Here is a 56,130-nt window from a genome sequence, read left to right as displayed (position 1 = left end):
GACCATTGTGGACGGTATCCGCAACGCACCGCAGGCCTTCCTGGACCTGCTGGGCGGGGCGAACACCGGCAAGATGCTGGTCCGCGTCTGACCCTGCCTCAAGTGCTATGAAAGGTCCTTTCCTTGCAAAATTTGCAAGGAAAGGACCTTTCATAGCGCGCGCAGGGGGGGCTCAGTACTGCGTGGTGAGCGCGCCTTCCGTCAGCGCGGCGTCCAGCGCCTCCGCCGACATGTCCAGCTTCATCTGGTCGCGGAAGATCTGACCGGCGGTCGGCAGGCTGGACCGCTCCGGCCAGGTTTCCGGCTTCCACAGCGAGGACCGCAGGAAAGCCTTGGCGCAGTGCATGTACAGCTCTTCGACCTCGACCATGATCGCCAGCGCGGGCCGCTTCCCCTTGACCACGAGGTCGTCGAAGAACGGCGCGTCCGCGACCAGTTTCGCGCGGCCGTTGATCCGCAGCGTTTCGTTCATCCCCGGGATCAGGAACAGCAGCCCGGCGTGCGGGTTCTCGAGGATGTTGGTCTGGCTGTCGAGCAGTTTGTTGCCCGGCCGGTCCGCCAGCACCAGCGTCTTGTCGTCGAGCACCTTCACGGAACCGGCCGGGTCGCCGCGCGGGGAGACGTCACAGGTCCCGTCGGACGACGCCGTCGCCAGCAGGTAGAACGGCGAGTGCTCGATCAGCGTGCGTGCGTGCGGATCGAGGAAGGGGATGATCTTCCCCTTGGTGCGCTCGGCCGGGTGGCCGAGGTGTTCACGCAGCGCTTCACGCGTCTCGATCACTTTGATCTCTGAGGTCCCCATGGAACCAGTGAACCACTAGAACACGACAGTCCTGTTCCCGTGCACCAGCACGCGGCCTTCGAGGTGCCACCGCAGCCCGCGCGCCAGCGTCACCTTCTCGATGTCGCGGCCCTTGCGGACCATGTCCTCGACGGAGTCGCCGTGGTCGACACGGATGACGTCCTGGTCGACGATCGGGCCCGCGTCGAGATCCGCGGTGACGTAGTGGCAGGTCGCGCCGATGAGCTTCACCCCGCGCGCGTGGGCCTGGTGGTACGGCCGCGCGCCGACGAACGAAGGCAGGAAGCTGTGGTGGATGTTGAGCGCCCGCCCGGCCCACGCCTCGCACAGTTCCGGCGGCAGGACCTGCATGAACCGGGCGAGGACGACGGCGTGCGGGTCGTGCTCGTCGACGAGTTTCCGCACTTCGGCGAAGGCGGACGCCTTGGCCGCGGCGTCACCGGCGGGGAACGGGACGTGATGGAACGGGATGCCGTGGGCGCGGGTGATGTCGCCCAGTGACGCGTGGTTGCCGATGACGGCGGCGACGTCGACATCCAGTTCCCCGGAGGCGACCCGGCCGAGAAGGTCGTAGAGGCAGTGCCCGGCCTTGGAGACGAGGATCACGGCGCGACGACGCTCACCGGTGTCGCTGACCTGCCAGCTCGACTCGGCCGAAAGGGACTTCGCGACGTCGGCGAAGCGGGTGCGCAGTTCCGCCGCGTCGAACGGGAGCGAGTCGGCGCGTACGACCTGACGGGTGAAGAACCAGCCGGTGTCGGGGTCCGTGTGATACGCCGCTTCGACGATCCAACCGCCGTGCTCGGCGAGAAAACCCGAGATACGGGCGATGATTCCGGTGCGGTCAGGGCAGCCGAAGGAGATCACATAGCGACGTTCAGGGTTCGACACGGACTCCATTGTCGCTGGTCCCGGCCGCCGCGCGGCGCCGGGTCAGTATCCGGACGCGGACCCGCCGCCCGACCTCGATCGCCGCGACCAGCAGCAGGCCGAGCGCGAAGGACAGCAGAAGGCCCTTCTCCGGTTCGTCCGCGAAGGCCGCTCCGCCGACGAGACCGATGAGGACGCTGTACACCGCCCAGATGCTCGCGCCGAGGGCGTCGAGCGGGACGAATTTGCGCGGCGGGTAGCCGAGGCTGCCGTTGGCGAGCCCGCTCGCGACCCGGCCGCCGGGCAGGTAGCGGGCGGCGAGGATCAGCAGGACGGCGTTGCGCCGCACCTGGATCTTCGCCCATTCGTAGCGCCGGACCCCGTCGGGGCCGCGCTGCAGGCGGGCGAGCGCTCGCGGACCCGCGGCCGCGCCGACGGTGTAGCCGAGACAGTCGCCAAGCCATGCCCCGAGCGCGGCGATCAGCGCGAGCAGCGCCAGCTGGGGGAAGTCCGTGCCGATCAGGACGGCGACGGTGATGACCGTCGTCTCGCTCGGCATGAACGGCAGGAGCGCGTCCAACCCGGACACGAGGAACACGATCACCCACAGCCAGGGCGATCCGAGCGTGCCCTCGAGCAGCCCGGTGACGTACTCCAGCAGTTCCACGGTTCCATGGTGATCACCGCAGGTCGCTTTGGGGTGACGGAGCGGGGTTCGACCGGTGAATTCCTGGGCGGTGTCCCGTAAGTCCTGTTGGCGGTCTTCGCGACACGCTCCGGCCGCACACGGCCACTTGCGGGACGCCACCACCGACCCGACTGTCCACAAAGGCTTCCCTTCGCGAGGATGCCTGATTGGTCCGGTTTGAGTGGTTTCATACTTACCGCTCACGACCCACTCAAAAATCGTACACATGCGCATCAAACGGACATCTGGCCGACCAAAGCAGGACAGCGCCTAGTCGGGAGCCACCGACGACCACGGCACGGTGAGTTCACCGAGCCGCCACCGCGACGGCCGGTTCAGCACCGGCCAGCCACGGGCGGTGAGCAGGTGCACGGTGTGCGCCCAGCGGGCGCGGACGCCGAAGTTCTGGTGCGGCGCCGCCGTCGCCCAGCAAGTGTCCAAAAGGGACAGTAGTTCGTGGACGCGTTCGCCGGGAACGTTGCGGTGGATGAGAGTCTTGGGCAGTCGTTCGGCCACTGTGGACGGACGTTCCAGGCTGGCGAGATGGACGGACAGGGTCAGGCTGAGCGGCCCGCCGGAGCCGACCGCGACCCATGTGCTGAGCCGCCCGATCTCGTCGCAGGTGCCTTCGACGAGCAGCCCGTCCGGCGCCATCGCGTCCAGCATCAGCGACCAGGCGCCAGGGACCTCGGTTTCGTCGTATTGGCGCAGCACGTTGAACGCGCGCACCAGCACCGGCCGTGCCCCGGCGAGTTCGAAGCCGCCGCGCCGGAAGTCCAGCCACGGCCGGTCGACGGCGGCTTGCGCGACGGCGACCCGTTCGGCGTCCAGCTCCAGGCCCAGCACCCGGACGTCGCGCCGGACCGTGCGCAGCCGGCGCGCCATCTCGACCGTGGTCACCGGTGAGGCGCCGTAGCCGAGGTCCACCACGAGCGGTTCGTCCGCGCGGTGCAGCAGCCTGGTCACGCCAGGATCGCTGGCGAGCCAGCGGTCGACGCGGCGGAGCCGGTTGGGATTGGTCGTGCCCCGTGTCGGTGCCCCGACCGGTTTCAGCGCTCGGCCAGCCACTTCGCGACGAATTCGGCCTCGCGTTCCAGCAGCTTGGTGACCTGTTCGGCGATCACGCCTTCCAGCTTCCCGCCGACGAACGGGATGCGCACCTTGACCTCGCCGCTGTTGACCAGCGTCGCCTGCTCGCCTTCGCCGGTCAGCGACGTCTTCGCGGTGATCTCGCCCGGCACGCCCGAGACCGACGCCGTCGCGGTGCCGGTGTAGCCGGACCCGGCGGCCTTCCAGGTCTGCTCACGCTCGACGATCAGATCGCCCCGGTGCAGCGTCCGCACGGCCGACGGGAGCTTGTCCGAGCTGATGCCCTGGCGCAGCTTGTAGCGCACGCCGTCCCCGGCCGGGACGTACTCCAGCAGCTCCGCGTCGTCGCCGCCGATCTCCTCCAGCCTCGCCCGCAGCGCCGCCTCGCCGGCGACCCCGTCGAACGTGGTCGCGAGGTCTGCGGAGAACGTCGATCGGTGCTCGATACGGGAGGCCATGGCGCCAGACAGTACCGTTCACGGGCGTGAGCACTGCCGAAACTCCCACCCAGCACGCCGCCCTCGCCGACCACACCACCCTGCGGCTCGGCGGTCCGGCGCGACGTTATGCCGAGGCGAAGACCGTGCAGGCCCTGGTCGACGCGGTCCGCGAGGCCGACGAAGCGGGTGAGCCGGTCCTGCTGCTCGGCGGCGGTTCGAACCTCGTCGTCGCCGACGACGGTTTCGACGGCGCGGTGCTGAAGGTCGGCGCCACCGGCTGGACACGTGACGGGGATCTCGTCGAGGTCGCGGCGGGGGAGAACTGGGACGGTTTCGTCGAGGGTCTGGTCGCCGACGGTGTCGGCGGGCTCGAATGCCTGTCCGGGATCCCCGGTTCGGTCGGCGCGACACCGATCCAGAACGTCGGCGCGTACGGCTGCGAGGTCGCCGAGTCCCTGGTCTCGGTCGACCTCTACGACCGCGCGAGCCGCGAGATCCGCACGCTGACCGCCGAAGAACTCGGCTTCGGCTACCGCACGTCGATCCTGAAGGGGACCGACGCGGGCGTCGTGCTCACCGTGCGCTTCAAGGTCACCGAAGACGGCCTCTCCGCCCCGATCCGCTACGCCGAACTCGCCCGCACGCTGGGTGTCGAGATCGGTGACCGGGTCCCGGCGGCCGAAGCGCGCGAAGCCGTCCTCGGCCTGCGTCGCGGCAAGGGCATGGTCCTGGACGCCGACGACCACGACACGTGGAGCGCGGGCTCGTTCTTCACCAACCCGATCATCGGGGAAGCACGGCTGGCGAAGGTGCTCGCGGGGATCGTGGACGTCGTCGGCGAGGACGTGCGCGTGCCGCAGTACCCGGCGCCCGGCGGCACGAAGCTGTCCGCCGCGTGGCTGATCGAGCGGGCCGGGTTCGCGAAGGGCCACGAAGGGCCCGGCGGCAGGGTGTCGCTTTCGACGAAGCACACGCTCGCGCTCACGAACCGGGGCAAGGCCTCGACAGAGGACCTACTCGCTTTGGCGCGCGAAGTGCGCGACGGCGTCGAGGCTCGCTTCGGCGTTTCACTGCACCCGGAACCCCTGCTCATCAACTGCGCGCTTTAGCGAACAACCCCAGGCCACCCTCGTGCGTCTATCCCCGTGAGGGGCGCGGGTGACTTCTGTCGCCGCGGGTAACGTCGGAGAGGTTCCCAGCGCTGAGCGGGTAGGGGCTCGCGGGGAGCTAACGGGAGGTACAAGTGATCGAACGGCGCACGGTGTTCAAGGCCGCGCTCGCCGCGGGGGCGGCCATGCTGGCCGCCGCCTGCTCCAGTGGTGAAGGCGGTAACGCCAAGCCGGAAGGCAGCGGCGGTGGAGAGCAGAACGCCGCGCCGGTCGCCAAGATCACCGCCGAACCCGCCGCCGACTCCAAGGACGCCTCCGTGGTGACGCCGGTCGTGGTGAAGGTCGCCGACGGCAAGCTCACCGAGGTCAAGGTCACCGGCGACAGCGGCAAGGACGTCAAGGGCGAACTTTCCCCCGACGGGCTCACCTGGACCAGCACCGAGGTCCTCGGCTACGGCAAGACGTACACCTACGCCGCGAAGGCCACCGGCAGCGACAACAAGACGGCCGAGTTCAAGGGCTCGTTCAGCACGGTCAAACCCGCCAAGGAGGTTCGCGCCACGCTGAACCCGACCGACGACGCCGAGGTCGGCGTCGCGATGCCGATCAGCGTGAAGTTCGCGTCCCCGGTCAAGGACAAGGCGGCCGCCGAAAAGGCGCTCAAGGTGAAGACCGACAAGGACGTCGAGGGGTCCTGGGGCTGGCTGTCGGACACGCAGGTCGACTGGCGGCCCAAGGAGTACTGGCCCGCCAACATCAAGGTCAACGTCGAGGCCAAGCTCTACGGCGTCGCGCTCGGCGGCGGCGCGTACGGCAAGGCGGACGTGACCACCGAGTTCAAGATCGGCCGCAACCAGGTGGTCAAGATCAACACCCCGGACCACGTGATGAAGGTCTACCGGGGCGGCGCGGAATCGGCGAGCTACCCGTGCTCGAACGGGCTCGACTCCGACGTCCAGCGCAACACCCCGAACGGCACGTTCATCGTGATGACGAAGGAGCCGACGGCGCGGTTCGACAACGCGCGCTACGGCTACACCAACGTCAACAAGAAGTGGGCCTGCCGGATCTCGAACAACGGCGAGTACATCCACGAGAACCAGGACAACGCGGCGAACATCGGCAAGGCCAACACCTCGCACGGCTGCGTGAACCTGCTCGACTCGGACGCGAAGAAGTACTTCGACTCGGCCATGATCGGCGATCCGGTCGAGATCACCGGTTCGAAATTGAGCAGCCCGATGAAATCGGACGTCAAGGACTGGTTCTACGACTGGAAGTCTTGGAAGGCCCTTTCGGCGATCAAGTAGCCGGTCGGATATCAAGGACACATGAAGACCGAGGTAGTCGGCTACGGCGGGACCCGCATCGGCTTGTGGGTCGAAGGCGCCGAGAACACCCGTCCGATCGTGTTCGTGCACGGCTGGGCCCAGTCCGCCAAGGCGTGGGCGCCGCAGCTGGCGGATCCCACGCTCAGCGAGCGGTTTCGCCTGGTCGCGATGGATCTGCGCGGGCACGGCGACTCCGAGGTGCCCTCCGCCGGCTACGACGATCCGCGGGTCTGGGCCGAAGATCTCGCCTCGGTCCTCGACTTCGCCGGTGAAGACGCGATCGTCGTCGGCTGGTCCTACGGCGGGCTCGTGATCACCGACTACCTCCGGGTGCACGGCTCATCGAGGCTCGGCGGTGTCGTTTTTGTGGGCGCTATCACAGAAATCGGCAAGAACCGGCCCGGCGGCAAGGTCGGGCCCGCCATGCGCGAGGCCATCCCGGCGGTGCTTTCGGACGATCCGGCGGTCGCGATTCCCGCGTTGGTGCAGTTCAGCGCGCGGATGACCGCCGCCCCGGTGTCCGGCACGCTCACCCAGTCGCTGCTCGGCGCGTGTCTTTCCACCCCGCCCGCGGTGCGCTCCGCGCTGTTCCGGCGCGACATCGGGAGCGAGGACGTACTTCGCGAACTGGACAAACCGGCGCTTATCGTCCATGGTCTCGCGGACGCTGTGATCGATCCGACGTCGGCGGAATACGCGGCGGGGAAGATTCCGGGGGCTGTCGTGCGTTGGCTACCTGAGGTGGGGCATCTGCCGTTCGCCGAAGCGGCGGACGAGTTCGGTGATCTACTGCGCCGGTTCGCCGATCAGTAGGACTCGGGAGTGTTGACCAGGTGACGATCCCTCTGCACGGGTTCGACGCCGCGCCCAGGCGCGTCGCGGTGCTGTCGTTGCACACCTCTCCGCTGGAACAGCCGGGTACCGGCGACGCCGGCGGCATGAACGTCTACGTGAGCCAGACGGCCACCGAGATGGCCCGCCGCGGCGTCGAGGTCGAGGTGTTCACGCGGGCGACGTCCTCGGACCAGCCTCCGGTCGCCGAGCTGGCGCCCGGCGTCCTCGTCCGGCATATCCCGGCGGGCCCGTTCGAGCCGTTGGGACGCGACGAGCTGACCGCGCAGCTGTGCGCGTTCACCGCCGGGGTGCTGCGGGCCGAGGCGTTCCACGAGCCGGGCTACTACGACCTCATCCATTCGCATTACTGGCTTTCCGGCCAGGCGGGCTGGCTCGCCCGCGACCGCTGGGGCGTGCCGCTGGTGCACACCGCGCACACCCTGGCCAAGGTCAAGAACGCCGCGCTCGCCGAGGGCGACACCCCGGAGCCGCGCACCCGCGTGATCGGCGAGGAGCAGGTCGTCGGGGAGGCGGACTGCCTGGTCGCGAACACCCGCGTCGAGGCCCGCGAGCTGGTCGAGCTGTACGACGCCGACCCGCACGCCGTGCACGCCATCCCGCCGGGCGTCGACCTCGACCGGTTCACCCCCGGATCCCGGCCCGCCGCGCGCCGGGCGCTGGGCCTGCCGGAGGACGCGATCGTGCTGGCCTTCGCCGGCCGGATCCAGCCGCTGAAGGCGCCGGACGTCCTTCTGCTGGCCGCGGCCGAAATGCTGCGCGATCGGCCGGAGCTGGCGTCGCGGCTGGTGGTGCTGATCGTCGGCGGCCCGTCCGGGACCGGGCTGGAGCAGCCGCAGGCCCTGCGCGAACTGGCCGTCTCCCTCGGGATCGAGGGGCAGACCCGGTTCATGCCGCCGCAGCCCGGCCAAGCGCTGGTCAACGTCTACCGCGCGGCCGACATCGTCGCGGTCCCGAGCTACAACGAGTCGTTCGGGCTGGTCGCGCTCGAAGCGCAGGCCTGCGGGACACCGGTGATCGCGGCCGAGGTCGGCGGGCTGCCGGTCGCGGTCCCGCACGGGGTTTCCGGGCTGCTCGTGCCTTCGCACGACGCGAAGGACTGGGCAGGCGCGATCGCGAATGTCGCGCTACGGCCCGGCAGGCGTGCCGAACTTTCGGCCAACGCCGTCGTCCACGCGCGGCGCTTCTCCTGGCGCCGTACGACGGACCGACTGCTGGACACGTACGCTCAGGCGACCGGCGCGTTCCGGCGTGCCCTCGAACAGCGCGCGGAGGTGGCGGTTTGACGCTCGACGAGACCTTGCGGTCCTCTTTGGACAATGCGGGCCTGGAATACGAAAGGCGTGGCGAGGGAAGGTACTTCGTCACCTTGCCCGGTACCAAGAAGCTGCAGACCAACTGCTGGCTGGTCGCCGGGGACCACGCCTTCGCCGTCGAAGCCTTCGTCTGCCGCCGTCCCGATGAGTCCCATGAGGACGTTTACCGGTTTCTGTTGCGCCGCAACGCGAAACTGTACGGCGTGCACTACACCGTGGACGCGATGGGCGACATCTACCTGGTCGGCCGGTTCGGTCTGGACACGGTCACCGAGTCCGAGTTGGACAAGATCCTCGGGCAGGTGCTGGAAGCCGCCGACGGCGATTTCAACACGTTGCTGGAGCTCGGCTTCGCGGAATCGATCAAACGCGAGTGGGATTGGCGCGTTTCCCGCGGCGAATCGCTGGCGAACCTGCAGGCGTTCAAGCATCTCGTCGAACCTTCGAACGGACACGAACCCGGAGCCTTGACCGACTCGTGACCCGAATGGTGCAACGGGCCTGAGCCCGGCTCCGTCTCTTTCCGCGACACTGGAGGGAGACGGTCTTGATGCGCAAGCGAATGAGATGGGTCGCCGCCGCCGGCATCGTGCTGGCACTGGCGGGCTGTTCGGCGAACGATTCCGGCGGCAGCAGCGAATCCGCCGGGATGCCGATGTCGGCCGACACCAAGCAGGCCGTGCCGAACCAAGGCCCGGCGAACAAAGAGGGCACCGACAGCAAGGCGGGTTCGGGGAAGGCCCCGGCGCCGGCGGGGCAGCCGGGGATCACCGACCGCAAGCTGGTGCGCACGGCGAGCCTGGAGCTCACCGCGCCGAACGTCGCCGACGTGATCTCGCAGGTACGCGTCATCACCCAGGGCGCCGCCGGCTACACGGGGCAGGAGAGCACCCAGGAGAAGCGGGCGTCGGTCAACGTCATCGTGCCTGCCGAACGCCTCGACGGCGTGCTGGACCAGCTGGGGAAGCTCGGGAAGCAGATCAAACGCGAGGTCACCGCGACGGACGTGACCGAGCAGATGGTCGACGTCGATTCGCGGCTGGCCACCCAGCGGGCCAGCGTCGAGCGCATCCGCGCGCTGCTCGCGAGGGCGACGTCGGTATCGGAGATCGCGTCGGTCGAGAGTGAGCTGACGAGCCGTGAGGCCGAGCTCGAGTCGCTTCAGAAGCGGCGTGAAAGCCTGGCCGGAAGTGTCGCCATGTCGACCATCTCCCTGCAGGTGAAGGCGGAGACCGTCGCGGCGGCGGAGGAATCCCGCAGCGGGTTCCTCGGCGGGCTGGCCGACGGCTGGGACGCCTTCCTGACCTTCGGCGGCGGCCTGCTGACCGTGCTCGGCGCGATGGCGCCGTTCGTGCTGGTCTTCGGTGTCCCCGCGGCGGCGCTGGTGTGGTGGCTGCGCAAGCGGCGGCGTCCGGCCGAGCCCGCGATGGCGACCGCCTCGGATCTGCCGTCCGCGCCTCCGCTGGACTGAGAGCCGACCAGGCGCCGGTGCCCGGTGCCGGCGAGGTCACGCGACTGAACGGACGACACGCGTGATCCGGCGGACGACACGATCGCGGCCGGAGTGTCGTCCGCTCAATCACGCGTGTCGTCCATCCCAGCACGCGTGTCGTCCGTTCAGTCACACGAGACCGCCGCCCGGCACCGGCCGGGGATACCTGTCACGAACGAGGCTCCCCGAAGATGAACAGGCGGGACGGCTCGAGGGAGGGGGGAGTCGCGATCTCGAGCCGCCCCGCTGAAGTTCCCGCCAAGGTGGACCCGGTGACGAGGGGGATGCCAACGGGGCCGGCGGGCGCCGCGACTCGGCAGGGGGGAGACGAGTCGCGGTCGTCACCCGCGTCGAACCGGGGAGTGCGTGGAATCCGGCCGCGCGGGACGTAGTCAACCTGTCAGATCTCCACCTGTAATCACAAGACTACCGGTTACTCCGTTCGAGTGAACTTGAAAAACGGGGATAACGGAGTGCAGCCTGATTTCCGGGGATCGGGACTTGTTGGCACCCCGTCTTCTGGACGGGTGAAGGTGTTACTCGCGGGTAACGCACTCTCCGTAGAAACAAACCGAAGCGCGGCCCTCTGACCGGCGCTTCCGCTCACTCTGGCAGGCTGAACCCCATGGCTGAGCTTGGGACTCTGGTGCTGCTGCGTCACGGGCAGAGCACGTGGAACGCCGAAAACCTGTTCACCGGCTGGGTGGACGTGCCGCTGTCCGAGCAGGGCGAGCAGGAGGCGCGCAAGGGCGGGCAGCTCCTCGCGGAATCCGGCCTGCTGCCGGACGTCGTGCACACGTCGCTGATGCGCCGGGCGATCTCGACCGCCAACCTGGCGCTCGACGCCGCCGACCGGCACTGGATTCCGGTGAAGCGCGACTGGCGCCTCAACGAGCGGCACTACGGCGCGCTCCAGGGCAAGAACAAGAAGCAGACCCTGGACGAGTTCGGCGAGGAGCAGTTCATGCTCTGGCGCCGCTCCTACGACACCCCGCCGCCCCCGATCGACCCGGCCGACGAGTTCAGCCAGGTGGGCGACGCGCGCTACGCCGACCTCGGTGACGCCGCCCCGCTGACCGAATGCCTCAAGGACGTCGTCGCGCGGCTGCTGCCGTACTGGGAGTCCGAGATCGTGCCCGACCTGCGCGCGGGCAAGACCGTGCTGGTCGCCGCGCACGGCAACTCGCTGCGCGCGCTGGTGAAGCACCTCGACGGCATCTCCGACGACGCGATCGCCGGGCTCAACATCCCGACCGGCATCCCGCTGCGGTACGACCTCACCGAAGACCTCAAGCCGGTCACCGCCGGCGGGACCTACCTGGACCCGGAGGCCGCCAAGGAAGCCGCGGCCGCCGTGGCGAACCAGGGCCGCTAGACCCACGCAATTCGTCCTCTGAACGCGGTAGTTCGCTCTCGAACCACCGCATTCAGAGGACGAAATGCGTTCAGGGGAGGGGTTGGACCGACTCGACCCCCGCGGCCTTCCACCCCTCGGGCAGCCGCTGGAGCCGCAGGACGATCGGCAGGTACCGCTTCGTCGCCTGCCCGGCCGCGTCCTTGACGTCCGTCGTCGCGAAGAGCAGCACACTCGCCTTGTCGTCCACGACCTCCATGACCGCGGCGGCCGGATTCGGCGCCAGCGACGCCTTCGAGCCCGCGGACCGGATCTGGTTCAGCCGACCCGCCTTGTCCTGCCGGAACTGGGTCAGCAACTGCCCGGTCGACACGGATTCGTAGCGGGCGTACGTGCCTTCGGGATCGGCCGGGTCCACGCTCAGCAGGGCTTCCGCGGCGCGGAGCGCGCCATCGCGGGCGGAATCCCGCACCCTCGCGAACACCCGGTCGCCGGCGCCCGGTTTCTCCGCCGCGGGCGGCGGCGCCGCCGGATTCACCTCGACCTTGCCGATCCGCCAGCGGTCGCCTTCACGCACGGTCGCGAGCAGCACCGACGCGGTGCCCTTGCTGGTGGCGCCCGCCCTGGAGCTGCTTTGGTCGAGCACCGTCAGCACCCGCGCCTTGTCCGGCGTCTCCTCGACCGCGGCCGAGACGATCACCTTCGTCACGAGTTTGATCGGTTCCGCCGATTTCCGGACTTCGGTGAACAGCCTCGCCACCTCGTCGCGCGCGCTCGGCGTCAAGTTGTCGGCGAGCGCCTTTTCGTAGGCGGGCACGGCGGTGCTGTCGTAGGAGAACACCGCTTCGGTGGCCGTCTTCACCGCCGTGAGCACGGCGGCCGTCCGCGCCGGGTCGACCAGCGCGAGATTCGAGGGCGGGGTTTCCGGCTCGGGCCGGGCGGTGCCGGAGACCGTGGCGGTGCAGCCCGCGAGCGCGAGCAGCAAGGCGAGCCCCGTCCAGCGTTTCACAGCAGCCCGAGTTCGCGCGCCCGCGCGTCGACCTGGAGCCGCGATGTCACGCCGAGCGCGACCAGCAGTTCCGAGACGCGGCGCTGATAGGTGCGTACGCCCATGCCGAGGCTCTTCGCGGCCTTCTCGTCCTTGCAGCCGGTGGTCAGGAACTCGAGGATCTGCGGTGCCTCCATCCGGATGTCGGCGAACCGCGCGTCGAACGTCTCCAGGGTGGTGGACGCCAGCCAGGCGGTTTCGAACAGCGACAGGATGCCCTGCACCAGCTCGGGGCGCGAGATGACGCTGTAGGAGCGCACCGCCTTGCCCTCGTCGCCCGCCATGATCGCGACCCGCTCGTCGAGCAGGATCGTCTCGTTGATCTCCTCGGTGCCGATCCGGATCTGCGCGCCGAGGCCGGACAGGTGATGCAGGTGTTCAGCGGTCTGCTCGTTCAGCAGGACACCGGGGCGGTACAGCTTGCGGATCCGCTTGTCGCGCACCAGCCGCTCACCCTGCCGGGTGAGCGATGGCCGGGAAAGCGCCCAGGTGTAGAGGTCGTCGGCCGCGCACGCGATGTCGGTCGCCGCGACGAACAGATGAGCCGTCCGGTCGAACAGCTCTTCTTCTCCGCGAATCAGGGAGATGTCACTGACGAGTTCCACGGCGACAGTCTTCCAACATTCCCCCGCAGCCGTGACGGGAACGTCGCTATTCGCCGGTGAGTGGGCAGAACACGGTTCGGAGAGTCACGACGAAAGTCGGAATCCGGGCACGAGTCGGCATCGATGTCCCCGGTTCGGGTGACCCGCCTCACCCGGGAGGTCTCGGCCACGTGAACGAGGCCTGACCTGCAGGCGAACAGGGTGTCCCCAGGTGTCATAGGCATCACGAGTACGCGGCCGGGACTAGGCCAAAAGACTACCCACGCGCTTACGATTCCCCTGTGACCACGCCTGTTGCACTCGCCATGGCCCTCGGCGGACTGATCGTCGGTGTGGTTTTCGGCTTCCTGATCGCGAGGGGCCGCGCCCGCCGCGAAGAGCGGCGACCGACCGGGCCCACCGTGGCCGAACTGCTCGAACGCCTCGTGCGGTCCAGCAACAACGGCGTCGTCGTGCTCAACAAGTTCGGCGACATGGTCCTGCACAACCCGCGTGCCTACGAGCTCGGCCTGGTGAAGGTCAACCAGGCCGATCCGCGGGCCCGCAAGGCCGCCGAGCAGGTGGTCGAGACCGACGAACCGATGGAGATCGACCTCTCCCCGCTGGAGGCGAGGGGGCGCCAGCCCGAGGCCGTCCACGGCGAGGTCCGCCCGCTCGGCGACGGGTTCACCGTGGTCGAGGCCGTCGACCACTCCGAGGCGATCCGTCTCGAAGCGGTCCGGCGGGACTTCGTCGCGAACGTCAGTCACGAACTGAAGACGCCGGTCGGCGCGATCGCGCTGCTCACCGAGGCCGTCCTCGACGCCGCGGAAGACACCGAGGAGGTCCGCCGCTTCGGCGGCAAGATCCTCCGCGAATCGACACGACTCGGCCAGCTCGTCACCGAACTGATCGCGCTGTCGCGGCTCCAGGGCGCCGAGCGGCTGCCCGACCTGAACGTCGTCGAGGTCGACGCCGTCGTCCGCGAGGCGCTCGGCAGGACGACGCTCTCGGCGGAATCCGCCGAGATCACCATCACCACCGACGCGGCCAGCGGGCTCCTCATCGAGGGCGACCGGACGCTGATGGTCACCGCGCTGTCGAACCTGCTGGAGAACGCCGTCGCGTACTCGCAGCCGGGCAGCCCGGTGTCGATCAGCAGGCGGCTGGTCGACGGGAAGGTCGAGATCGCGGTGACCGACCGCGGCATCGGCATCGCCGAGGACGAGCAGCAACGTGTCTTCGAGCGGTTCTACCGCGCGGACAAGGCCCGGTCGCGGGCGACCGGCGGCACCGGGCTGGGGCTGGCGATCGTCAAGCACGTGGCCGCCAACCACGGCGGTTCGGTCGGCCTGTGGAGCCGTCCCGGCACCGGGTCGACCTTCACGCTGCGGATCCCCGCGCACATCCCCGCCGAACCGGCCGCGCCCGCGAAACAGGCTCCGCCGGCGTCCCGGCCGGAGAAGACCCCCGAGCGGACACCCCGTCTCGTGGCAACAGGGCAAGAAAGCCCCGACCATGGAGGAAACCTGTGACGAGGGTTCTCATCGTCGAGGACGAAGAGTCGTTCGCCGACCCGCTCGCGTTCTTGCTCCGCAAAGAGGGCTTCACCGCCGCCGTCGCCGTGACGGGGCAGCAGGCACTCGAGGAGTTCGACCGCAACGGCGCCGACATCGTCCTGCTCGATCTCATGCTCCCCGGGATGAGCGGCACCGACGTCTGCAAGCAGCTCAGGCAGCGTTCCGCCGTACCGGTGATCATGGTGACCGCGCGCGACAGCGAGATCGACAAGGTCGTCGGCCTGGAACTCGGCGCCGACGACTACGTCACCAAGCCGTACTCGGCCCGCGAGCTCATCGCGCGGGTGCGGGCGGTGCTGCGCCGCGGTGGTGAGCCGGGCTCCGAAGGCGATCTGGCGCCACTGGTGCTGGCCGCCGGGCCGGTGCGGATGGACGTCGAGCGGCACGTGGTGACCGTCGACGGCCAGGAGGTCTCCTTGCCGCTCAAGGAGTTCGACCTGCTCGAGTACCTGCTGCGCAACGTGGGCCGCGTGCTCACCCGCGGGCAGCTGATCGACCGGGTGTGGGGCGCGGACTACGTCGGTGACACCAAGACGCTCGACGTCCACGTGAAGCGCCTGCGGTCGAAGATCGAACCGGACCCGGGATCGCCCCGGCACCTGGTCACGGTGCGTGGCCTCGGCTACAAGTTCGAGACGTGAGCTGAAGGGGACTTTCCCCGCATAAGGAGCGGTGAAGGACGCTTTCCTCTCATCGCATGCGGGGAAAGTCCCCTTCAGCCCCCGCCCCTGCGATACAGATCACGGTTACGGTTTCGTGACCTGACGTGGGGGCGGGTACCGTAGACGCTCGTGCGCCTAGGGGTACTCGACGTCGGTTCCAACACCGTCCACCTGCTCGTGGTCGACGCCCACCGTGGCGCCCACCCGACCCCGATGCATTCCGAAAAGGCCGTCCTCCGGCTCGCCGAGCAGATCACCCGTAACGGCGACCTGAGCCGCGCGGGCGCGGACAGCCTCGTGCGCGCGGTCGAGTCGGCGAAGGCGGCCGCGGCGCGGCTCGGCTGCGAAGAGGTCATGGCGTTCGCCACCTCCGCGGTCCGCGAAGCCAAGAACGCTCCGAAGGTGCTGGCGAAGGTCCAGGAGCAGACCGGCGTCGAACTGCAGGTGCTTTCCGGGATCGACGAATCCCGGCTCACCTTCCTCGCCGTCCGCCGCTGGTTCGGCTGGTCGGCGGGAAAGCTGCTGGTGCTCGACATCGGCGGCGGCTCCCTGGAGGTCGCGATGGGCCGCGACGAGGAGCCGGATCTGGCCGAATCGCTGCCATTGGGCGCGGGCCGGACCACGCGGACGAGGTTCCAGCACGACCCGCCCACCCGGTCGGAGCTCATCGCGACTTCGGCGTGGCTCGAAGAACAACTCGCCCCGCTCGCGAAGAAGGTCGCCAAATTGGGTGAACCCGATCGTGTCGTGGCGACGTCGAAGACGTTCCGGTCGCTCGCCCGGCTGACCGGAGCGGCGCCGTCGGCCAGCGGGCCGCATGTGCGCCGTACCCTGACCGACACCGCGTTGCGCCAGCTCATCGCGTTCATCTCCCGGATGACCGCCCATGACCTGGCACAACTCGAGGGGGTCAGCGCGAGCAGGTCGCATCAGCTGGTGGCGGGCGCGCTCGTCGCACAAGCCACCATGCGGGCGCTTTCCCTGGAAGAACTGGAGATCTGTCCGTGGGCGCTGCGAGAAGGTGTCATCCTTCGACGGCTGGACCATTCGAACGGTGCGGACGAGACTGTGGGCGGCAGCGCCCGACTGGACTTAGTCGACGGAGAACGGGCACGGTGAAGAGGTGACGGAAATGCGGATGACGGTGGACAGCGCGCGCGACGCCGCCGATGCACCGTCGCGTGCCGGTTCGCAACGGCTTGAGCGCGCATTGGACAGCACGGTATGACGGACGAGACAGAGAGCGGCCAGCCACAGAAGACCGTGGCGGAGCTGCTCGCGCAGCACGGAGCCCAGCCCGAGGGCGGGCGCCGCAGGCGACGCCGCGCGGCCGACGACGACGAGGCTCCCGAGCCCACTCGCGGACGGCGCGCGCCGTCCGTGAGCGACACCGCGCCCCAGGCGATCATCGACAGGGTGTCCGGCGACACCCCGCCGCCCGCCAACCGTCCGCCGCGCCGCGCGCGCCCGCAAGACTCCGGCGCGCGTCCGCTTCCGCAGCCACAGCAGGACTCCGGATCGCGTCCGCTTCCGCAGCCGCAGCAGGACTCCGCCCCGCTGCCGGTGCCGCCGGACGTCGCGTCCACCCCGACCCGGCAGACGCCGCCGGTGCGCCCGCCGCAGGAGCAGAGCGGCTATCAGCAGCGTCCGCCGCAGCAGTCGGGTCAATTCCTGCGGCCGACCCCGCCGCAGGAGCAGAGCGGCTACCAGCAGCGTCCGCCGCAGCAATCCGGCCAGTTCGTCCGGCCGACTCCGCCGCAGGAGCAGTCCGGTTACCAGCAGCGCCCGCCGGACTCCGAGGGCCTGCCCCCGCGCGGCCGTCCCCGCCCGGAGGAGACCCGCGGCGCTGTGCCGCCGGTCCGCCGCCGTCCCGAGCCGCCGGCCGGACCCCCCTCGTCGGGGCTGTCGGCGAGGCTCGACGGCGGCCTCGGTGGCCCCGATGCCCCGGCCGAAGACGTACAGGACCAGCCGGGTCCGATGGCCAGCGGCGGGTTCGCGACGCCGCCCGCCCAGCCGGCGCGGCGCCGCCGTCCCGCTGCCCGCCCGCCCCAGCCGAAGGCCGAGCCGAGCACCGAACAGTTCGCCGCCGTCAGCGACGAAGCGCCGGCCGCACCCGAGGCGCCAGCCGAGCCGCCGCCTGCCCCGCCCGCCGGCCTCGCCGGCTGGCGCAAGCGCAGGCAGAAGGTGCAGTCCGAGGACACCGAGATCGGCGGGATCCCGCCGGTACCGCCCCCGGTCGCGCCCGTCGAACCGGACGCCGACCCCGAGCCGGACCCGTTCGACGCGGGCCCGCCCACCATGGGCCACCCCGCGCCGATGCCGTTCGTGCCACCGCATTCGCTCGACGACCGCGACCGGCAGGACAACCTCGACGAGTACGAGCGTGAGTTCGCCGACCCGGCGTACCCGGACGGCGGCCCGGACTTCGGCCGCGACGACTACGGCTACCGCGCCGACGACTACGAGGACGACTACGACGACAGCGTCGACGATGTCGTCGAGGACGAGCCCGCGGCGCCCGCCGAGAAGGTTTCGCCGGGGAAGCAGTGGCTGGCGCTGGCCGGTCAGCTCGCCCTCGGTGTCGTCGGCGGCGCCGGTGTCTGGCTGGGCTTCAACTGGCTGTGGGTGAACATCCCCGCCGCCGCGCTGGTCGCCGCGCTGCTGGTGATCGTCGCGCTGGTGTGGATCGTCCGGAAGATCCGCAAGGCGGAAGATCTCCAGACCCTGGTGCTCGCGGTGCTGGTCGGACTGGTGGTGACGGTCTCACCGGCCGCACTCCTGCTGGTGGCGCGTTAGGGGCCTCGGGAAGGATGCCGGAATGGTTCAGCAGATTCCGGTAGGCCTCTCGACGGCGTCCGTCTGGCCGTTGCGGGCGGGCGCGGCGTTCGAGCTGGCCGCCGACCTCGGCTACGACGGTGTCGAGGTGATGGTCTGGGCGGACCCGATCAGTCAGGACGTGTCCGCGCTGCGCCGCTGGTCGCGCCGCACCGGTGTGCCGGTGCTGTCGATCCACTCGCCTTCGCTGCTGATCACCCAGCGCGTGTGGTCGCCGGATCCCGAGGTCCGCCTGCGGATGTCCGTGGACGCGGCACAGGAGCTCGGCGCGCGCACGGTCGTGGTGCATCCGCCGTTCCGGTGGCAGCGCCGCTACGGCGACGCGTTCGGCGACCTCGTCGACGAGCTCGAAGAGGCCGGCGGGATCGAGATCGCGGTCGAGAACATGTTCAAGGTCCGCCCGCCCGGCGGCTCGCGGACGTCCCGAGTGTCGGCGTTCCGGCCGTCGATCGACCCTACGGACGTAGGGTTTCGCCACTACACGCTCGACCTGTCCCATACAGCGGCAGCCGGGATGGACGCCCTCGCCCTCGCCGAGCGCATGGGTTCCGGGCTCGCGCACGTCCATCTGGCGGACGGCACTGGCCTGCCGAAGGACGAGCACCTGGTGCCCGGACGCGGGATCGAACCCTGCGCCGAACTGCTCGAAAAGCTCGTGAACAGCGAGTTCTCCGGACAGGTCGTGCTGGAGATCAACACCCGGCGGTCGCCGAGCGCGGCGCGGCGGTCGCGGGACCTCGCGGAGTCACTCCTGTTCGCGAGGCTTCACCTCGGTCAGTGACAAAGATCGTCTCCGGGTGCGGAGATTCATTCCTCACTGCGCTCGAGGCGCTGGTACACGTAAAGTTCCGACCGTGAACCAGCTGGGCTTGTTGATCTCCCGAACCCCGATGGATCGGCTCGTGGCCTGGGTCAGTGCTCGGTGAGCGCGGCCGACGAAACGAGCACCTCCTTCGACGCGGCGTGCGCGACGAGATCACTGGGTGACGGCACTTTCACGGCGGTCCTCCGGACCGAATGGTCGATCGGTGGACACCCCCACGGCGGCTTCCTGATGGCGTTGATGGCCAGGGCCGCTCTCGCCTTCCTTCACGAACGCGGTGAGCCGCCGTCCGAGCCGCTCGCGATCAGCGCGGAGTTCCTGCACCCGCCGGCGGTGGGTCCGGTGCTGCTGCGCATGGACGTCCGGAAGGTCGGAAGGCGCGCCTCGGTCGTCGCGGTCACGCTGGAGCAGCGGGGCCGCAGTTGCGTCGAGGCCAGGGTGACCACCGGGCGGCTGCCGATGCGGCGTCCGGAGTGGACCGACGTCCCCGCCATGCCCGCGGAGCCGCCACCCGGCGCGGTACCCATGACCGGGGAGACCTCCGAAGGCCTGTTCAACCTCGCGAAGGGCTGCGAAGTCCGGCTCGATCCCGCGAGCGTCGGCTACCTGCACGGCCGGATCGGGGACCCGCCGAGGATCCGGCTGTGGGTCCGGCCGAGGCACGGTCTCGCGGATCCGTTCTTCGCCCTGTTCGCGAGCGACGTGAACCCGCCGGTGGTCTACAACCTCGGCCGGGTCGGCTGGGCGCCGACCGTGCAGCTGACCGCGTTGCTGCGCACGCGGCCGGCGCCGGGCTGGCTGCGGGTGCTGGTCCAGAGCCAGTCGGTGCACGAGGCCTGGTTCGACTCGGACGCGCTCGTGCTCGACTCGCAGGGCAGGCTCGTCTGTCAGGCGCGGCAGCTGGCGCTTGCCCCGACGCCGGGCGGCTGACCGCGGTTTGGCACGCTGAACGACATGAGTGTGATCGCGGTTCTGGGTGCCGGGAAGATCGGGGAGGCCCTGCTCTCGGGCCTGCTGCACGGCGGGCACAGCCCGGACGACCTGCTGTTCACCGAGCGGTACCCGGCGCGCGCGGCCGAGCTGACCGAGCGCTACGGGGTGCACGGGGTCACCGTCGCCGAAGCGGCGCGCCGGGCCGACGTGCTGGTCGTCGCGGTCAAACCGCAGGACATCGAACCGGTGCTGGACGAGCTCGCGCCGCTGCTCGGCGCGGAGTCGCTGGTGGTCTCGCTGTGTGCGGGCCTCCCGACCGCCCTGTACGAGCGCAGGCTGGCCGACGGCGTCCCCGTGGTGCGAGTCATGCCGAACACCCCGATGCTCGTGGGAGAGGCGATGAGCGCGGTCTCGGCGGGCGCGCACGCGAACGCCGAGCACATCGCGGTGGTGAAGGACCTGCTGTCGCACGTCGGGCAGGTCGTCGAGGTGCCCGAGTCGCAGCAGGACGCCGTCACGGCGCTGTCCGGTTCCGGGCCCGCGTACTTCTTCTACCTGGTCGAGGCCATGATCGACGCCGGCATCCTGCTCGGCCTGCCCCGCGCGCTCGCCGGGCAGCTGATCATCCAGTCGGCGGTCGGGGCGGCGAAGATGCTCGCCGAGTCCGACGAACACCCGGTGCTGCTGCGCGAAGCCGTCACTTCGCCCGCCGGGACGACCATCAACGCCATCCGCGAGCTGGAGAAGCACGGCGTCCGCGCGGCGCTGCTGGCCGCCATCGAGGCCGCGAAGGACCGCTCGACCGAGCTGGGCGCCGCCCACGAACCCCGCAGTTAGTCCTCTGGATGCGGTAGTTCTTCGTCTGACTACCGCGTCCAGAGGACCAAATGCGTAGTCGTACGGGCCCATCTCGGTGACTCGCGTCGCTTTAGCCACACGTGTCCCGCTACTCTCAGGAGAGCACGTGCGTGTCGATACCACAGGTGGGGAAGCCTCGTGGCGCGACACGTGTCGAAGGACACGGTGAATCATGCCGCCGAACAAGAAAGACGATCTGCCCTCCGTGGGCCAGGTCCAGTTTCTGACGGTCGCCGAGGTGGCCACGCTGATGCGGGTCTCCAAGATGACCGTCTACCGCCTCGTTCACTCGGGCGAGTTGCCCGCGGTGCGCGTCGGGAAGTCGTTCAGAGTGCCCGAAAAGGCCGTCCACGAATATCTGCAGGGCGCGTACTTCGACGTGGGCTGAGGCCCGCTTCGCGGGGTACGACGTGCCCGCCCGAGGGCGTCTTCCGGGGCGCGAGTACCCTGGAAGACCGCTCGTGCCTGTGCGCTCCACCCGTTGGACGCTGCGCCGGGCAGCGTGACCGACGACGAAGGAAGGAGCGCTCACGATGGGCTCTGTGATCAAGAAGCGCCGTAAGCGCATGTCGAAGAAGAAGCACCGCAAGTTGCTGCGCCGGACGCGCGTTCAGCGTAGGAAGGCCGGCAAGTAAGACACAGCCGGTGAGTGGCCCGTCCAGTTTCTGGACGGGCCATTCCCATTCGGTGGGCGTTTTCCGCCCATTCGAGTGAGACGTGCATCCCCTCTGCGAGCGGCTGGTTAATAGCATGTAAGCGCTGCCTCGACTACCCCTAATGAGCGGTAACATCTCAAGGGCAGCCGCGCGATGCTTCCCATGAGTGCAGGTACGCGCACACTCGGTGGATCGACCAGTGCTCAAGGTCATCAGGACCCCGTGATCGAGTCCGAGAACCGCCCAAAGCCGCAGGGAGTCCTATGCCGTCGAACATCGTGCTCGTCACCGGGGTCGGGGGAGACCTTGGCGGGAAGCTGCTCGCCAGACTCGGCAACAATCCGGAGTTCGAGCGGGTGATCGGCGTCGACACCACGCCGCCGCGGAAGTCGGTCCTGCAGCGGATGGGGCACGCCGAATACGTCCGTGCCGACATCCGCAACCCGCTGATCGCCAAGGTGATCAGCACGGCAAAGGTCGACACCGTGGTGCACGCGTCGTGCACCGCGCATCCGGCGGGCCCCGCTCGCCGGACGGCGATCAAAGAGGTCAACGTCATCGGCACGATGCGGCTGCTGGCCGCCTGCCAGCGCTCGCCGCTCGTGCGCAAGCTCGTGGTGAAGTCGACGGCCGCCGTCTACGGCGCCGGCGCGCGCTCGCAGGCCGTCTTCACCGAGGAATCCGAACTCGTCCCCACCTCGACCAGCGGTTACGCGAAGGACGCCGTCGAGATGGAGGGATACGTCCGCGGGCTCCTGCGCCGCCGTCCCGACATCACGACGACACTGTTCCGGTTCGCCAACATCATCAGCCCCGAGATCGACACCGTGCTCTCGCGCTACTTCGCGCTGCCGTTCGTCCCGACCGTCTTCGGTTACGACGCGCGCCTCCAGCTGCTCCACGCTTCGGACGCGCTGTCGGTGTTCGAGCAGGCGACCCTCAACGACAAGCCGGGCGTGTTCAACGTCGGTTCGGACGGGGTGCTCACGCTCTCGCAGGCGATCCGGCGAGCAGGCCGGGTCGAGCTGCCGATGCCCAGCGGTGTCGTGCCGTCGGTCGGCAAGGTGCTCCGCGGAGCCCGCGTGGTCGACTTCTCCGCCGACCAGGTGCGGCTGCTGAACTTCGGCCGCGTCGTGGACATCACGAAGCTCAAGAAGGATTTCGGCTACACCCCGCGCTGGACGACGCGGGAAGCGTTCGACGACTACATCTCCGGCCGCGGGCTCCGTCCCGTGGTGGACGGCGGCAAGCTGGCCGGATTCGCGAGCAAGGTGCTCGTGGCCGCGGCGACCGGACAGGCGGCGCGCCGGTGAGCAGGCCACACGAGAACGACCCCGAAAACTCTCACGAAGGCGAGGCGGAAAACGTGAGCGGCGCTGAAGCGCAGGTCATCCCGTTGCACGGCCCCGGCAGAGAGAAGCCGGACCCGGCCGTCCAAGCGGAACGGGATCTTCGCGAGTCGGAAGAAGCTCAAGAACATCTGGAGCGGGAGCGCCGGGCGGACGCGCCCGTCGTCGAGTTCCCCGTGGCGGCGCGCGTCGCGCCCGCCAGGACCGGTCCGGCCGACGCGGATCTCCTCCCGGCCTCGCTCAGGACGGCGCTGGGCTTCCTGCGTGACCGGTTGACCGGTGACTACACCGTCGACGAGTTCGGCTTCGACGCCGAGCTCACCGAGACCCTGCTGCTGCCGCCGCTGCGCGCGCTGTACGAGAAGTGGTTCCGCGTCGACACCTTCGGCGTCGAGAACCTGCCCGCCGACGGCGGCGCGCTGCTGGTGTCGAACCACTCCGGCACGTTGCCGCTCGACGCGCTGATGACCGCGGTCGCCGTGCACGACCACGTCCCCGGCGGCAGGCATCTGCGCGGCCTCGGCGCGGATCTGGTGTTCCAGCTGCCGCTGGTCGGCTCCTTCGCCCGCAAGTCCGGGCAGACACTCGCCTGCACCGCCGACGCGGAACGCTTGCTGCGCAAGGGAGAACTCGTCGGCGTCTGGCCGGAGGGGTTCAAGGGGATCGGGAAACCGTTCTCGTCGCGGTACAAACTGCAGCGGTTCGGCCGCGGTGGTTTCGTTTCGGCCGCGCTGCGGACCGGCGTGCCGATCATCCCCGTGTCGGTCATCGGCGCGGAGGAGATCTACCCGAAGATCGGCGACATCAAGCTCCTCGCGCGCGTGCTCGGCCTGCCGTACTTCCCGGTGACGCCGTTCTTCCCGCTGCTCGGCCCGCTCGGCGCGATCCCGCTGCCGACGAAGTGGAGCATCGAGTTCGGCGAGCCCATCCGCACGGACACCTACGACGCGGACGCCGTCGACGACCCGATGCTGGTCTTCACGCTGACCGACCAGGTGCGGGAGTCGATCCAGCAGTCGCTGTACAAACGCCTTTCGCGGCGGAAGAGCGTCTTCAAGGGCTAGAACCGCGTCACTCGCGTGATCAGACCCGTAACTCGCGTGCTTGGGGCCGTAACTCACGAGTTACGGCCCCAATCACGCGAATGACGGCTTCAGACACGCGAGTTTCGGCCTTGAGCACGCGAGTGCCGGGTCGGCGCTTCGCGTTGGGCAAGGTGGCGGGTTGCGAAAGCCCACTTTCGCAACGTCGTCGAAGGCACGGACCGCATCCAGAGGACTAAACGCATGGCTTAGCGCTTCCGGTAGGCCATGCCCGCCGCGACGGCACCGGCCACGGCACCGACGCCGAGCACCGAGGGCACGCCGATCTTCGCGGCCTTGCGCCCGGTCCGGAAGTCACGGATCTCCCAGCCGCGCGCCCGTGCGACGTCGCGAAGGCCGCCATCCGGGTTCACCGCGACCGCGGTCCCGACGACGGACAGCATCGGGACGTCGTTCTGCGAGTCCGAGTACGCCGTGCAGCGCTTGAGATTCAGCCCTTCGCGTGACGCCAGTGCTCGGACGGCGTGGGCTTTCGCCCGGCCGTGGAGCAGGTCGCCGACGAGACGGCCGGTGTAGACGCCGTCCTTGGTCTCCGCGACGGTGCCCAGCGCGCCGGTGAGGCCGAGACGCCGCGAGATGATGGCCGCGAGCTCGATCGGGGTCGCGGTGACGAGCCAGACGCGCTGTCCGGCGTCGAGGTGCATCTGCGCGAGGGCCCTGGTGCCGGACCAGATCTTGTCCGCCATCAGCTCGTCGTAGATCTCTTCGCTGATGTCGGTCAGTTCCTGCACGGTGCGGCCGGCCACAAAGGACAGTGCGCGCTCGCGGTGGGTTTTGATGTCCTCTTTGTTCTCCCGGCCGCCGAGCCGGAATTTCACCTGCTGCCAGACGAATCCGGCCAGATCGGCGGAGGTGAAGAACTTGCGCGCGGCCAGGCCGCGGGCGAAGTAGAAGATCGACGCGCCCATCATCATGGTGTTGTCGACGTCGAAGAACGCGGCCGCCGTCAGGTCCGGCGGTGCGGGCGGCGCGGGCGGTTCGAGCGCTTCGGCGGTCGCGGTCGCCATGGCGGCCTCGGCCGACGCCTCGCCCGCCAGCTCGGCCAGTCGTTCGAGCTCTTGACTCTTATCCTTGCCCCGCCAAACTGACACGCACACCGCCTCCGGAATCCCAGGTGCCTGTGCACAGCGTAGCGAGCGGCCGACCACGCTGTCCCAGGTGTGGTGCCTCCCTCATCGACGGTGAGTCAGCCGATGGTTATCGGCGGTAACCCCGGAATGAGCGGCGGAATCGAAATCAGCGGCGGCTTCGGCGTGGTGGTGCTCGTCGGCAGTGGCGGCAGGTTCGTGGGGCCGGGGACCGGGACCACGGGCGGCGGCGTGCCCCCGGTCGGCGGCGCGATCGGCCCGGTCGGGGCCGCGGTGTCCACGGCGGACGACGGCGGCACCGAGGTCGGCGCCGGTGACCCGGTCGGTGCCGATGACGGCGGCGGGGGAGAAGACGCGGGCGGCAGGACCGCGTGGGGGGAGTCGGGGTCGCGGACGCAGTCGCCGACGGCCGGGACCGCGCCGAGTTCGTCGGAAGAGCCCGTGGTGATCGTGTAGCAGACCAGGCGCGACCCGAGATCCGTCGTGCGCTCCTGGACCTTGTCGAGCAGGACACGGGCAGCGGCGAACTTGTCGCGCGCTTCGGCGGGGGCTTGGTCCACCTGGAGACCGAGCCGGTCGGACTGCTGCCGCGCCCAGGTGCGGAGTTCGGCGAGCCGGGTCTGGCCACCCTGATCGGTGACGAGCGCGGTCAGCCGCGAGACACCGGCGCGCAGGTCCGTCTCGAAATCGGTGAGGCCGGTGAAATAGGCGTCGGTGGGCGCGCCCTGCCGCGTCAGTTCGCCGAGCTCGCCGACACGGTTCGCGGCGAACTCCAGATGCTTCTTCGCCTTCTCCTGCTCGTCGAAGGTGAGCCCGAGCGCGGCCGATTCACCCGCTCGTTTGATGCCGTACAGCGGATCGCCCGGCAACGCGTCCTTGGACAGCAGCAGGGTGACGCCGCCCAGTGCCAGCACGAGCGCGACGGCGGCCGCGGCGAGGTTGGCGACGACGTGACCACGACGCTTCGGCGCGGCTTCGGCCTCGGCGAGCCGTCCGGCGATCTCGTCACGGATCCGTTGCCGTGTCTCCGCGTCGGGGGCGCCGCCGGCGCCCAGCTCACGCAATCCGCCGACCAGGGCGAGTTCGCGCGCGAACTCGTCGTCCTCCGGGTACGCGGTGCCGTCGACAAGGTCGGCGAAGCGGTCACCGTCCGCCCGCTCCCGCGCGAACCATCCCGGCACGCCCACGGCGAAGTCTCCATCTGCTCAGCCCGGTCCTGACACCGGTCTGGCTGAGAAAACGAGCGGGGACGCCCAAGGGTTACGGCAAGGCCCGGTGAGGGACAAATATGGAACCCTAACGCAGTCCTGTGGGCAGAAGTTGTGCCAAACGGCGTACCGCGCGGTGCTGAAGGGCCTTGATGGCACCCTCGTTGCGCTTCATGATCGCCGCGGTCTCGGCGACCGAAAGCCCCTGCATGAACCGCAGCACGATGCATTCGCGCTGATCCTCGCCGAGTTCGGCGACGCACCGCAGGAGTTCGGCGCGGGTGGCGCGGCTGATGGCCTGCTGTTCGGGCCCCGCGACCGCCTGCACGCCGACGTTCCCGATCGGCGCCCCGTTGGGCTCGGCGACCTCGTCGGTGACCACCTCGAGGCGGAACCGGCTCGACTTCACGTGGTCGAGGATGATGTTGCGCGCGATGGTGACGAACCAGGCGCCGACGTCACGCCCCTGGTAGCTCACCGAGGTGATGCGGCGCAGCGCGCGGAGGAACGTCTCGCTGGTGACGTCCTCGGCGAGATCCCGGTCGCCGAGGCGGAACAGCACGTAGCGGTAGACGACGTCGACGTAGCGGTCATAGAGCCGCCCGAACGCGGAGGTGTCGCCGCCTTGCGCGGCGCTGACCAGATCCCAGGCCTCGGCCTTGGCGGCTTCGGCCGCGGCGTCGCTCTCTTCCGCCTTCGCACGGGGCGACGGCGCAGCGGGGAAACCGCTCCGGCGAAGGATGTGGCCCGCCACCATGGAGACGGGATTCGGCGCGGGAAGAGTCACGGTCCACCTCCCGTTCCGGACAGGGAGTACCGGCCCGCATGTCCCACCGCCGCGTGGGCCTGCAAGATCTGCACGTCCGGACTCCCTTTCTCACCATCGAGTGATCAACACCACTCGACGACGCCCAGCAGCATACGTGTAGTTACCGCGAAGTAGGTAGCGGTGCCGGGGTTACGGAACTGCGACGAAAGCGAGTGACACCCATGACGGTGGCCGAGATGACAAACTGACAACGCCGTTCACCGAGGGAAGAGGTTCGCAGTTGAGCGCGGAGCAGGTTGCCGAAGGAAGCGTGCCCACTTTGCTCGCCGAGGCCGCCCGTCAGTGGCCGGGCAAAGCGGCCGTCCAGGAGACCGGCGGCGGGGTCGCGCTGAGCTGGGCGGAACTCGACAACGCCGCCCACGCGCTGGCCCGCGCCCTGCTCGACGCGGGAATCGAGCGCGGCGACCGGGTGGCGTTGCGGCTGCCGACGTCGGCCGCGTTCGCCGTCTCGCTGTTCGGGGTGCTCCGGGCGGGCGCGGTGGCCGTCCCGATCTCGCCGCAGGGGCCGGTGGCGGAGCTGAACGGGTTGCTGGAGCACAGCGGCGCACGGCTCGTCCTCGAACGCGAAGTCACCGAGGAGCTCCCCGATGGAGTGACAAGCCTCTCACCGCCTGTTACCTCGGATGGAGCAGCCGAACCGGTCGACGAGTCCGGCGCCGGTGAGGACATAGCGGTCATCTCGTACACCTCCGGCACGACCGGCCCGCCGCGCGGCGTGATGCTGTCGCACCGGGCGCTGCTGGCGAACCTCGACCAGCTGAGCCGGATCGTCCCCACGCCGCTCGTGCACGGCGACCGCGTGCTCATCACCATCCCGTTGTTCCACGTCTACGGCCTCGGCCCCGGCCTGCTGCAGACCACGGCGGTCGGCGCGACGGCGATCCTGTCCGAACGGTTCCTCGCCGAGCGCACGCTGGCCGACTGCGCCGAATATCGGGTGACGTCGATCGCCGGCGTGCCCGCGATGTACGCCGAATTCGCCGCGATGGACCCCGAGGAGCTCGGGCGGGGCCTGTCCACCGTCCGGCGGATGACGTCGGGCGCGGCGCCGCTGCACCCCAAGATCCTCACCGCGCTCCGCGGCGCCACCGGCCTCGACGTCTACGAGGGCTACGGCCTCACCGAATGCGCGCCCGTGGTCACCACGACGCTGGTCACCGGCTACCCGAAGCCGGGTTCGGTCGGGCGGCCGCTGCCCGGCGTCGAGCTCCGGCTGGTCGACAGCGACGGCGACGCGGAGCCCGTCCCGCTGGACCCGGACGACCTCGGCGACGCCTTCGACGAGGACGGCGGCACCGGTCTGGTGTCGATCCGCGGCGCGAACCTGTTCTCCGGTTACTGGCCCGACGGCTCGCACGGTCCCGACGAGGACGGCTGGTTCCGCACCGGCGACGTCGGCTACCTCGACACCGACGGTGACCTGCACCTGGTGGACCGGGCCAACGACCTGATCATCGTCAACGGTTTCAACGTCTTCCCGCACGAGGTCGAGAACGTGATCTCGATGCTGGACGAGGTCGTCGAGGCGGGCGTCGTCGGTGTGGTCGACGAGCGGACCGGCGAAGCGGTGAAGGCCGTCGTCGTCCCCGCGCCCGGTGCTTCGCTTTCGGAGCAGCAGGTGGTCGAGCACTGCGCGGAGCACCTGGCCGGGTACAAGGTGCCGCACACCGTCGAGTTCGCCGAGTCCTTGCCGCATTCGGCCACCGGGAAGCTGCGCAGGATGCGCCTCAGGTAAGGATGGGACGCATGGCGCACCACGTGACCGTCATGACCCGCACGGGTTGCCACCTGTGCGAGGTCGCGGAACAGGAGATCGAGCGGATCTGCGGCGAACTGGGCGTCGCGTGGTCGGCGGAGGACGTCGACAGCGACCCCGAATGGCGGGCCGAATACGGCGACCGCGTGCCGGTGATCCTGATCGACGACGTCGAGCACGGCTACTGGCGCGTCGAAGAGGACAGGCTCCGGAAGGCGCTGGCGTAACAGTCTCGTAAGGGCGATCGGCCGTCCTCGGGGCGTATCCGTGGCGAAGATGGAGTCGTGGACGAACGCAGGCTCACCTTTTCCCAAGCCGCGCTGACCGGCCTCCTGTCGCTGGTGGCCGCCCTCGGCGTGGGACACCTCGTCGCGGGCTTCGTCGGGTACACGGCCTCGCCGTTCGTCGCCGTCGCGAATTTCGTCATCGACCACAGCCCGCACGCGGTGGTCGCCTGGGCCGAGCAGACCCTGGAGACCTGGGACAAGTTCGTCCTCAAGATCGGTCTCGCCGTGGTGCTGGTGCTGTTCGCGCTGCTCGCCGGGCAGCTCTCGCGCCGCAACCCGCTGCCGGGCCAGGTGATCGTCGGCGTCCTCGGCGCGGCGGGTGTCGCCGCCGTCTTCGTGCGCACCGACCTCGGGCAGATCGCACTGCTGGCGCCGGTGATCGCCACCGTCGTCGCGCTCGTCGTGTTCACCCGGCTGCACACGTTCTTCCGCCCGAAGGTCTTCTTCGACGACCGTGAAGGGGAGGGGCCCGACCGGCGGAAGGTGCTGATCACCGGGGCCTCCGTCGCGGCCGGGGCCGGCGTCGCCGCGCTGACCGGTCAGATCGTCGGGACCAGGAAGAACGCCGAGGAATCGCGGGCCGCCGTCGGCAGGCTCGTCGCGGCGAGGACCGCGCCGCCGATCCCGCCCGACGCGGACTTCGCGAAGCTCGGCACGCCGCCGTACATCACCCCTCCGAAGGATTTCTATCGGATCGACACGGCGCTGGTGGTCCCGCAGGTCCGCACCGAGGACTGGAGCCTGCAGATCCGCGGAATGGTCGATCGCGAAGTCACCTATAGGTATGAAGATCTGCGCTCGCGGCCGCTGATCGAACGCGACGTCACCCTGTGCTGCGTCTCCAACGAGGTCGGCGGCCCGTACATCTCCAACGCCCGCTGGATCGGCATCGACCTGCGTGACCTGCTGAACGAAGCGGGCGTGAAACCCGGTGCCCAGCAGATGTTCGCGACCAGTGTCGACGGCTGGACCTGCGGCACCCCGGTCGAAGCCGCCCTGGACCCGGCACGCGGCGCGATGCTCGCCCTGGGCATGGACGGCGAACCGCTCCCGATCGAGCACGGTTTCCCGGCGCGGATCGTGATCCCCGGCCTCTACGGCTACGTGTCCGCCACGAAATGGGTGACCGAGCTGGAGATCACCACGTGGGCGGAGCGCCAGGCGTACTGGCTCGGCCGCGGCTGGGCCAGGGAGGCGCCGGTGAAGACGCAGTCGCGCATCGACGCGCCCGGCTCGGCGGTGAACGCGGGAAAGGTCGTGGTGTCCGGGGTCGCGTGGGCGCAGCACACCGGTGTCGCGAAGGTCGAGGTCCGGGTCGATCAAGGGCCGTGGCAGGAAGCCGTCCTGTCGGCCGAGACGTCGAAGGACACCTGGCGGATGTGGTGGACCGAGGTCCAGATCGGCCCTGGTCAGCACGAGATCGCCGTCCGGGCGACGGACCGGTCGGGCTACACGCAGACCCCGGAGCGCGCCGGAACGGTCCCGGACGGCGCGACGGGCTGGCACACGGTGTCGGTCAACGCCCGCTAGAGAGACTGACCACAGCACCTACCAGTGACTTTGTGCCTGCGTTCACAAGTGGCTACCGTAGATACGTCGCCTCCGAAAGCGCCCGGCATCGAACCGGACTCAGCGCCGCGGGTCAAGAGCCGATTTCCAGGTTCGGGCGATTCATGTCGTCAGCAGGGACCAGAGGGAGCGGACAAGCGTGGTGTCGCAACGAGGCCGGCGCACCCGGGTGACACCGGACGCCGACAACGCGCCCACCGCGGAGATGCCCGCCGTCGAGGCCACCGCCGAACCGGAAGCGGTCCGCGCGAAGTCGATCCCCGAAGCCGCCGTCGCCCGCCTCGCCGTCTACCTCCGTGTCCTCTCCGGGCTGGCCGAGCAGGGCGCGACGACGATCTCCAGCGAGGAGCTCTCGCAGGCCGCCGGCGTCAACTCCGCGAAACTGCGCAAGGACCTGTCCTACCTCGGCTCCTACGGCACCCGCGGCGTCGGCTACGACGTCCAGGTACTGGTCAGCCAGATCGAGCGGATCCTCGGCCTGACCCGCAAGCACAAGGTCGCCGTGGTCGGCATCGGTAACCTCGGCCACGCGCTGGCCAACTACGGCGGGTTCCCCGGCCGGGGGTTCCCGGTCGAGGCGCTGTTCGACCTCGACCCCGACCTGGTCGGCGTCCCGGTCGGCGGGCTCCCGGTCTCGCATCTCGACGAGATCCCCAAAGTCTGCGCCGAACGGCAGATCTCCATCGGCGTCATCGCCACTCCGCCCACCGCCGCGCAGTCGGTCTGCGACCGGCTCGTCGCAGGTGGCGTGCAGTGCATCCTGAACTTCGCCCCGGTGGTGCTGCAGGTTCCGGCACATATCGAGGTGCGCAAGGTCGATCTCGCGGTCGAACTGCAGATCCTGTCGTTCCACGTCGCTCGCCGCGCCGATCTGGCCGCTAACGGCAACGGCGGAGGAGACGGTGGCCCAGGGGGCGCCGACAATGGCAGCGTGAACGGCCACGGCAACGGAATGGTGGTGCGCTGAAATGAGCGTGTTGGCGGTCGGGCTCTCGCACCGCAGTGCCGAGCTGAGCACCTTGGAACGCGTCGCCGTCCCCGCGACCGACGTGACCAAGGTCCTTCACGAATTGCAGCAGGCCGAGCACGTCAGCGAAGCGATCCTCGTCTCGACCTGCAACCGCATCGAGGTCTACGCCGTCGTCGAGACCTTCCACGGCGGCCTGAACGACGTCTCCGACGTGCTCGCCCGCCAGGCCGGGATGCGGCCCGCGGACCTGTACGACTCGCTGTACGTGCACTACGCGGGCGCCGCGATCGAGCACCTGTTCTCGGTCACCTCGGGGCTGGACTCGATGGTCGTCGGCGAGACGCAGATCCTCGGCCAGATCCGGTCCTCGTACGCCACCGCGCGTGAGGCGGGCACGGTCGGCCGCACGCTGCACGAGCTGATCCAGACCACGCTGCGCGTCGGCAAACGCGTCCACACCGAGACCGGCCTCGACCAGCTGGGCGCGTCGGTGGTCTCCGAGGCGCTGGCCGCCGCGGGCGATATCGCGGGCAAGCACGCGCTGATCGTCGGCGCCGGTTCGATGGGCGCGCTGACCGCGTCCCACCTGCGCAAATCCGGGATCGGCGAGATCACCATCGCCAACCGCACCGAGGCGAGGGCCGCCCGTCTCGCCGCCGCGAGCGTCGAGCAGGGCGTGCCAGCCAAGGCCGTCCAGATGAGCGGTATCGCGGACGCGGTCGCCGAGGCGGACGTCGTCGTCTGCTGCACCGGCGCGCAGGCCGCCGTCTTCACCGCCGAGCACGTCCCGGCCCGCGCCGGACGCCCGCTGGTCGTCTGCGACCTCGGCCTCCCGCGCGACGTCGACCACGACGTCGCCGAGCTGGCCGACGTCACCGTGGTCGATCTCGAGACCATCCAGCGCCGCATGCGGGAAGCGGGCACCCCGACCACCGAACGGCAGACCGCGAAGGCCACCGGCATCGTGCTCGACGAGGTGCGCGAGTACCTCGCCGGGCAGCGCAGCGCCGAGGTCACCCCGACGGTGACGGCGCTGCGGCGCCGGGCGGCCGAGGTGGTCGACGCCGAACTGCTGCGGCTGGACAACCGCCTGCCGGACCTCGAACCCGGGGTCCGCGAGGAGGTCGGCCGCACGGTCCGCCGCGTGGTCGACAAGCTGCTCCACGCGCCGACGGTGCGGGTCAAGCAGCTGGCCGCCGAGACGGCCGACACCGATTACGCCAACGCGCTGCGCGAGCTGTTCTGCCTCGACCCGCAGGCGCCTGCCGCGGTGGCCAGTCCCACCGCGCCGAAGGGTGCCAGTGGTGAGCGCGGCCCGATCCCGCCCTCGGGAAACGAGCCGTCGCGCGCGTTCCGGCCGGAGGCCCCGGTATCGCGACGGCAGGGCGCCGAGTAATGACACGCGAGTTTCAAGATCAGGAGCGCCCTGGCGGCGCGATCGCGGCCGCGCGCTGCGCCGCGAAAAAGGACAGTGATCATCAGTGAGCAGAGTCATCCGTATCGGGACGCGCGGCAGCAAACTCGCCCTCGCGCAGACCGGCACCATCGCCGACGCCCTGCGCGCCACCGGCGCCGAGGTCGAGCTCGTCACCGTGACGACGCCCGGCGACAAATCGTCCGCGCCGATCCCGACGATCGGGGTCGGCGTCTTCACTTCCGCGCTGCGCGAAGCCTTGCTGCGCGAGGAAGTCGACGTCATCGTGCACTCGTACAAGGACCTGCCGACGAAGCCGGAGCCGGGCATCACGCTCGCCGCCGTGCCGCGCCGCGAGGACCCGCGCGACGCGCTGATCGCCCGTGACGGGCTGACGCTGGGCGAGCTTCCGCCCGGCTCGACCGTCGGCACCGGCTCGCCGCGGCGGACCGCGCAGCTGCGCGCGCTCGGTCTCGGTTTGGAAATCGTGCCGATCCGAGGCAATATCGACACCCGCATGCGCAAGGTGAGCGACGGAGAGCTCGACGCCGTCATCCTGGCGCGTGCCGGACTGGCCAGGATCGGCCGGGCGGAGGAGATCACCGAGACCCTCGACCCGATCCAGATGCTGCCCGCGCCCGCACAGGGCGCGCTGGCGGTGGAGTGCCGGACCGGTGACGTGGACATCGAGCACCTGCTCGGGTCCACAGTGGACGATGAAGGCACCCGTGCCGTGGCGACCGCCGAACGGGCGTTGCTCGCGGCGCTGGAAGCCGGGTGCAGCGCACCGGTCGGAGCGCTGGCGGAGATCGTCGAAGACCTGGACGCCGAAGGGCGGGTCGTCGAGCGGATCTCGTTGCGGGGCACCGCCGCCGTCGAAGGGGACGGGGACGTGGTCGACATGGTGCGCGCTTCCGCGCTCGCCGACAAGCACGAAGCCGATCAGCTCGGCCGGACACTGGCCGCCGAGCTGCTCGACCTGGGGGCCGGCGCGCTGTCCGGCCCCGCCCAGTGAGTCAGAACGTTGAAGGTAGGGCCGCGCTCGACTGCGGCCGCTCAAGAGGAGAACGCACAGATGACCCCCGCGCGTAAGACCACCGGGCGTGTCGCCTTCGTGGGCTCGGGCCCCGGTGACGCCGGTCTGCTGACCGTCCGCGCTCAGGAGCTGCTCGCCAAGGCCGAGGTCGTGGTGACCGACCCGGACGTCCCGGCAGGCGTCCTGGCCTTCGCCGCCGAAGGTGCCGAAGTGCGCCCCGCCGTCGGCGAGGCCACCGAGGTCGCCAAGGACCTGGTGAACGAGGCCAAGGCCGGACGGCTGGTGCTCCGGCTGATCGCCGGTGACCCGCTGACCCAGCCCGCCGTCGTCGCCGAGGTGCAGGCCGTTTCCCGGACCAGCGCCGTGTTCGACATCATCCCGGGCGTCTCGCCCGGCGCGGCCGTGCCGGCGTACGCCGGTGTCGCGCTCGGTGGCACGCACACCGAGGTCGACGTCCGCGGCGACGTCGATTGGGCCGCGCTGGCCGCGACCCCCGGCCCGATCGTGCTGCACGCGACGTCGGCGCACCTGGCCGAGGCCGCGTCCGCGCTGACCGAGCACGGGCTGGCGCCGACCACCCCGGTCGCGGTGACGTCCAACGGCACCATCAACACCCAGCGCACCCTGGACACCACGCTGGCCACCGTCGCGAACGAGGCGGGCGAGCTCGTCGGCCCGCTCATCGTGACCATCGGCCAGGCCGTCGGCCAGCGCTCGAAGCTGTCGTGGTGGGAGTCGCGCGCGCTGTACGGCTGGAAGGTCCTGGTGCCGCGCACCAAGGAGCAGGCCGGTGAGATGGCGGAGCGGCTTCGCGGCCACGGCGCCACCTCGCACGAGGTCCCGACCATCTCGGTCGAGCCGCCGCGCAGCCCCGCCCAGATGGAGCGTTCGGTCAAGGGTCTCGTCGACGGCCGCTACCAGTGGATCGTCTTCACCTCGACCAACGCCGTCCGCGCGGTGTGGGAGAAGTTCGAGGAGTTCGGGCTCGACGCCCGCGCCTTCTCGGGCGTGAAGATCGCCTGTGTCGGCGAATCGACCGCCGCGAAGGTGCGCTCCTTCGGCATCATTCCCGAGCTGATCCCGGAGGGTGAGCAGTCCTCGGAGGGCCTCCTCGCCGAGTTCCCGCCGTACGACGACGTCCTCGACCCGGTCGACCGCGTGCTGCTGCCGCGGGCGGACATCGCCACCGAGACCCTTTCGGCCGGTCTGCGCGAACGCGGCTGGGAGATCGACGACGTGACCGCGTACCGCACGGTGCGCGCCGCGCCGCCGCCCGCCGAGACCCGCGAGATGATCAAGACCGGCGGTTTCGACGCGGTCTGCTTCACCTCGTCCTCGACCGTGCGGAACCTCGTCGGCATCGCCGGCAAGCCGCACACCCGCACGCTGGTCGCGTGCATCGGCCCGAAGACCGCGGAGACCGCCGTGGAGTTCGGGCTGCGGGTCGACGTCCAGCCCGAGAAGGCAGACGTCCCGCACCTGGTCGACGCGCTCGCCGAGCACGCCGCCCGGCTCCGTGCCGAGGGTGCGCTCCCGCCGCCTCGCAAGGCGAAGCGGGCCCGTCGCTCCTGACGGTCTAGTACGTGAAGGCCCCCTTCACTGCGTCTAGCGCAGTGAAGGGGGCCTTCGTTGCGTGGCCGACGTTGCGAAAGCGGCCGGGTTCCACCGCGAGTCGTCCGCCTGATCACGCGTGTCGTCCGTCCAATCACGCGAAATCGCCACCGTGCACCCGCTGTAGGTACTCAAGACGCGAGCCCCGCCACCCTTGGCGCCAGACGCAGTGATGGGGCCGTCAAGTACGTGTGCTGCTTAGTGAAAGTTCGCCATGTGCGTAGCGGCCGGTCATAGCTCGGGATTCCGACAAGCACCGGGGAGTGATCATGAAATCTCTCGTTCTGGCCGTTGCCGCCGCGGGTGCTGTAGCCCTGGTTTCCAGGACTCACGGACTTCGGTGATCGCCACTCACGAGAAGAACTTCACGACCTCCGTGTACGCCAGGTACGCGAACATCGCCAGGCACACGCCCAGCAGCCCGTTCGACAGCCACCGCGAACGCCCTTCCCGAGGCACCCGAGAGGTGTTCAGCAGCACCAGCAGGGTCGCCGCCAGGAACGGCATGAACAACGCGCCGAGCACGCCGTAGATCACGGTGAGCTGGAAGGGCTGGTCCAGGAACAACAACGCCATCGGCGGGAAGGTCAGCCACAGCACGTATCCCCGGTACGCGGGGCTGCGCTCACCGGCCTTCTTTTCATACGTCTCAACGCTTTCCGTCGCGTCCTTGGGCAGCCGCAGAATCCGCCACCAGTCCGCGAAGAGCAGGCTCACGCCGTGCCAGACGCCGATCACCGACGTGAACGAAACGGCGAAGAAGCCGATGAGGAACGGGATCCGTGCCCAGTGCCCGTAGTCCTCGGCGAGGGTGTCGCCGAGGAAGAGCAGGCCCTTGTCGCCCGAGATGATCTTCTGGCCCATCAGCAGTTCCGCGCCGACGATCAGCATGGCGATCACGAAGATCCCGGTCATGATGTAGCCGACGGCGTTGTCGGTGCGCATCATCGGGAGCCACTTCGACGAACGCCAGCCCTTCGCGAGCGTCCAGTAGCCGTACGCCGCCATGGTGATCGTGCCGCCGACGCCGCCGACCAGGCCGAGGACGTAGACGAGCGAGCCGTCGGGCAGGCTCGGGACGGCGCCCTTGAACAGTTCGGCGAAGTTCGGCACGACGAGGATCGCGGTCCCGACCACGGTCACGAACATGACACCGACGAGAACGGTCATCAGTTTCTCGATGATCGCGTAGCGCCCGAACCACACCAGCGCGAAGCCGAGCAGGCCGCAGATAATCGCCCAGTACCGCACCGAAAGCGCGGGGAAGAGCGCGTTCAGCGGCAGACCCGACGCGGACATCGCGGTCGCGCCGTAGACGAAGCCCCAGATCACCGCGTAGATCCCGAAGTAGATCAGCGCCCAGATCCCGAGCGTCCGCCAGCCGGACAGGATCGTCCGGCCCGAGTTCAGATGCCAGCGGCCGACGGCTTCGGCCAGCGCGAGTTTGAAGATCGTGCCGACGAGCACCGCCCACAGCAGCGTGTACCCGAAGCGCGATCCGGCCACCATCGTCGCGACGAGGTCGCCCGCGCCGACCCCGGTCGCCGCGGCCATGATCCCTGGCCCGACCTGGCGCAGCCTTGCGCGCCAGCCGACGGGCGGTTCTTCCAGTTGGTCGGTCACCGTTGAGCTCGACATGAAGGGGAAGGTAACCCACGTCACACCGCGTAGGAATCGGACAAAGTCGACTCTTTACCGTTCCTTAGGAAAGGTTCGGCCACCTGGCCCTCCCCGAGCCGTTCACCGCCCCTCAAGTGAGCGGGAGTACCGTCGTAGGGGTGTTCCCCGAACATCGTCCCCGCAGGCTCCGTACCACTCCGGCGATGCGCAGGCTGGTCGGTGAGACGACGCTGCGCCCACGCCAGCTGATCCTCCCGATGTTCGTGGCCGAGGGCGCCGACGCGCCCCGCCCGATCTCCAGCATGCCCGGCGTCGTCCAGCACACCCGTGACACGCTGCGCAAAGCCGCCGTCGACGCGGTCAACGCCGGTGTCGGCGGCCTGATGCTGTTCGGCATCCCGAAGACGCGCGACGCCGAGGGCTCCGGCGCGATCGACCCGGACGGCATCCTCAACGTCGCCCTGCGCGACCTGAGGTCCGAACTCGGCGACGCGACGGTCCTGATGGCGGACACGTGTCTCGACGAGTTCACCGACCACGGCCACTGCGGCGTCCTCGACGCCGACGGCGGTGTCGACAACGACGCGACCCTGCGTGTGTACGCGGAAATGGGTCTGGCACAGGCGGAAGCGGGGGCGCATCTGCTCGGCCCCAGCGGCATGATGGACGGCCAGGTCGGCGTCATCCGCGCCGCGCTCGACCGCGCCGGGCGTACCGACACCGGCATCCTCGCGTACTCGGCGAAGTTCGCCAGCGCCTTCTACGGCCCCTTCCGCGAGGCCGTCGATTCGCAGCTGAAGGGCGACCGGAAGACGTACCAGCAGGATCCGGGCAACGTGCGCGAGGCGCTGCGCGAGATCGAGCTGGACATCGCCGAGGGCGCCGACATGATCATGGTCAAGCCGGCGCTGTCCTATCTGGACGTCATCCGGGCCGCCGCCGAGGCGTCGACGGTTCCCGTCGCGGCGTACAACATCTCGGGGGAGTACGCGATGGTGGAGGCCGCCGCGGCGAACGGCTGGCTCGACCGCGAACGCACGATCCTCGAGGTACTGACGTCGATCCGCCGCGCGGGCGCGGACATGATCCTGACCTACTGGGCCGCCGAAGCCGCTGCTTGGCTGGACTAGGCGATGTCTCTCGAAGCGCGCTTTCGGATTTCCGTGGCCGGGCCGCGGCCGATTACTCACCCGGCCTTGTCGGCGGCCCGCCTCCGCGAACCCGAGGCCTCCGGTCGAACAGAAACGTTGAGGCACCCTCTAGGCTGCCCAGCGTGAGCGACAGCAGAGCCGACGAAACGGACGACGAGCGCCGCAAGCGGGGGATGTCACCGGATCCGATCCTGCCCGGCCAGAAGCCGCCGAAGATCACGGTGCCGAAACCGGTCGCCATCTCGTTCTGGCTGTGGATCCTCGCCGGTGTCGTCCTGGTGGCCGGGCAGATCGCCCTGCTGGTGCTGAAGGACGAACTGACCGAAGGCATCCTCAAGCAGATCAGGGAGAACCCGGTCCCCGGCCAGCCCGCCGACCCGGTGCAAGTCGCTTCCGGCGTGAACACCCTGCTGTGGATGCTGTTCGGCGGCGCGCTCACCTTCGCGGTCCTGTTCGCGCTGTTCGCGTACAAGGCCCGTGAGGGAACGCGGTCGGCAAGGACGGTCCTCACCGTGGGCGCGGTCTTCCTGGTCCTGGTGGAACTGCTGATCCTGCGCGGTTCGCTCAACGTGTTCCTGCTGGTGTCCACCCTGCTGGTGGCGATCGCGCTGGTGCTCATGTACCTGCCCAGCGTCGCCGACCATTTCCCGAAGGTCGGGCGCACGCTGCCATGACCGCCGAGCCGTCCCTCTACGACGAACCCGGCGTCGGCTGGACGGCTTTGCTGTGGGCGCCGCTGTTCGCCCTCGCCGGGCTGCTCGCGGAGCTGGCGACGGGCGGCCCGGTCCACTGGCTCGCCTGGATCCTGGTCGCGGCAGGGCTGGTGGCGATCACCGTGCCCTGGGTGTACGCGCGCCGCCGGTACCTCTCGCTCGAAGTCACCGCGGACGGCTACCGCCAAGGCCGGGAAACGCTTGAGGCGGCCCGGATCGCCGAGGTGCTCGAAGACGAGGCCCCGGTCGGCTCGCGGGTCCTCGGTGGCGGCTGGACGATCCCCAAGAAGTACGGCGAAGTCGGGTTGAAACTCGACGACGGTGTCTTCGTGCGCGCCTGGGCCAAGGACCCGGACGCGCTCCGCGAGGCTCTCGGGGATTTGGTGCGTGCCCGCACCACAGAGTCATGAGAAACTGCTCACCGTGATCGACCTTCCCCAGCCGACCGGCGCCGATCTCTGGCCACCGGAGGACTCCCGGCGTGACGCCCGGCTGCACAAACCCCTGCGCGCCGTGGTGGGGGCGGTCGAACTGATCCTCGCCGCGCTCGCGGTGTGGGGTTCCTTCGCGTGCTGGAAGGCCGGTGTCGTCCCGGTCGTGATCACCTACGGCGAGACGACGACGCTCGAATCGCAGCGTTACTTCGGTGGCCCGCTCGCCGGTGCCATCGGGCTGGGCGTGCTGGCCGCGATCCTGGTGGTGGACGCGATCCGCCAGTTCCTGCTCGCCGTCCGGGCCAAGGGCCGCAAACCCAAGGAACCGAAGCTCAGTTGAGCCAGACGACCGCGGCGTTGACCGCGGTCGAGAACAGCAGCCACAGCAGATACGGCACGAGCAGCCAGGCCGCGAGTTTCGACCGGCGGCCGAACTCCGCCATCGTGATGGGCACGACGAAGTCGAGCACGACGACGTCGGCCAGCGCGAGGACGTGCGCTCCGCCGGCGAAGAACAGCGGCGTCCACAGCAGAGTCAGCAGCAGGCAGACGCCGTAGAAGGCGAAGCCGCGCGTTTCGCCGTCGGTGCGCCAGTAGAACCAGCCCGCGAAGGCGACCAGGAGCAGCAGGACCGACCACATCGGGCCGTAGAGCCAGCCCGGCGGCGCCCACGACGGACGGACCAGCGCGTTGTGCGTGTCGGTGCGGGTGGCGACCGCCAGCCCGGCCACGATGCCCACGATCGCCGCCATGGCGATGAATCCGGCCAAGGCCTGCCAGCGCAGGCGACGGTGGTGGGTCGGTGGTGACGGCACCGTGGACACGTGGATTCCTCCGCGAGGGTTTCGACGGGAGTGCTCTCACCCTAGTGGGCCTGGTCACGCCGTGCCCGGAACCGCGAGGACTCGGCGGCGGGTGTCATCCGTGATTTGCGAGACTGGGGAAGTGACTACCGGAGTCGATCAGTCCAAGGCATGGTTCGAGCGAGCGAAGGCCGTGGTCCCGGGCGGGGTGAACTCCCCGGTGCGGGCCTTCAACTCCGTCGGCGGCACCCCGCGGTTCATGGTGCGCGGCGAGGGTCCGTACCTCTGGGACGCCGACGGCAACCGCTACGTCGATCTGGTCTCGTCGTGGGGCCCGATGATCCTCGGACACGCGCATCCGGACGTCGTCTCCGCCGCGCGCGAGGCCGCTGTCGACGGGCTGTCTTTCGGCACCCCGACGCGTGGCGAGGTCGAACTCGCCGAGGAGATCATCGGCCGCGTCGAGCCGGTGGAGCAGGTGCGCCTGGTCAACTCCGGCACCGAGGCGACGATGAGCGCGATCCGGCTGGCCAGGGGGTTCACCGGCCGGGCGAAGATCATCAAGTTCGCGGGCTGCTACCACGGTCATGTCGACGCGTTGCTCGCCGAAGCGGGCTCCGGCGTCGCGACCCTGGGCCTCCCGACGTCGCCCGGTGTCACCGGCGCGCAGGCGGCCGACACGATCGTCTTGCCCTACAACGACCTCGAGGCGGTCCGGAAGTCCTTTGTGGACAACCCGGACTCGATCGCCGCGATCATCACCGAAGCCGCCGCGGGCAACATGGGCGCCGTGGCGCCGGTCGACGGTTTCAACGCCGGCCTCAAGGAGATCGCGCGCGAGTACGGCGCGCTGCTGATCATGGACGAGGTGATGACCGGGTTCCGTGTCTCGAAGGCGGGCTGGTTCGGCCTCGAAGGCGTCGCCGGTGACCTGTACACCTTCGGCAAGGTGATGTCCGGTGGGCTTCCCGCCGCGGCCTTCGGCGGCCGCGCCGACGTGATGGCGAAGCTGGCCCCTGGCGGGCCGGTGTACCAGGCGGGGACGCTGTCGGGGAACCCCGTCGCCGTCGCCGCCGGGCTCGCGACGCTGCGCGCGGCCGGCGACGCCGTGTACGCGGCCCTCGACGCCAACGCGAAGCGGCTCGGCGACCTGTTCGACCGGTCGCTCACCGAGGCGGGTGTCACGCACACCGTGCAGTACGCGGGCAACCTGGTCAGCGTGTTCTTCAGCGAGAACCCGGTGACGAACTACCCGGGCGCGCAGGCCGCGGAGACCTGGCGGTTCCCGGCGTTCTTCCACGCGCTGCTGGACAACGGCGTGTACGCGCCGCCGAGCGCGTACGAGGCGTGGTTCGTCAACGCGGCCATGGGCGACGCCGAGTTCGAGATCATCGAGTCCGCGTTGCGGGTCGCCGCGCGCGCCGCCGCCGAGGCGGTCCAGGCGTGAGTGAGACGACGATCGTGCACCTGCTCCGCCACGGCGAGGTGCACAACCCGGACAAGATCCTTTACGGCCGCCTGCCCGGCTTCAAGCTTTCCGACCGCGGACAGCGCCAGGCGCTGACGGTCGCCGAAGCCGTCGCGAAGCACGACATCACGTACGTCGTCGCTTCGCCGCTTCAGCGCGCGCAGGAGACCGCGGCGCCGATCGCCGCCGCGCACCGCCTCGACGTCGACACCGACGATCGGCTCATCGAGGCGGACAACCAGTTCGAGGGCGAGCGTGTCGCCGTCGGCGATGGCGCCCTTCGCCAGCCGAAGCACTGGCCGAAGCTGGTCAACCCGTTCCGGCCGTCCTGGGGCGAGCCGTACGTCGAGATCGCGCACCGCATGCTCGGCGCGATCCACCGCGCGCGGCGGGCGGCCGAGGGCCACGAGGCGCTGTGCGTTTCGCACCAGCTGCCGATCTGGACCGTGCGGCGGTTCCTGGAGGCGAAGCGGCTCTGGCACGACCCGCGCAACCGGCAGTGCTCGCTCGCGTCGCTGACAAGCCTGGTCTTCGAGGGCGAAGAACTCGTGCGGATCGTCTACAGCGAGCCCGCCGGCACGACCGACCCGAAGGTGACCGGCGCATGAAGCGACTCGTGGCGGCCGTCGTCGGGCTCGCGCTCGTCGTCACCGGCTGCACCACCGGCAAGGACGCCGTCGTCACCGGCGGCTCGTTCAATTTCGTGTCGCCGGGCGGGAAGGTCGACATCACCTACGACGTCGCGGACCGCCAGCCGTCGCCGACGCTGTCCGGCGACGACCTGATGAACGAGGGCAAGCAGCTCTCGATCGCGGACTTCCCCGGCAAGGTCATCGTGCTGAACCTGTGGGGTCAGTGGTGCGGGCCGTGCCGCGTCGAGGCGCCGGAGATGCAGAAGGTCTACGACCAGACCAAGGCGTCCGGTGTCCAGGTGGTCGGCATCGACCTGCGGGACAACGACCGTGCGCCGGCGCAGGACTTCATGCGGGACCGGAAGCTGACGTACCCGTCGATCTACGACCCGTCGGGGCGGACGCTGCTGCAGCTTTCGGGTTATCCGCGCAACATCATCCCGTCGACGATCGTGCTGGACAAACAGCACCGCGTCGCCGCGGTGTTCCTGCGGGACCTGCTGGCGTCGGACCTGCTGCCCGTCGTCGAACGCCTGGCGGCCGAACCCGCCTGACCGCTGCGGGCACGGACTCGACGACCGAAGGCGCTGAAGGGGACTTTCACCGCATCTGACGCAGCGAAAGCGTCCTTCACCGCGTCCTATGCGGTGAAGGACGCTTTCAGCCCACCGGGACCAAGGTCCTGACCGGGTGCGACGTAGGTCCCGTTCGGCCAGCCCCGGCGTTTTCACCTCGACCACACTGCCTACGCTCCTTTGCGTGAATGGTGTTACCGAGCTGGCGCTCTCAGGTCCGCTGCTGTTCGCAGCGGGCGTGGCGCTGCTGGCCGGGACGATCTCCTTCGCGTCGCCGTGCGTCGTGCCACTGGTGCCCGGGTACCTGGCGTACCTGGCGGCGCTGGTCGGTGCGGACGCCCCGGCGGTCAGCCCCGACGAGGGGCGCAAGAAGGGCCGCTACGCCGTCGTCGGCGCGGCGGCGCTGTTCGTGCTCGGGTTCACCGTCGTCTTCGTGGTGACGCTGGGGACGCTGGTGTGGATCGCCGACGTCGTCCAGCTCAACATGGACCTCCTCCAGCGCCTCGGTGGCGTGCTGACGATCGCGATGGCGCTGGTGTTCCTCGGCTGGATCCCGGGGCTGCAGCGCGAGTTCCGCTCGCACCACGTCCCGCGCGGCGGACTCTGGGGCGCGCCCGTGCTCGGCGCGGTCTTCGGGCTCGGCTGGACGCCGTGCATCGGCCCGACGCTGTCGGCGGTCACCACCTTGGCCAGCGCCACCGGCGGCGCCGCCGCCCGCGGCTACCTGCTGATCCTGGTGTACTGCCTCGGCCTCGGCGTCCCGTTCCTCCTCATCGCGCTCGGCGCCCGCTGGGCCGTCCGCGCCACCGACTGGCTGCGCCGCCACGGCCGTCAGGTGCAGGTCTTCGGCGGTGTCCTGCTGATGATCGTCGGCATCCTGCTGGTGACCGGGCTGTGGGGCGACATGATCGGCTGGATCCGGAACACCCTCGTGAACGACCTCAGGCTGCCCTTGTGACCACTGAATACCGTCAGACGCCGCTCAAGCGCGTCTCCGCGTTCCTGCGCAACACCTGGCGTGGACTGACGTCGATGCGCACCGCGCTGGTGCTGCTGTTCCTGCTCGCGCTCGCCGCGATGCCCGGCGCGCTGCTGCCGCAGCGGAACCTCAACGTCGCCAAGACCGACGAGTACATCGCCGCGCACGGCTGGTGGGGAGAGCTGCTCGACCGCCTGCAGTTCTTCGAGGTCTACGGCAGCGTCTGGTTCTCGGCGATCTACATCCTGCTGATGGTCTCGCTCATCGGCTGCCTCGCGCCGCGCAGCTTCGAGTACGCGAAGGCGATGCGCGCGAAGCCGGTGCTCACGCCGCGCAAGCTTTCGCGGATGCCGCACCACGTGTCCACCACGACCGACCGGACCCCCGAGACGGTCTTGAAGGACACGCACACGCTGCTCAAGGGCTGGCGCCGTGTCGAGCGCGAAGAGGCCGACGGAAGCCGGAGCATCTCCGCCGAACGCGGGTACCTCCGCGAGACCGGCAACCTCGTCTTCCACTTCGGCATGCTCGGCCTGATCATCTTCTTCGCGCTGGGCAAGATGTTCGGCTACGAAGGCCAGGTCATCGTCCAGGCCGACGGCAGCCCGTGGTGCAACTCCGGGATCCTCGGCTACGACACCTTCAACGCCGGGCTGCGCGTCGACGGCACCGACCTCAACGCGTTCTGCATCCGCCTCAAGGACTTCGAGGCGCGCTACACCGAGAACGGGCAGGCGAACTACTACCACTCCAACATGGAGTACCAGTCCGGCGAAGACCTGAAGACCGGCGCGTGGAAACCGTACGGGCTCGAGGTCAACTCGCCGCTGCGCACCGCGGGAGACCGCGTGTACCTGCTGAACTTCGGCTACTCCCCGAAGTTCACCGTGACCTTCCCCGACGGCACGGTGCGCACCAACATCACCCCATGGCGTCCCGCCGACGAGCCGACGAAGCTCTCCGAAGGCGCGACGAAGATCGACCAGCCGGGGATCGCCGACCCGATCGAACGCCGCACCCGCCAGCTCGCCATCACCGGTCTGCTCGCGCCGACCGCGTTCCTGCACGGCAACGTGCTCACGTCTTCGCGGCCCGAGGCGAACAAGCCCGCCGTGGCCGTCGACATCTACCGCGGCGACCTCGGTCTCGACGCCGGCCGCGGCCAGTCGATCTTCCAGATCGACCAGTCGCTCGTCGAGGACGGCAGGCTCAAGAAGCTCACGCGGCAGAACCTCGACCAAGGCCAGGAGACCGTGCTGGACGACGGCACGAAGGTGCGCTTCGACGGCGTCCAGGAATGGGTCGCGATCCAGGTCTCGCACGATCCGGTGCAGGGCTGGGTGCTGGTCTGCGCGGTCGCGATGCTGATCGGGCTGGCGGGATCGCTGCTGGTCAAACGGCGCCGGGTGTGGGTCCGGGTGACCCCGGCGCGCGAAGGCGAGACGGGTACCGTGATCGAGGTCGCTGGGCTGGCGCGCACCGATCAGGCGGGCTACGGCGAAGAGTTCCAGCGGATCAGCGGCAAGCTGGTCCAGGGGCAGAGAGGCAACTAGAGGTCATGCCGATCAACGAGACGCTGTCCCAGTACAGCGACTACTCCTACACCACCGCGGCGGCGATCTACGTCCTCGCGCTGATGTTCGCCCTCATCGAGCAGGGCTTCGGCGCGAAGGGCCGTCTGGCGGCCGAGCGCAGCAAGCAGAAGGCGCGCGAGCTGGTCGGCGCGGGCGGTCCGCCTGCCTACGGGACACCCGTCGAGCCCTCGCGCGAGATCGGCCGCCCCGAGCGCATCGGCCGCATGGGCGCCGCGCTGCTGGTGCTGGCCGCGCTGCTCCACCTGGCCGCGATCGTGCTGCGCGGGTTCGCCGTGCACCGCGCGCCGTGGGGCAACCTCTACGAATACGGCATGGCCACGACCTTCATCGCGGTCGTGACCTGGATCGTCATCATGCGGAAGTTCCCGGTCCGCCACCTCACCGGCTTCCTGCTGCTGCCGGTCGTGATCCTGATGTTCGTCAACGGCACCATGCTGTACACGACGGCCGCGCCGGTGCAGCCCGCGCTCCAGTCGTACTGGCTGATCATCCACGTCTCCGCGGCGATCATCGGCTCCGGTGTCTTCCTGGTGCCGGGTGTCGCGAGCGTCCTTTACCTTTTCCGCGCCGCGCACGACGACAACCCGGCGAAGTTCGCCAAGTTCGGTCCGAAGCTGCCCGCGGCGGACGTGCTCGACCGCATCGCCTACCGCACCACCATCTTCGCCTTCCCGATCTTCACCTTCGGCGTGCTCTGCGGCGCGGTGTGGGCCGAGGCGGCGTGGGGCCGGTTCTGGGGCTGGGACCCCAAGGAGACCGTCGCCTTCGTGGCGTGGGTGGTCTACGCGGCGTACCTCCACTCCCGTGCCACCGCGGGCTGGCGCGGGAAGCGGGCCGCGATCATCAACATCGTCGGATTCTCCGCGACGATCTTCAACATGTTCTTCGTGAACCTGGTGACGTCGGGCCTGCACTCCTACGCCGGGGGCTGACCGCCGCCCCTGCGCGCGTGCCGACTACCGTCAATACTTGAGGTATGGGGGAAGACGTGCGCGGAGGAGGAATTCAGCGGTGACCGGACCCAGCGAAGAATCGGCTCCTGGCCACCCCGAACCGACCGAGAGCGGGCAGCCGTCGGAGTTGTTCTCCGAGGACCGGACGGATTCGGCGCCGCACCCGACGGCGAGCGGCTTCGAGGCCGAGCCGACCCAGGTCGTCCAGCCTCAGTATCCGCCGCAGCAGGCCCAGGCTCAGTACCCGCAGCAACAGCAGCCGCCGTTGCCGCAGCCGTCGCAGGGGCAGTACCAGCAGCCCTACGACCAGAACCTGCCCCCGCTGCACCCTCAGCAGCCCCAGCAGGCGCCGCCGCAGCAGGCCGCCCAGTACCCGCCCCAGCAGCAGTACGCGCCGCCACAGCAGCAGGCGGTGCCGGGGCTTCCGCAGCCGCAGGGCAGGCACGCGCTCCCGGACGAGCTCGCCACCGCGAGCCTGGTGAAGCCGCAGAAGCGCAAGCCGCAGTCGGGCTGGCGCAAGGCTCTTTACGTGGGCACCGGCAAGCTGGTCAACCCTGGCGAGAGCCCCAAGGACACGCGCAAGCGCGAGCTGATCGCGCAGATCAACCAGCCGCTGCGCGGGTGCTACAAGATCGCGATGCTGAGCCTCAAGGGCGGCGTCGGCAAGACCACCACGACGACCACGCTGGGCTCGACGTTCGCTTCGCTGCGCGGTGACCGGGTCGTCGCCGTCGACGCGAACCCGGACCGCGGGACGCTGTCGCAGAAGATCCCGATCGAGACCACCGCGACCGTCCGGCACCTGCTGCGGGACGCGGACAAGATCACCAGGTACAGCGACGTCCGTTCGTACACCTCCCAGGGCGGGAGCAGGCTGGAGATCCTCGCCAGCGAGCAGGACCCGGCGGTTTCCGAGGCCTTCTCCGAGGACGACTACCGGCGCACGGTCAACCTGCTGGAGCACTTCTACAACATCGTGCTCACGGACTGCGGGACCGGTTTGATGCACTCGGCGATGAAGGGCGTCCTGGACGTCGCGGACGCGCTGGTGGTGGTCTCTTCAGGCTCCGTCGACGGGGCGCGCAGCGCTTCGGCCACACTCGACTGGCTGGAGGCTCACGGCTACGGTGACCTGGTCAAACGGTCCGTCGCGGTGATCAACTCGGTGCGGCCGAAGGGTGGCTCCGTCGATCTCGACAAGCTCTCCGCGCACTTCGGCGCGCGTGTCCGTTCGGTGTGCCGGATCCCGTTCGATCCGCATCTGGAAGAGGGCGCCGAGATCGAGCTGGACCGGCTCGACGCGGACACCAGGCTGGCGTTGCTGGAACTGGCGGCCACCGTCGCCGACGGTTTCGGTGGCCAGCAGTACCAGCCGATCCAGCCCTAGTCCCGCTCTTTACTCTTTGTCCTCGTCTTTACCTTTGCGCTGCTGCTCACCGAGCTTGCGCAGGAAGTCGGGGTCGTCGTCGGGGGCCAGCGTCGGTCGCGACGAGGGCACCCCGACGCGCTCGATCCCGAACGCGCGCCACAACACGACGGCGACGGTGAGCGCTCCGATGGCCGCGAGCAGATAGATCATGCTCGGTCCCTTTCCGCGTGGAGGACGTTGTTCGGTCCCACGAGGCTAGCCCCTTTGCCGGGCGCGGGGGGACTCATGGATACCCCAATGTGACGAAGGGCGGTTACAAGCCCTTCGTCACTGGAGTCCTTTTTGCGGGAAATGCCTGCTCAGGCCTTGCGAGCGGGCTCGCTGGCGTCGGTGGTGAGCTCGGCGAGGAGTTCGTTCACCTCGGCCTCGCGGAACCGGCGGTGCCCGCCGGGAGTGCGGATCGAGCCGATCCTGCCCGCGGTCGCCCAGCGGGTCACGGTCTTGGGGTCGACCCGGAACAGAGCCGCCACTTCGCCGGGGGTGAGCAACCTGCCGCCCATGGTCGCGGTCATTTTCCGCCTCCTTCACGGTTCCAGTGCTAAACCGGAGGCGGGCCCTGTGCCCGTCGTGCCGGGTAGCCAACACGGCAATCGTTGCATCTCACCCGTCAGGTACTCGAACGGTTGTCCAACAGTAAAGAGCCCTTAAAGGTCAAAACCGACAACCGCGACATGCGGCCTCCGGCCCCCGCGGTCTTGTCACGGATGTATGAAAACGCGCCCTGATCACGCGAATCGGGCCGTGGCACCTAAGGTGTAGCGGTGGACCAGGTGGATCGGAAGATCATCGCGGCATTACGGGAGAACGGGCGGGCTACCTACGCCGACCTCGGCCGGTCTGTCGGGCTCTCGGCTTCATCAGTGCACGAACGGGTCGGCAAACTCGAGGCCGCCGGCGTGATCACCGGCTACCACGCCATGGTCGACCCGAACACGGTCGGACTCGGGGTGACGGCGCTCGTCGGCATCCACCCCACCGACACCGCGACCGAGGACGACGTCGCGGAGGCGCTCGGGGCCCTGGACGAGGTCGAAAGCTGTTACGCCGTCGCCGGCGACGAAGCCTTCGTCGTCAAGGTGCGGGTGGCGACCGTCGACGATCTGGAGCGGACCCTCGGCAGGCTGCGGCGGATCCCCGGTGTCGGCCGCACGAATACCACCGTCGTGCTCTCCACCCGCTTCGAAGGACGGCCCAACAACGCGGGCCTGGACGACGGCCGCAACGGCAACGCGTAGCCTGCGTTGGTGTGAGCGATAATCACCTGCCCCGTGACCTGACGCTGTACGTGCTGGCCAGGTTTCTCCTGGTCGGGGTCATCGCAGGCGGCTTGCTGCTGGTCAATGTCCCGCTGCTGGTCGCGTTGCTGATCGGCCTGGTCGTCGGGCTGCCGCTGGGCCTGCTGCTGTTCCGCCCGCTGAACGCGCGCGTGACCGCCGGGCTCGCCCGCCGCAACGAAAAGCGCGCTCGCGCCCGTGCCGAACTGCGCTCGCAGCTGCGCGGCGACCGGGTGGACGGCGCAGCGTGAGCCTCCTGCAGAGCCGGAGCTGGGTCCGCGAAGCCGTCCGCATCATCGAGGCCGACGCGAACCGCAGCGCGGACACGCACCTCCACGTCTTCCCGCTGCCCCCGGAATGGGGCGTGGACCTGTACCTGAAGGACGAGTCCGTCCACCCGACCGGCTCGCTCAAGCACCGGCTCGCGCGTTCGCTGTTCCTGTACGGCCTGGTGAACGGCCAGATCGGGCCGGACACCGTGCTCGTCGAGGCGTCCAGCGGCTCGACGGCGGTTTCGGAGGCGTACTTCGCGCGGATGCTCGGGTTGCGGTTCATCACCGTGGTGCCGCGCAGCACGTCGCCGGAGAAGATCGCGCTCATCGAGTTCTACGGCGGCGAATGCCACTACGTCGACCGCGCGCCGGACATGTACCCGGAGGCCGAACGGCTCGCTTCGGAGTGCAACGGCCACTACCTCGACCAGTTCACCTACGCGGAGCGTGCGACGGACTGGCGCGGGAACAACAACATCGCCGAATCGGTGTACGCGCAGATGCAGTCCGAGCGGCACCCCGTGCCGACGTGGATCGTCGTCGGCGCCGGGACCGGCGGCACGAGCGCGACCTTCGGCCGCTACGTGCGCTACAAGCGGCACACCACGAAGATCGCCGTCGTCGACCCGGAGAACTCGTCGTTCTTCGGCGCCTGGCAGACCGGGGCGCTCGACTACAGCACCGGCATGCCTTCGCGGATCGAGGGGATCGGACGGCCGCGTGTCGAGCCGTCGTTCGTGCCCGGCGTGATCGACGAGATGTTCCAGGTGCCCGACGCCGCTTCGCTGGCGGCCATCCGCGTGCTGCGCGAGCGGACCGGGCACTGGGCAGGCGGCTCGACCGGGACGAACCTCTTCGGCGCGTTCACGCTGATCTCCCGGATGGTCTCGGAAGGCCAGGCGGGCAGCATCGTCACGCTCCTGTGCGACGGCGGGGAGCGGTACGCCAACACGTACTACGACGACGCGTGGCTGGCGCAGAAGAACATCGACATCGCGCCTTACCTGGAGAAGTTCCGGGAGTTCCTGGTGAGCGGGAAGCTCGCCCCGGAGGCCTGAGGCTCCCGTCCGGCCGCAACGTCCGGCTGGGCGGCCTACCTCAGGTTCGCCGGATCACCAAAAGAGCAAGGGACCTTTGCTATCGCCTGGGCCGCATTTAGTGGTCGCCCAGAAGCCGGAGTACTACAGGCAGTGGTCTTAAGCGAAATACTCAAGTGATGAATGGTGCGTTCATCCCCCGAGCGACGTTCGGGGCTTCCGTGAGCCAGCGCTAGCGTGACCGGCCCTTTCGCACCCACTGTGTGGATTTCGGGTCATCCAACGCCCCAAAATCCACACGGTCCCGCATCAAAGGTCTGGTGACGGCCTCACAGCGCCAGCGCCACCGCGGTCAGCACCGCCCACCCCAGCATCGCGAACCCGGTGTCCCGCAGTGCCGGGATCAGCGCCCGCCCCTGCGCCCCGCCGCCGACGGCCTTGACGGACTTCAGCAGCAGCGGCGCGGTCAGCAGGCCCAGCAGTGCCCACGGCGTCACGAAGGCGAGCAGCACGCTCACGACGTACGGGACGGCGACCAGCGTCAGGTAAAGGCGACGGATGCCGCCGTCGCCGAGCCGGGTGGCGAGGGTGCGCTTGCCGGACTCGATGTCGGTCGGGATGTCACGGAGGTTGTTGGCGGTCAGCACACCGGTCGAGAACGAGCCGACGGCGACCGCGCAGCCGAGCGCGGTCCAGCTGAGCTGTCCGGCTTGGACGTACACGGTGCCGAGCACACCGGCCAGCCCGAAGAAGACGAAGACCGCGATCTCGCCGAAACCGTAGTAGCCGTAAGGCTTCTTGCCGCCGGTGTAGAACCAGGCGCCGAGGATGCAGACCGCGCCCATCGCCAGCAGCCACCACAGCCCGCTGATCGCGACGAGCACGAGCCCGAGGATGCCGGCGAGCCCGAGGGCCACGAGAGCGGCCGTCAGGACGGCCTTCGGCTTCGCGACTCCGGAGCCGACCAGCCGTAGCGGGCCGACGCGGTTCTCGTCGGTGCCGCGGATGCCGTCGGAGTAGTCGTTGGCGTAGTTGACGCCGACGATCAGCGCCAGCGAGACGAGCAGCGCGAGAATCGAGCGGGTCCAGGAGAAGCCGTCGAGCGCGATCGCCGCGCCGACTCCGGCGACCACCGGCGCCACCGCGTTCGGCAGCGTCCGCGGGCGCGCCCCTTCGATCCATTCACCAGCAGTCGCCATGCCGCCATTCTGGCCCTGGCCACTACCGGCCGGTATGCGGGTCTACTTGAGGTCGTCGATCGCGTCTTCCAGGGTCCAGGTGAGCGTGCCGCTGTTCGGAACGGCGGTCTCCGGTTCGTCCGCCAGCGCGGGACCGGCCAAAGCGACCAGTCCCATCGTGACGGCGGTGCAGGCCAATACGGTGCGTGTCCAGCGCGTCATAGGTAGACGTAAACCCGCGGGTAATGATCATGTCAACAACGTCCCGGTAATCGGTGGGGAATTCACGACCTTCGTAGGAGATTCCTGACGGCCGTCCTGTCGACCTTGCCGGGGCCTCGCAACGGCAGCTCTTCGGCGAATTCGACCCGTTTCGGAGCGGCGGCCGCGCCTGCCTCTTCACGGCACGCGGCACGCAGCGAATCGACGTCGCAACCAGCGCCGACGACGAGCGCGACGACGGCTTCGCCCCACTCGGGGTCAGGTACTCCCACCACGCACGCGTCCCGGATTCCGGGCTGCGCGGTCAAGATCCGCTCGACGGTCGCGGCGGCCACCTTCACCCCGCCGGTGTTGATCATGTCGTCGATCCGCCCGAGGATCTCCAGCCGCCCGTCGGCCGACCACCGGCCGCGGTCGGAAGTGCGGAACCGGCCGTCCTCGAAGGCCTCCGCGGTCAGGTCGGGTCGCAGCCGGTAGCCGTGCGCGAGCACGTCACCCGTGATACAGACCCGCTCGTCCTCGAGTTCGACGCGTACTCCGTCCAGCGGTACACCGTCGTAGACGCAGCCGCTCGCGGTCTCGCTCATGCCGTACGCGGGCACGATCTTCACGCCCGCTTCGGCGGCGCGCTCGCGCAGATCCGCCGTCGTCGCCGCGGCGCCGACGATGATCGCGTCGAAAGCGCGGGCCGCCGCCAGACCGGGGCCACCCGCGTCGAGCAGCCGCCCGAGCTGGGTCGGCACGAGCGCGGTGTAGCGCGGGCCGTCCAGGGACAGCAGCGGCGCGGCGGCTTCGGCGAAGTCGTCCGGCCGGAAACCGGAGGCGTGCAGCACGGACGGCGTCGTCCCGGCCAGCAGCGAACGCACCAGCACCTGGAGCCCGCCGATGTAGTGCGCCGGGGTCGCGAGCAACCAGTGACCCGGTCCGCCGAGCCGTGCGTGGGTGGCGTGAGCCGACGCGGTGAGCGCCGACACCGACAGCAGCACGCCTTTCGGCTCGCCGGTGGAGCCGGAGGTGGCGATGATCACCGCCGTCCCGGGCTCGGCCGGGCGCGCCGGCTCCATCGCGTCCCGCAGGGGCTCCGACGAGTAGGGGAGGACGGCGGGGCCACCGTCGAGCGCCTCGGCCAAGGCCGCGGTCAGCTCGACGATCGACCCTGGACTCCCGTCCACCCCTACCGCACGCATCGCTCCACCCTACGTCCGCCCGCGGATCGCGTTTAGCCCGCTAAACGCAGGTCAGTAGTAGTACGGGAAGGCCGACCAGTCGGGGGAGCGCTTCTCCAGGAAGGAGTCGCGGCCTTCGACGGCCTCGTCCTGCATGTACGCCAGCCGGGTGGTTTCGCCGGCGAAGAGCTGCTGGCCGACCAGACCGTCGTCGGTGAGGTTGAACGCGTACTTCAGCATCCGCTGCGCCGTCGGGGACTTGCCGTTGATCGCCCACGCCCAGTCCAGCGCCTCGGCCTCGAGCTTCGCGTGCGGGACGGCGGAATTGACCGCGCCCATCGCCTGCATCTGCTCGGCCGTGTACTCGCGGCCGAGGAAGAAGATCTCCCGCGCGAACTTCTGCCCGACCTGCTTGGCAAGGTACGCCGAGCCGTAGCCACCGTCGAAGGAGCCGACGTCGGCGTCGGTCTGCTTGAACCGCGCGTGCTCGGCCGAGGCGAGCGTGAGGTCGCACACCACGTGCAGCGAGTGCCCGCCGCCGGCGGCCCACCCCGGGACGACCGCGATGACCACCTTCGGCATGAACCTGATCAGCCGCTGGACCTCGAGGATGTGCAGCCGTCCGGCCCTGGCCGGATCGATCGTGTCGGAGGTCTCCCCGTCCGCGTACTGATACCCGGAGCGTCCGCGAATACGCTGGTCACCACCGGAGCAGAACGCCCAGCCGCCGTCCTTCGGCGATGGGCCGTTGCCGGTGAGCAGGACGCAGCCGACGTCCGAGCTCATCCGCGCGTGGTCGAGCGCGCGGTACAGCTCGTCGACGGTGTGCGGGCGGAAGGCGTTGCGGACCTCGGGACGGTCGAACGCGACACGTACGACACGTTTGCCTGAGCGGCTCTCAGAGGAGCGGTGATAGGTGATGTCGGTGAAGTCGAAACCTTCGACTTCCGTCCACAAGGCGGGGTCGAACAGCTCGGAAACCTGGGCGTCATCCACGTTTGGGAGAATAGGACGTGTGGCCGTGAGTCGTAGTGTGAAACCCGAGGTCTGCCGGTGAACCCTTCCACCGCGCAGGCCAGGGTCATCGTCGACGAACTCGTCCGCAACACCGTCTCGCACGTCGTCCTCTGCCCGGGCTCACGCAACGCCCCGCTGTCGATCGCGCTGTACGACGCGGCGGCCGCCGGACGGCTCCAGCTGCACGTCCGCATCGACGAACGCGGCGCCGCCTTCCTCGCCCTCGGCATCGCCGCGCGCACCGGCCGCCCGGTGGCGGTGCTGTGCACCTCGGGCACCGCGGCCGCGAACTTCCACCCCGCCGTGCTGGAGGCCGACCGTGCCGGGGTCCCGCTGATCGTGCTGACCGCCGACCGGCCGCCCGAGATGCGGGCCGCGGGCGCGAGCCAGGTCATCGACCAGCACCAGCTCTACGGCAACGCCGTCCGCTACTTCGACGAGCTCGCCGTCGCCGAACGCCGCGCCGGGCAGAACTCGTACTGGCGTGGCCAGATCTGCCGCGCCTGGAACGCCGCTTACGGCGAATGGCGCTGCGGGCCGGTGCACCTGAACATCCCGTTCCGGGAGCCGCTCGTGCCGGACATCGATGATGACGGCGAGTGGTACGAGTCACTCGAAGGTCGTCCCGACGGCGCTCGCTGGACGGAGCTTCCCGACTTCGGCGCGCTTCCCTCGTTCGTGGTGCCCTCGGCGCGCCACGGTCTGGTGATCGCGTGCGACACCGGCGTGCAGGCGGCCAGCGAATGGGCCGAGCTGCACGGCTGGCCGGTCGTCTCCGAGACCGGCGGCATCGGGATGGCGGGCGCGACGGCGATCTCGTCGGGCGCGTGGCTGCTCGGCGTCGAGGAGTTCATCTCGCGGCACAAACCCGAACAGGTCCTGTGCATCGGGCGCCCGACGGTGTTCCGGCAGGTCCAGCGGGTGCTGTCCGATCCGGACGTCGAGGTGCTGCTGGTCCGGCCCGATTCGGACTGGCCCGCGCCCGCGCACAACGTCCGCCAGGTCGGCCAGTGGTTCGACGAGCCGACCAAACCGGCCGATCCGGAGTGGTTGGCGAGCTGGCAGCGCGCGGACAAGGCGGCGGCGGGGGCGGTCACCGAAGCGCTGGCCGACGAGCCGTGGCCGAGCGGGCTGCGCTTGGCGACCGAGCTGGTCGACGCGGTCCCGGAGGGGTCGCTGCTGGTCGTCGGCTCGTCCAACCCGACCCGTGACGTCGCCCTCGCCGGACGGCTGCGGCCCGACGTCCTCGTGCACCGCAACCGCGGCGTCGCCGGGATCGACGGCATGGTGTCGACCGCGATCGGCGCCGCGACCGTCCACAGGGGACATTCGTACGCCCTGCTCGGCGATCTCACGTTCCTGCACGACGCGAGCGGCCTGCTGACCGGGCCCGCCGAACAGCGTCCCGACCTGACGATCGTGGTGCTCAACGACGACGGCGGCGGCATCTTCTCCCTGCTGGAACAGGGCGCGCCCGAGCACAACGCCAGCTTCGAGCGGGTCTTCGGCACGCCGCACGGCGCCGACCTCGGTGCTCTGTGCGCCGGTTACCGCGTGCCGCACGTCGTCGCCGAGACGCTCACGGAGTTCCGTGCGGCGCTGAAGCCCGCGCCGGGGCTGCGGGTGGTGGAGGTCCGCGTGGACCGAACGCGCCACCGCGAGCTGCACGCGCGCCTCCGTACGGCGGTGTCGTCGGCCGTGCGGGCTGTCTAGCGGAATTCCAGAAGCTAGGAACCCCTCCTTCGGACGTGTCTCCGCGCTGATCGGCTGGCTACGTTCGAGCGCGCTGACAAATCCTGGGAGGATTCGCAATGCGCTTGAAGACTCGCGCCGGCTTCGCCGGATTGACCGCGGGCGTCGTCTCGGTGCTGCTCGTGGGCACCGCGGCCGCCGCACCCGCGCCCGGCTCGATCGGCATCGGCGACCCGTACTACCCGCATGCCGGGAACGGCGGCTACGACGTCGGTCACTACGACCTCCGGCTGACCTACCAGCCCGCGACCGACCTGCTGTCCGGCGCCACGACGATCCTGCTCACCGCGACGCAGGACCTCTCGGCGTTCAACCTCG

The 56,130-nt window shown here is 69.6% G+C and carries 60 protein-coding genes (2 of these 60 running past the window's edge); 42 read left to right on the top strand and 18 right to left on the bottom strand.

The annotated features are described in order from the left end of the window. Positions 1-91: the final stretch of an NADP-dependent oxidoreductase gene (locus ACFVM3_RS01285; protein WP_378434460.1), read on the top strand. 908 nt of this gene lie to the left of the window's left edge; 91 of the gene's 999 nt are visible here — the last part of the coding sequence; its start codon lies off the left edge, out of view; the stop codon is at positions 89-91. Between the two features lie 81 nt (positions 92-172). Here the strand turns inward: ACFVM3_RS01285 and ACFVM3_RS01280 are convergent, their stop codons facing one another. The 5 genes from ACFVM3_RS01280 to ACFVM3_RS01260 form a co-directional block, all read right to left on the bottom strand. Continuing rightward, positions 173-802: a pyridoxamine 5'-phosphate oxidase family protein gene (locus tag ACFVM3_RS01280; RefSeq protein ID WP_034310533.1), complete on the bottom strand. Its 630-nt coding sequence runs from the start codon at positions 800-802 to the stop codon at positions 173-175. A gap of 15 nt (positions 803-817) precedes the next feature. Then, positions 818-1,702 carry a formyltetrahydrofolate deformylase gene (gene purU, locus ACFVM3_RS01275; protein ID WP_378434458.1) on the bottom strand — a complete coding sequence of 295 codons (885 nt, stop codon included), beginning with the start codon at positions 1,700-1,702 and terminating at the stop codon, positions 818-820. Then, positions 1,680-2,339, bottom strand: a complete 660-nt coding sequence (locus ACFVM3_RS01270; protein ID WP_378434456.1) for a DedA family protein — start codon at positions 2,337-2,339, stop codon at positions 1,680-1,682. Before ACFVM3_RS01270 ends, purU begins: the two co-directional genes overlap by 23 nt. A gap of 291 nt (positions 2,340-2,630) precedes the next feature. After that, positions 2,631-3,428 carry a class I SAM-dependent methyltransferase gene (locus tag ACFVM3_RS01265; RefSeq protein ID WP_378434454.1) on the bottom strand — a complete coding sequence of 266 codons (798 nt, stop codon included), beginning with the start codon at positions 3,426-3,428 and terminating at the stop codon, positions 2,631-2,633. After that, a complete protein-coding gene (locus ACFVM3_RS01260; protein WP_378434452.1) occupies positions 3,410-3,907 on the bottom strand; it encodes a DUF2505 domain-containing protein in 498 nt (165 codons plus the stop codon). The genes ACFVM3_RS01265 and ACFVM3_RS01260 overlap by 19 nt, the downstream gene beginning before the upstream one ends. Positions 3,908-3,933: 26 nt before the next feature. On the opposite strand from ACFVM3_RS01260, the gene ACFVM3_RS01255 reads away from it, so the two are divergent. The 7 genes from ACFVM3_RS01255 to ACFVM3_RS01225 all read left to right on the top strand — a co-directional run bounded on the left by ACFVM3_RS01255 (position 3,934) and on the right by ACFVM3_RS01225 (position 11,364). Beyond that, the gene (locus ACFVM3_RS01255) at positions 3,934-4,998 is read left to right on the top strand and encodes a UDP-N-acetylmuramate dehydrogenase (RefSeq protein WP_378434450.1); all 1,065 of its coding nucleotides are present in this window, start codon (positions 3,934-3,936) and stop codon (positions 4,996-4,998) included. A gap of 134 nt (positions 4,999-5,132) precedes the next feature. Continuing rightward, positions 5,133-6,308 carry an Ig-like domain-containing protein gene (locus ACFVM3_RS01250; RefSeq protein ID WP_378434448.1) on the top strand — a complete coding sequence of 392 codons (1,176 nt, stop codon included), beginning with the start codon at positions 5,133-5,135 and terminating at the stop codon, positions 6,306-6,308. 21 nt (positions 6,309-6,329) lie between these two features. Beyond that, a complete protein-coding gene (locus ACFVM3_RS01245; RefSeq protein WP_378434446.1) occupies positions 6,330-7,142 on the top strand; it encodes an alpha/beta fold hydrolase in 813 nt (270 codons plus the stop codon). Between the two features lie 20 nt (positions 7,143-7,162). Then, positions 7,163-8,467 (top strand): D-inositol-3-phosphate glycosyltransferase, encoded by a 1,305-nt coding sequence (gene mshA / locus ACFVM3_RS01240; RefSeq protein WP_378434444.1) that lies wholly within the window; start codon positions 7,163-7,165, stop codon positions 8,465-8,467. Then, on the top strand, positions 8,464-8,979 hold the full coding sequence (locus tag ACFVM3_RS01235; RefSeq protein WP_126733206.1) for a YbjN domain-containing protein: 516 nt from the start codon (positions 8,464-8,466) through the stop codon (positions 8,977-8,979). The genes mshA and ACFVM3_RS01235 overlap by 4 nt, the downstream gene beginning before the upstream one ends. Positions 8,980-9,047: 68 nt before the next feature. Next, positions 9,048-9,968 carry a DUF4349 domain-containing protein gene (locus ACFVM3_RS01230; RefSeq protein ID WP_378434442.1) on the top strand — a complete coding sequence of 307 codons (921 nt, stop codon included), beginning with the start codon at positions 9,048-9,050 and terminating at the stop codon, positions 9,966-9,968. 646 nt (positions 9,969-10,614) lie between these two features. After that, complete coding sequence (locus ACFVM3_RS01225; protein WP_125678918.1) at positions 10,615-11,364, top strand: phosphoglyceromutase; 750 nt, start codon at positions 10,615-10,617, stop codon at positions 11,362-11,364. A gap of 70 nt (positions 11,365-11,434) precedes the next feature. Here the strand turns inward: ACFVM3_RS01225 and ACFVM3_RS01220 are convergent, their stop codons facing one another. Together ACFVM3_RS01220 and ACFVM3_RS01215 are read right to left on the bottom strand one after the other, a co-directional pair. Further along, on the bottom strand, positions 11,435-12,352 hold the full coding sequence (locus ACFVM3_RS01220) for a hypothetical protein (RefSeq protein ID WP_378434440.1): 918 nt from the start codon (positions 12,350-12,352) through the stop codon (positions 11,435-11,437). Next, a complete protein-coding gene (locus ACFVM3_RS01215) occupies positions 12,349-12,996 on the bottom strand; it encodes a hypothetical protein (protein ID WP_034310555.1) in 648 nt (215 codons plus the stop codon). The genes ACFVM3_RS01220 and ACFVM3_RS01215 overlap by 4 nt, the downstream gene beginning before the upstream one ends. Before the next feature lie 281 nt (positions 12,997-13,277). On the opposite strand from ACFVM3_RS01215, the gene ACFVM3_RS01210 reads away from it, so the two are divergent. From ACFVM3_RS01210 to ACFVM3_RS01160, 11 genes are all read left to right on the top strand, one after another. Further along, positions 13,278-14,510, top strand: coding sequence for a sensor histidine kinase (locus ACFVM3_RS01210; RefSeq protein ID WP_378434438.1), 1,233 nt, complete (start codon positions 13,278-13,280; stop codon positions 14,508-14,510). Next, a complete protein-coding gene (locus tag ACFVM3_RS01205) occupies positions 14,507-15,196 on the top strand; it encodes a response regulator transcription factor (protein WP_034310560.1) in 690 nt (229 codons plus the stop codon). Before ACFVM3_RS01210 ends, ACFVM3_RS01205 begins: the two co-directional genes overlap by 4 nt. A 150-nt stretch (positions 15,197-15,346) precedes the next feature. After that, the gene (locus tag ACFVM3_RS01200) at positions 15,347-16,336 is read left to right on the top strand and encodes a hypothetical protein (protein ID WP_378434436.1); all 990 of its coding nucleotides are present in this window, start codon (positions 15,347-15,349) and stop codon (positions 16,334-16,336) included. 105 nt (positions 16,337-16,441) lie between these two features. Beyond that, positions 16,442-18,013 (top strand): hypothetical protein, encoded by a 1,572-nt coding sequence (locus ACFVM3_RS01195; RefSeq protein ID WP_378434435.1) that lies wholly within the window; start codon positions 16,442-16,444, stop codon positions 18,011-18,013. Between the two features lie 22 nt (positions 18,014-18,035). Next, positions 18,036-18,833 (top strand): sugar phosphate isomerase/epimerase family protein, encoded by a 798-nt coding sequence (locus ACFVM3_RS01190; protein ID WP_378434433.1) that lies wholly within the window; start codon positions 18,036-18,038, stop codon positions 18,831-18,833. Positions 18,834-18,974: 141 nt separating this feature from the next. Further along, complete coding sequence (locus tag ACFVM3_RS01185) at positions 18,975-19,805, top strand: thioesterase family protein (RefSeq protein WP_378434431.1); 831 nt, start codon at positions 18,975-18,977, stop codon at positions 19,803-19,805. A gap of 24 nt (positions 19,806-19,829) precedes the next feature. Further along, the gene (proC, locus tag ACFVM3_RS01180) at positions 19,830-20,645 is read left to right on the top strand and encodes a pyrroline-5-carboxylate reductase (RefSeq protein ID WP_378434429.1); all 816 of its coding nucleotides are present in this window, start codon (positions 19,830-19,832) and stop codon (positions 20,643-20,645) included. Between the two features lie 193 nt (positions 20,646-20,838). Further along, positions 20,839-21,054 (top strand): helix-turn-helix domain-containing protein, encoded by a 216-nt coding sequence (locus ACFVM3_RS01175; RefSeq protein ID WP_016330918.1) that lies wholly within the window; start codon positions 20,839-20,841, stop codon positions 21,052-21,054. A 145-nt stretch (positions 21,055-21,199) separates the two neighbouring features. Further along, entirely contained in the window at positions 21,200-21,301 is a 102-nt protein-coding gene (locus ACFVM3_RS01170; protein WP_007030867.1) for a 30S ribosomal protein bS22, read from the top strand. 284 nt (positions 21,302-21,585) lie between these two features. Next, entirely contained in the window at positions 21,586-22,635 is a 1,050-nt protein-coding gene (locus ACFVM3_RS01165; protein WP_378434427.1) for an NAD-dependent epimerase/dehydratase family protein, read from the top strand. Beyond that, positions 22,632-23,735: a lysophospholipid acyltransferase family protein gene (locus ACFVM3_RS01160; RefSeq protein WP_378434425.1), complete on the top strand. Its 1,104-nt coding sequence runs from the start codon at positions 22,632-22,634 to the stop codon at positions 23,733-23,735. Before ACFVM3_RS01165 ends, ACFVM3_RS01160 begins: the two co-directional genes overlap by 4 nt. Positions 23,736-23,962: 227 nt before the next feature. Here the strand turns inward: ACFVM3_RS01160 and ACFVM3_RS01155 are convergent, their stop codons facing one another. The 3 genes from ACFVM3_RS01155 to ACFVM3_RS01145 all read right to left on the bottom strand — a co-directional run bounded on the left by ACFVM3_RS01155 (position 23,963) and on the right by ACFVM3_RS01145 (position 26,857). After that, positions 23,963-24,865 carry an HAD family hydrolase gene (locus ACFVM3_RS01155; protein WP_378434423.1) on the bottom strand — a complete coding sequence of 301 codons (903 nt, stop codon included), beginning with the start codon at positions 24,863-24,865 and terminating at the stop codon, positions 23,963-23,965. Between the two features lie 95 nt (positions 24,866-24,960). Next, a complete protein-coding gene (locus tag ACFVM3_RS01150; RefSeq protein WP_378434421.1) occupies positions 24,961-26,049 on the bottom strand; it encodes a DUF5667 domain-containing protein in 1,089 nt (362 codons plus the stop codon). 109 nt (positions 26,050-26,158) lie between these two features. Further along, complete coding sequence (locus tag ACFVM3_RS01145; RefSeq protein WP_378434419.1) at positions 26,159-26,857, bottom strand: sigma-70 family RNA polymerase sigma factor; 699 nt, start codon at positions 26,855-26,857, stop codon at positions 26,159-26,161. Between the two features lie 292 nt (positions 26,858-27,149). Here ACFVM3_RS01145 and ACFVM3_RS01140 point away from each other — a divergent pair, with 292 nt between their 5' ends. The 7 genes from ACFVM3_RS01140 to ACFVM3_RS01110 all read left to right on the top strand — a co-directional run bounded on the left by ACFVM3_RS01140 (position 27,150) and on the right by ACFVM3_RS01110 (position 35,503). Beyond that, entirely contained in the window at positions 27,150-28,634 is a 1,485-nt protein-coding gene (locus ACFVM3_RS01140; RefSeq protein WP_378434417.1) for an AMP-binding protein, read from the top strand. Positions 28,635-28,645: 11 nt separating this feature from the next. Beyond that, a complete protein-coding gene (locus tag ACFVM3_RS01135) occupies positions 28,646-28,882 on the top strand; it encodes a glutaredoxin family protein (RefSeq protein WP_378434415.1) in 237 nt (78 codons plus the stop codon). A 57-nt stretch (positions 28,883-28,939) separates the two neighbouring features. Further along, entirely contained in the window at positions 28,940-30,472 is a 1,533-nt protein-coding gene (locus ACFVM3_RS01130; RefSeq protein ID WP_378434413.1) for a molybdopterin-dependent oxidoreductase, read from the top strand. 178 nt (positions 30,473-30,650) lie between these two features. Next, positions 30,651-31,478 carry a redox-sensing transcriptional repressor Rex gene (locus ACFVM3_RS01125; protein WP_371878877.1) on the top strand — a complete coding sequence of 276 codons (828 nt, stop codon included), beginning with the start codon at positions 30,651-30,653 and terminating at the stop codon, positions 31,476-31,478. A 1-nt stretch (position 31,479) separates the two neighbouring features. Next, the gene (locus tag ACFVM3_RS01120) at positions 31,480-32,877 is read left to right on the top strand and encodes a glutamyl-tRNA reductase (protein WP_378434411.1); all 1,398 of its coding nucleotides are present in this window, start codon (positions 31,480-31,482) and stop codon (positions 32,875-32,877) included. An 85-nt stretch (positions 32,878-32,962) separates the two neighbouring features. Then, positions 32,963-33,910, top strand: coding sequence for a hydroxymethylbilane synthase (hemC, locus tag ACFVM3_RS01115; protein WP_378434409.1), 948 nt, complete (start codon positions 32,963-32,965; stop codon positions 33,908-33,910). A 60-nt stretch (positions 33,911-33,970) separates the two neighbouring features. Then, positions 33,971-35,503: a uroporphyrinogen-III synthase gene (locus ACFVM3_RS01110; RefSeq protein ID WP_378434407.1), complete on the top strand. Its 1,533-nt coding sequence runs from the start codon at positions 33,971-33,973 to the stop codon at positions 35,501-35,503. 390 nt (positions 35,504-35,893) lie between these two features. Here ACFVM3_RS01110 and ACFVM3_RS01105 read toward each other — a convergent pair whose 3' ends face one another. Beyond that, complete coding sequence (locus ACFVM3_RS01105) at positions 35,894-37,180, bottom strand: Nramp family divalent metal transporter (protein ID WP_378434405.1); 1,287 nt, start codon at positions 37,178-37,180, stop codon at positions 35,894-35,896. 140 nt (positions 37,181-37,320) lie between these two features. On the opposite strand from ACFVM3_RS01105, the gene hemB reads away from it, so the two are divergent. The 4 genes from hemB to ACFVM3_RS01085 all read left to right on the top strand — a co-directional run bounded on the left by hemB (position 37,321) and on the right by ACFVM3_RS01085 (position 39,800). Then, entirely contained in the window at positions 37,321-38,292 is a 972-nt protein-coding gene (gene hemB, locus ACFVM3_RS01100; RefSeq protein WP_378434403.1) for a porphobilinogen synthase, read from the top strand. Between the two features lie 143 nt (positions 38,293-38,435). Next, positions 38,436-38,987, top strand: a complete 552-nt coding sequence (locus ACFVM3_RS01095) for a hypothetical protein (RefSeq protein WP_378434401.1) — start codon at positions 38,436-38,438, stop codon at positions 38,985-38,987. Next, on the top strand, positions 38,984-39,436 hold the full coding sequence (locus tag ACFVM3_RS01090) for a hypothetical protein (RefSeq protein ID WP_378434399.1): 453 nt from the start codon (positions 38,984-38,986) through the stop codon (positions 39,434-39,436). Before ACFVM3_RS01095 ends, ACFVM3_RS01090 begins: the two co-directional genes overlap by 4 nt. Beyond that, positions 39,414-39,800, top strand: a complete 387-nt coding sequence (locus tag ACFVM3_RS01085) for a hypothetical protein (RefSeq protein WP_378434397.1) — start codon at positions 39,414-39,416, stop codon at positions 39,798-39,800. The genes ACFVM3_RS01090 and ACFVM3_RS01085 overlap by 23 nt, the downstream gene beginning before the upstream one ends. Here ACFVM3_RS01085 and ACFVM3_RS01080 read toward each other — a convergent pair. Continuing rightward, positions 39,793-40,284, bottom strand: a complete 492-nt coding sequence (locus tag ACFVM3_RS01080; protein ID WP_378434395.1) for a TspO/MBR family protein — start codon at positions 40,282-40,284, stop codon at positions 39,793-39,795. The two genes, ACFVM3_RS01085 and ACFVM3_RS01080, sit on opposite strands and share 8 nt — an antisense overlap. 121 nt (positions 40,285-40,405) lie before the next feature. On the opposite strand from ACFVM3_RS01080, the gene hemL reads away from it, so the two are divergent. The 7 genes from hemL (at position 40,406) to ACFVM3_RS01045 (ending at position 47,852) form a co-directional block, all read left to right on the top strand. Next, on the top strand, positions 40,406-41,710 hold the full coding sequence (gene hemL, locus ACFVM3_RS01075) for a glutamate-1-semialdehyde 2,1-aminomutase (RefSeq protein WP_378434393.1): 1,305 nt from the start codon (positions 40,406-40,408) through the stop codon (positions 41,708-41,710). Further along, positions 41,707-42,339, top strand: a complete 633-nt coding sequence (locus ACFVM3_RS01070; protein WP_340684885.1) for a histidine phosphatase family protein — start codon at positions 41,707-41,709, stop codon at positions 42,337-42,339. Before hemL ends, ACFVM3_RS01070 begins: the two co-directional genes overlap by 4 nt. Beyond that, positions 42,336-42,917, top strand: coding sequence for a TlpA disulfide reductase family protein (locus ACFVM3_RS01065; RefSeq protein ID WP_125678893.1), 582 nt, complete (start codon positions 42,336-42,338; stop codon positions 42,915-42,917). Before ACFVM3_RS01070 ends, ACFVM3_RS01065 begins: the two co-directional genes overlap by 4 nt. A gap of 205 nt (positions 42,918-43,122) precedes the next feature. Continuing rightward, positions 43,123-43,896, top strand: coding sequence for a cytochrome c biogenesis CcdA family protein (locus tag ACFVM3_RS01060; protein WP_378434390.1), 774 nt, complete (start codon positions 43,123-43,125; stop codon positions 43,894-43,896). 74 nt (positions 43,897-43,970) lie between these two features. Beyond that, a complete protein-coding gene (locus tag ACFVM3_RS01055; protein ID WP_378434592.1) occupies positions 43,971-45,470 on the top strand; it encodes a cytochrome c biogenesis protein ResB in 1,500 nt (499 codons plus the stop codon). A 5-nt stretch (positions 45,471-45,475) separates the two neighbouring features. After that, entirely contained in the window at positions 45,476-46,444 is a 969-nt protein-coding gene (gene ccsB / locus ACFVM3_RS01050) for a c-type cytochrome biogenesis protein CcsB (protein WP_378434388.1), read from the top strand. Between the two features lie 79 nt (positions 46,445-46,523). Next, a complete protein-coding gene (locus ACFVM3_RS01045; RefSeq protein ID WP_378434386.1) occupies positions 46,524-47,852 on the top strand; it encodes a MinD/ParA family protein in 1,329 nt (442 codons plus the stop codon). Positions 47,853-47,861: 9 nt separating this feature from the next. On the opposite strand, the gene ACFVM3_RS01040 is transcribed toward ACFVM3_RS01045, so the two are convergent. Both ACFVM3_RS01040 and ACFVM3_RS01035 read right to left on the bottom strand, forming a co-directional pair. Continuing rightward, positions 47,862-48,044 (bottom strand): hypothetical protein, encoded by a 183-nt coding sequence (locus ACFVM3_RS01040; protein ID WP_005151794.1) that lies wholly within the window; start codon positions 48,042-48,044, stop codon positions 47,862-47,864. Positions 48,045-48,193: 149 nt separating this feature from the next. After that, positions 48,194-48,406 (bottom strand): BldC family transcriptional regulator, encoded by a 213-nt coding sequence (locus ACFVM3_RS01035; RefSeq protein ID WP_378434384.1) that lies wholly within the window; start codon positions 48,404-48,406, stop codon positions 48,194-48,196. Between the two features lie 249 nt (positions 48,407-48,655). On the opposite strand from ACFVM3_RS01035, the gene ACFVM3_RS01030 reads away from it, so the two are divergent. The 3 genes from ACFVM3_RS01030 to ACFVM3_RS01020 are packed head-to-tail and all read left to right on the top strand — an operon-like array spanning position 48,656 to position 50,498. Further along, positions 48,656-49,129, top strand: a complete 474-nt coding sequence (locus ACFVM3_RS01030) for an Lrp/AsnC family transcriptional regulator (RefSeq protein WP_199745570.1) — start codon at positions 48,656-48,658, stop codon at positions 49,127-49,129. Positions 49,130-49,140: 11 nt separating this feature from the next. Continuing rightward, the gene (locus ACFVM3_RS01025) at positions 49,141-49,419 is read left to right on the top strand and encodes a DUF4229 domain-containing protein (RefSeq protein ID WP_007030895.1); all 279 of its coding nucleotides are present in this window, start codon (positions 49,141-49,143) and stop codon (positions 49,417-49,419) included. After that, on the top strand, positions 49,416-50,498 hold the full coding sequence (locus ACFVM3_RS01020; RefSeq protein ID WP_378434382.1) for a PLP-dependent cysteine synthase family protein: 1,083 nt from the start codon (positions 49,416-49,418) through the stop codon (positions 50,496-50,498). Before ACFVM3_RS01025 ends, ACFVM3_RS01020 begins: the two co-directional genes overlap by 4 nt. 308 nt (positions 50,499-50,806) lie before the next feature. On the opposite strand, the gene ACFVM3_RS01015 is transcribed toward ACFVM3_RS01020, so the two are convergent. The 4 genes from ACFVM3_RS01015 to ACFVM3_RS01000 all read right to left on the bottom strand — a co-directional run bounded on the left by ACFVM3_RS01015 (position 50,807) and on the right by ACFVM3_RS01000 (position 54,039). Then, positions 50,807-51,676, bottom strand: coding sequence for a 1,4-dihydroxy-2-naphthoate polyprenyltransferase (locus ACFVM3_RS01015; protein WP_378434380.1), 870 nt, complete (start codon positions 51,674-51,676; stop codon positions 50,807-50,809). 42 nt (positions 51,677-51,718) lie between these two features. Then, positions 51,719-51,877, bottom strand: a complete 159-nt coding sequence (locus tag ACFVM3_RS01010) for a hypothetical protein (protein ID WP_167337758.1) — start codon at positions 51,875-51,877, stop codon at positions 51,719-51,721. A 62-nt stretch (positions 51,878-51,939) separates the two neighbouring features. Continuing rightward, positions 51,940-53,064, bottom strand: coding sequence for an o-succinylbenzoate--CoA ligase (gene menE, locus ACFVM3_RS01005; protein WP_378434378.1), 1,125 nt, complete (start codon positions 53,062-53,064; stop codon positions 51,940-51,942). 51 nt (positions 53,065-53,115) lie between these two features. Next, a complete protein-coding gene (locus ACFVM3_RS01000; RefSeq protein ID WP_007030899.1) occupies positions 53,116-54,039 on the bottom strand; it encodes a 1,4-dihydroxy-2-naphthoyl-CoA synthase in 924 nt (307 codons plus the stop codon). A 57-nt stretch (positions 54,040-54,096) separates the two neighbouring features. Here ACFVM3_RS01000 and menD point away from each other — a divergent pair, with 57 nt between their 5' ends. Both menD and ACFVM3_RS00990 read left to right on the top strand, forming a co-directional pair. Further along, on the top strand, positions 54,097-55,773 hold the full coding sequence (gene menD / locus ACFVM3_RS00995; protein WP_378434376.1) for a 2-succinyl-5-enolpyruvyl-6-hydroxy-3-cyclohexene-1-carboxylic-acid synthase: 1,677 nt from the start codon (positions 54,097-54,099) through the stop codon (positions 55,771-55,773). Between the two features lie 98 nt (positions 55,774-55,871). Then, positions 55,872-56,130 carry the beginning of a M1 family metallopeptidase gene (locus tag ACFVM3_RS00990; protein WP_378434374.1) on the top strand. 1,262 nt of this gene lie beyond the right edge of the window, so only the first 259 of its 1,521 coding nucleotides appear in the window; it begins with the start codon at positions 55,872-55,874; the stop codon falls past the right edge of the window.

This window comes from Amycolatopsis sp. NPDC057786 (assembly GCF_042797905.1).
GTDB lineage: Bacteria > Actinomycetota > Actinomycetes > Mycobacteriales > Pseudonocardiaceae > Amycolatopsis.
This window is presented reverse-complemented; position numbering and strand designations above follow the sequence as displayed.

Excerpts from the sequence above, each read along its gene's own strand:
- purU (WP_378434458.1), bottom strand. The coding sequence starts at position 1,702 with ATGGAGTCCGTGTCGAACCCTGAACGTCGCTATGTGATCTCCTTCGGC.
- ACFVM3_RS01105 (WP_378434405.1), bottom strand. The coding sequence starts at position 37,180 with ATGTCGAGCTCAACGGTGACCGACCAACTGGAAGAACCGCCCGTCGGC.
- ACFVM3_RS01165 (WP_378434427.1), top strand. The coding sequence starts at position 21,586 with ATGCCGTCGAACATCGTGCTCGTCACCGGGGTCGGGGGAGACCTTGGC.
- ACFVM3_RS01120 (WP_378434411.1), top strand. The coding sequence starts at position 31,480 with ATGAGCGTGTTGGCGGTCGGGCTCTCGCACCGCAGTGCCGAGCTGAGC.
- ACFVM3_RS01230 (WP_378434442.1), top strand. The coding sequence starts at position 9,048 with ATGCGCAAGCGAATGAGATGGGTCGCCGCCGCCGGCATCGTGCTGGCA.
- ACFVM3_RS01195 (WP_378434435.1), top strand. The coding sequence starts at position 16,442 with ATGACGGACGAGACAGAGAGCGGCCAGCCACAGAAGACCGTGGCGGAG.
- ACFVM3_RS01170 (WP_007030867.1), top strand. The coding sequence starts at position 21,200 with ATGGGCTCTGTGATCAAGAAGCGCCGTAAGCGCATGTCGAAGAAGAAG.
- ACFVM3_RS01040 (WP_005151794.1), bottom strand. The coding sequence starts at position 48,044 with ATGATCTATCTGCTCGCGGCCATCGGAGCGCTCACCGTCGCCGTCGTG.
- ACFVM3_RS01065 (WP_125678893.1), top strand. The coding sequence starts at position 42,336 with ATGAAGCGACTCGTGGCGGCCGTCGTCGGGCTCGCGCTCGTCGTCACC.
- ACFVM3_RS01010 (WP_167337758.1), bottom strand. The coding sequence starts at position 51,877 with ATGACGCGCTGGACACGCACCGTATTGGCCTGCACCGCCGTCACGATG.
- ACFVM3_RS01055 (WP_378434592.1), top strand. The coding sequence starts at position 43,971 with ATGCGCACCGCGCTGGTGCTGCTGTTCCTGCTCGCGCTCGCCGCGATG.
- ACFVM3_RS01280 (WP_034310533.1), bottom strand. The coding sequence starts at position 802 with ATGGGGACCTCAGAGATCAAAGTGATCGAGACGCGTGAAGCGCTGCGT.
- menE (WP_378434378.1), bottom strand. The coding sequence starts at position 53,064 with ATGCGTGCGGTAGGGGTGGACGGGAGTCCAGGGTCGATCGTCGAGCTG.
- ccsB (WP_378434388.1), top strand. The coding sequence starts at position 45,476 with ATGCCGATCAACGAGACGCTGTCCCAGTACAGCGACTACTCCTACACC.
- ACFVM3_RS01190 (WP_378434433.1), top strand. The coding sequence starts at position 18,036 with ATGGTTCAGCAGATTCCGGTAGGCCTCTCGACGGCGTCCGTCTGGCCG.
- ACFVM3_RS01015 (WP_378434380.1), bottom strand. The coding sequence starts at position 51,676 with ATGGCGACTGCTGGTGAATGGATCGAAGGGGCGCGCCCGCGGACGCTG.
- proC (WP_378434429.1), top strand. The coding sequence starts at position 19,830 with ATGAGTGTGATCGCGGTTCTGGGTGCCGGGAAGATCGGGGAGGCCCTG.
- ACFVM3_RS01225 (WP_125678918.1), top strand. The coding sequence starts at position 10,615 with ATGGCTGAGCTTGGGACTCTGGTGCTGCTGCGTCACGGGCAGAGCACG.
- ACFVM3_RS01110 (WP_378434407.1), top strand. The coding sequence starts at position 33,971 with ATGACCCCCGCGCGTAAGACCACCGGGCGTGTCGCCTTCGTGGGCTCG.
- ACFVM3_RS01245 (WP_378434446.1), top strand. The coding sequence starts at position 6,330 with ATGAAGACCGAGGTAGTCGGCTACGGCGGGACCCGCATCGGCTTGTGG.
- ACFVM3_RS01175 (WP_016330918.1), top strand. The coding sequence starts at position 20,839 with ATGCCGCCGAACAAGAAAGACGATCTGCCCTCCGTGGGCCAGGTCCAG.
- ACFVM3_RS01135 (WP_378434415.1), top strand. The coding sequence starts at position 28,646 with ATGGCGCACCACGTGACCGTCATGACCCGCACGGGTTGCCACCTGTGC.
- ACFVM3_RS01090 (WP_378434399.1), top strand. The coding sequence starts at position 38,984 with ATGACCGCCGAGCCGTCCCTCTACGACGAACCCGGCGTCGGCTGGACG.
- ACFVM3_RS01260 (WP_378434452.1), bottom strand. The coding sequence starts at position 3,907 with ATGGCCTCCCGTATCGAGCACCGATCGACGTTCTCCGCAGACCTCGCG.
- ACFVM3_RS01035 (WP_378434384.1), bottom strand. The coding sequence starts at position 48,406 with ATGACCGCGACCATGGGCGGCAGGTTGCTCACCCCCGGCGAAGTGGCG.